The sequence below is a fragment of the Litchfieldella anticariensis FP35 = DSM 16096 genome (assembly GCF_000409775.1).
GTDB classification, from domain to species: Bacteria; Pseudomonadota; Gammaproteobacteria; order Pseudomonadales; family Halomonadaceae; genus Litchfieldella; species Litchfieldella anticariensis.
Genome location: NZ_KE332394.1, coordinates 172,921 through 230,591 on the forward strand (window position 1 = coordinate 172,921; position 57,671 = coordinate 230,591).

The window sequence follows — 57,671 nt, forward strand, 5'->3', positions numbered from 1 at the left end:
GTCATCTCCGAGCAGGCGCACCTCGACGCCCTCCGCCTCGGCCGCCGCTCGCGCCGCCTCCAGGGCATCGCTAGCACGCGCCAGTACCGCCACCTCGTCACGGGCAAAACCGGCATCCGTGGCGCGCGGGGCGTCGCCGCTTCCCGCCAGGTGCTCACGCACTCCGGTCGGAATCTCGATACCGTATCGCTCGAGGATCGCCAGGGCATCGCTCGGCGTGGAGGCATCCGCGCGGGTCGGCCCCGAGGCGATCAACGAAGGCTCGTCGCCGGGCACGTCGGAGATCAGCCAGGTGAGCACCCGGGCCGGGTGGGCTGCCGCAGCCAGACGCCCCCCCTTGATGGCCGAGAGGTGGCGCCGCACAGTGTTAATCTCGCAGATCGGCGCCCCGGAATGCAGCAGCGCGCGGTTAAGCGCCTGCTTCTCGGCGAGACTGATGCCCGGGGCTGGCAGGCTCACCAGCGCCGAGCCGCCGCCGGAGATCAGGGCGATCACCAGGTCGTCCTCGGAGAGGCCCGCCACCGCTACCAACATGCGCCGGGCGGCCTGCTCGCTAAGGCCGTCGGGCATGGGGTGGGCCGCCTCCATCACCTCAATGTGCCGACACTCGGCGCCCTGCCCTTGAGGACCATGACCGTAACGAGTGACTACCAGCCCCTCCAGGGGAGCTTCGGGCTGGTGGAACTGCCAGGCGCGCTCCAGGGTCGCAGCCATGGCTGCGGCGGCCTTGCCGGCGCCCACCACCAGGGTACGACCGGCGGGAGGCGCTGGCAGTACACCAGGCAATAGGCTGTCGGGGTGGACGGCGCGCACGGCGCACTCTGCCAGCCCGCGCAGCCAGCTCGAGGCATCTTTCAGCGGCGCCGGTAGGGCGGGGTCGGGAGACGGCGGGGACGGTATGGCGATCATTGGGCACTCCTCTGCGACAAACGGATGGGACAACAAGAATTCGGGGTCGAAAAGAACTCGGCGGCAGGGCGCCTGTCGAATTTGGCTGATCTTCGCGAGGCACTCACCGTGGGTCAACGTTACTGTACAGTCCGGCAGGCTTCTAGAGACTAATGTCCTAATGAAAAATAACTTTTTGCATAAATGACTCAGAAGCCCTGTTACCATGGGCTACTGAGAAAAAATCAACTCGATGCATGTTTAATCGTAATTAATCATTACCATTCAGGCGCCGGCGCCATTATCAACTCTTTGCTTACGCGTTATTGATGGCCATTGCCAGTTGCCAATTGTAGTCTAATCAATGCCAGCCCAATAGACGCCTAAATTGACGGCCCAGTTCTGATGGAGCCTGGATAATTAGAGCCATCTACGGCATTCGGGCTATCGCTTGCTATTCTCGCCACTCTAAACACATCGACGCCGCTTCTGTCAGCTACATATATCCTCCACCTCAATGGTAACTGGATCAAAGTCGTCCAGCAGCTGCTCGAGCTTGAGATGATCATTGTCTTTACGAACTCCCGCACTCCTGTCAGAGGTGGGAGCGAGCACGACGCTAGCCGAGCTACTCGTTCGAGGTGATGCGAGCCCGGATGCTCTACACCATCAAGCACAACATGAAGGAGCCGCAGTGGCAGAACGCCCGGTGGTGCGGCGGAGTCGGTGTTGCCGATGCATTTCATCTCGCGGCTCCCGCTGATCTGAAGTCTCGCTAGCCTCACCGAAAGCGAACCATGTGGCGTCACCAGGCTTGGCGACCTTAGCGTGACTCAATGGCTATCATCGCCGAGGCAAACCGGACAGTGCAGAGCCGGAATGCCTTCATACGGGATCGGTGATGCTCAGGCGCTCACGCACGAATACACTTCTTTTTAGACAGGTTTGTACAACGTATTCGGGGTCTTGCCCCCACCAATAGCGGGAAAAAATCTCTACCTCGGGTAGACCACCAAAGCCACTCGCTTTGACACGATCCGCAAGCCAGGGTAAATCTATGATCCCGTCCCCCATCATGCCTCGATCTTCCAGCAAATCCTGGGTCGTATAAAGCCAGTCGTTAATATGAAAGCCGTGTAGCTGTTGCGATGTGACTCGCTCAAGAGAGTCCTCTAGATTAGGGTCCCACCAAACGTGGTAGGCATCGACAACCACGCCTAACCAGCCCTCTTTCGAGGGCTCAAGCCGTTCACAGATATCCAACGCCTGGGATAGCAGCGAGATGCAGCTTCGATCTGCTGTATACATCGGATGTAGAGGTTCAATCGATAACTTGACGCCCGCCTGTTTCGCATCAGGCAGAATTTCGGCGATTGCATCAATGACTTGTTGCCGTGCCGAGGGCAGGTCGCTGCTGCCTTCGGGGAGCCCGCCGCAAACCAGGACCAGAGACTTGGCACCAATAGCGTGTGCTTCCTCGATCGCAAGGCGGTTGTCGTCAATATGACGCCTGAACGCCTCCCCATCCTGCGCAGGGAACCCACCTCCGCGACAAAGACCAAGCGCGGGCAACCCAGCGTCTCGCAGGAGGCGTCCCGCCTTAGCCGGGCCATAGGCTTGGATCTCGTGACGCCACGGTGAAATGGCGCCCACTCCGAGACGGCTATAGCCGTCGACAGCCTGTGCCAGATCCCACTGGCGGCGGGTCGTCGCCGTGTTCAGGCAGAGATCAACTCTTGCTTGGTTCATTGCCAAACTCCATGAAGCTCGAGCAGTATCCGCATCCGTTCACGCGCCATTTCCGGATGGCTAAGTAGCCCGCAGTCGTTGGCGAGTGCGAAGACGCGCGAAAGGTGGAGAATGGAGCGCGCACCCTGCTGGCCGCCCACCATGGTAAAATGTTCCTGATGACCATTGAGCCAGGCGAGAAAGACGACACCCGTTTTGTAATACTGAGTCGGGGCGCGAAAGATCTCCCGCGCCAGAGCCACTGTCGGATCGAGAGTGGCGCGAAAGGTTTGTGTGTCCTGATCGCTCAGCGCCCGTAACGCGGCAGAAGCAGCCGGTGCGATGGGGTCAAAGATGCCCAACAGGGCATCGCTGTGGCTTTTGCCATCGCCGGCGATCAGCTCTGGGTAGTTAAAATCGTCCCCGGTGAACATGCTGACACCCACTGGTAAGCGGCGACGCATTTCGACCTCCAGCGCTTTGTCGAGCAGCGATATCTTGATGCCTTCGACCTTATCAGCGTGTTCGTGAATCACATCCAAACAGCGCGACATAGCCCGTTCAAGGTCGTGTTCGCCCCAATAGCCCGCGAGAGCAGGATCGAACATTGGCCCCAACCAGTGGAGAATGACCGGCTGGCGTGCCGCACTTAGAACTTCACGATAGACGAAGGAAAAATCTTCGTAGGACTTGGCTGAGGCGCTGAGCGCGCGGCTCGCCATGAGAATAACTCGCCCACCGCGCGTCTCGACGAACTCCAACTGAGACTGATAAGCCTCGACGATACGGGAAAGCGGCATCTCCTCGGCTGGCAAATGGTCGGTACCCACGCCGCTATAGACTTCCGCGCCCGGCAGCCCATGGGCTCTGTGCAGCGTCTCTGCGATGAGTTCCTGAGCGTCGCCCCAGCCGAGTCCCATTCCGCGTTGAGCTGTGTCCATGGCTTCTGCCACGCCCAACCCCAGGCTCCAGAGATATTCACGATAGCGCTGGGTGGCATCCATATCGATGGCACTCTGTGCAAACGGCACAACATCAATACGCGGATCGCACACCACATGCGCGGCCGAGAGCGCCTTGCGCGGCAGCGCCATCCCCAGTGTTGCCGTTTTGAACTGTGCCGGTGCGTTGAGCACTATGCGTTGCATCGCGCCATTCGCGGACGGGACATGGAGATCATGTTTCATGCGCTACTCCTGCATTCGAGCATCAGTGTCTTGACGCCTGAGTGGACGACGTCGCGCTGGTTCTTGAACACCGTGATCACAAGCTCCACGATGCCGCGATCACCGCGCTTCGTGCGTCGTATCGGTTTAAATCGAGCCTCGGCATGCACGCGGTCATTAATGAGCACCGGCGCCTTGAAAGACCAGTCCCAACCCAGCGCGGCCACGATTCTGGGTTTTACGGCAGAATTCATCATCAACCCATCGACCAGCCCCAGTACCAGAAGACCGTGGGCGATCCTTCCGGGAAAGCCCGCCTGCTGTGCCGTCACGTCGTCCAAATGAATGCTGAAGCGGTCCCCGGAGAGCCCGGCGAATCCGACCACATGGCTCTCAGTGACCACGATCCCTTCGGTAACGAAGTAGTCCCCTTCGATGAGGTCGTCGAAGAAGAGGTCACCGCTTTTCAGCAAGCGATCGTTTCGCTTTTCTTCATGGGTTTGCTGCACTGACATGTCCTCGAATTACTGGTGGCCGTCATCATCACTGCTCCGCGACCGAAAGCGTTCTAGACCTTCGACGTGCTCGCACATCGCGAAGCAGAGTGTGTTCATTTCGTTTTCGTAGCGCAGTCCCGAGGCCAGGTCCGCGGAAAGCGCCGCGCGTACGGAAGCCTTGACCGATTGAAGTGCGATGGACCTGTGAGCGGTCATCCCGATACAAAGGCCTCGGGCGGTGCCCTCGGCCTCCCCCGCGTTCACGACGTACTCGCAGAGACCGATTCGGTAGGCCTCGTAACAGTCAATCGTCTTGCCTGTAAGCAGCAAATTCATCGCCTGGCCGTAGCCGCAGAGCCGAGGCAGCAATTGCGAGGCACCCCCACCGCCGACCCAGCCGCGTGACACTTCGGGAAAGCCGAGTCGCGCAGTCTCGTCGGCGACACGTATGTCCGCCGCGAGCGCCATCTCGGCGCCGCCGCCGAGTACCCAGCCTTTCAGCGCGGCCACGACAGGCTTGTGAATGTCGCGAATAGCCGCGGCGTATTCACAGCGGTTGCGAAACGCCCACGCATTGGCGTAGTCGGCTAGCGATTGTAGGTCGCTACCGGCGCAGAACGCGCGAGGGCCAGCGCCGGTCAGAAGGACAGCAGTGACGTCGTCGTCGTCACTGGCGCACCGCGCCAACCGATAAAGCTCCGAAGCCATGGCCGGCGTCATGGCGTTCAACTTCTCGGGACGGTCGAGCCGAATCTCGGCAACCCCGTCCTGCACGACATAATGGATGAGATCCATACACGAACCTCCCCGACTATTTTGCCTTGAGGGTCATCGTCTGCGTGTTAGGACCCAGCCATCTCGGCGGGGCTGGCATCGAAGAATTCGGCGATCGCTTCGATCTGATTGTCGAGCATGAGATAGCCCGGCATGACACCGAGTCCTTTCGCCTCGCAGGCCGTGAGAAAAGCGGTGATCCGCGGCTTGAGCAGTATGTCGGCGACGTGCGCACCTGCACCGATACGTGCGGGGTCGGTCGGGAAAGCGTGATCGACGTTGCCGCCAGCAGGGCTTGCGTTGATCACGACGTCGAATCCGGCGGGGTCGTTGTCCACCGGCTCGGCATCGAACCCCGGCCAGCCACTGCGAAGATTAGCAACCAGGTGCTCGGCTCGATGTCGATCCCAATCATGGACGCCGATCGACCCAGCGCCGTGCTCGGCGATGGCATCGGCGATGGCGTGACCCGCGCCGCCCGCTCCGATGATCATCACGCGTTTTCCCCGCACCAAGCAGCCACTGGCCGCCAGGCCGCGCGCAAACCCCTCGCCGTCGAAGTTGTCGCCGTATAGCCGGCCCTGAGTAAATCGGATCGCATTGACCGCGCCGATACGCTTCGCCCTTGGCGTACAGTGATCCAGAAGCCTCAGCGCCTGCTGCTTATGGGGTACAGTGATGACGAGGCCCTGGAAATTACGAACTGCGCGCAAGCTCTTCACGACAGCAGTGAGATCCTCGGGCGCGACATGAAGCGGGATAAGTACTGCGTTGACGCCTAGTTTTTGGTAGCGCCGATTGAAGCGCTCCGGGGAACCCGCTTGATCGATAGGGTCTCCCACGATGGCGCATATCCGCGTCGCGCCGTTAAGGAAGTGGGGCTCGCGCCCCACCATGGATACATTGGAGGATTCCATGTCGTTCCTTACGTTCAAACTCAATTATCAATAGTAAGACGGGAACACTGATAGCGACTCATCATTGCAGCGAACGTACGGACTTGATCAAATCGGCGCCGACTTCCGACTCGTACTCATCGATGAGAGGGCTGACGGCTTCCCGGAACTCGCGCATGGCGTCCTCATCCAGTTCTACGACCTCAACACCCGAGGCGACAATCTGTTCGAGGCTATCGGACCACGCGGTCTGGATGTAATCGATCTGGTAGTTCTCAGCTTCGCGACCGGCTTCTAGAATGGCTTTCTGTGTCTGCTCATCGAAGGAATCAAAGCGATTCTTGTTCATGACGATCGCCATGACGGCAATTGAGTGCCGATCCAACGTGTAATGCTTGATGACGTCGTTCCAGCCCCAGGCCATCACGCTAGCGGGATCGTTCTCTCCGGCGTCGACAGTGCCCAACTGAAGCGCGGTGTAAAGCTCTGAAGAGGGCATCGGTGTAGGCCGCATACCGAGACGTTCGAACATATCGACATAGATTGGGCTTTCCATGGAACGGATCGTCAAACTCTGAAGATCTTCAACCGAATGAACGGGACGTTCGTTGTTGAAGATGCTTCTGAAGCCTGCGATGACAAAGGACAGAACCTCGACGCCATCATCACGCGCTTCATCTTTTAACTGATCGCCGATATCCCCTTGGATAACGCGCTTGTAGTGATCAACGTCGTTGAACATGTAGGGAAAATCGAAAATCTTGGACGAAGGCATCCATCCCTGGATATAAGTCGTCGCGGTGTTGGCAATGTCGACGGAGCCGCTTTTGGTCATTTCGGCGAGCTCACGCTCGTTCGAACCGAGGGCGCCAGAGTAATATCCCCTCACCGTCACTTCACCATTCGTCCTTTCTTCTATCGCGTCGCCTAAGACGTTCACATACTCGCCCATGTAGCCGCCGGTCGCTGGCTGACTACTGGCGAAGCGCAATTCTGTCGCACTGTAAACTTGGCTCGACAGGCTCAAGATGCCTACCAGCATGGTTGTTTTTACAATTTTAATATTTCGCATTTTTATCTTCCTCTACTGTGGATGGACTATCTCGTGGCGCCATTCGTTACGATTGCGCGAATTTTGGCAACCACTCTACTAGTGAAGGAACAAAGGCTACCACTACAAGCGCCGCAGCCATCGCGGCGATGAATGGCAGAAGGTCCTTCACAAATTTGTCGACGCTCAACCCGCTAATTGCCGAGCCCACGAAAATGCAGGAACCGACCGGCGGTGTTGCTAGCCCGATTGACAGCCCCATCACCATGACCACGGTGAAGTGGACATCCGAGATGCCAAATGAGGAAGCAATCGGCTGAAAAATGGGAGAAAAGATCAGAATGGCCGGCAGAGGGTCCAAGAAGGTACCGACAATTAAATAGCTGATCAGCATCAACGCCATGACACCATATGGGTTATCCGTGACCGTCATAATTGCGCCGGCAACAATTTCTGGTACGCCAGCAATGGCGAAAAACCAAGCCAATACCATCGAAGCGCCTAAGCAAATCATGATCGCCGAGAGCCTCGTCACTACCGTGATTAGACTTTGATACAACTCTCGAAGCGGTGGGATGCCCTTGATCAGCAAGGCGCCAACAATGATCGCGTAGACGACCGCTAGATTCGCAGCCTCCGTGGGAGTAACTAAGCCACCCAAAATCCCCCCGATGATGACGATAGGTATGCCCAATCCTGGCATACCAAACCAAAAGGCGCGGCCTCTTTCACGCCAGTTCATCTCGGCGGATTTCGGAAAGCCTTTTGTAAAACCGTATATGAGCGACACAATAAGCAGGCTAGAACCAGCCACTATGCCAGGGATGACACCACCTAAAAAAACGCTGGAAACCGACGTCCCGGTTGCCAGAGCAGCGACGATCATGATCCCTGAGGGAGGAATGATGACGCCAATTACGGACGAGATGACCGTTACGGCCGTGGCATAGGATTTGGTATACCCCTGTTTGACCATTGCCGGTATCATCATGCTCCCCACTGCTGAAGTATCGGCGCTAGCTGCGCCAGATATACCCGCAAAAAGCATACTTACCACTATATTGACATGACTTAGGCCGCCACGTATGTGTCCGACCATGGCGTTGGAAAACTTCATTAGCCGATCGAAAAGTGGCGTGAGCCCCATCAACTCACCGGCAAGCATGAAAAAAGGAATACACAGCAAAATATAGTTATCGGCTCCCCCGTAAAACTTCTGAGGAACGATAATGGTGGGTAGCCCGGGCTCGAAAACAAACAGGACAAAAAAAGCGGTACCCAGCATGGCATAAGCAATTGGAACGCCGATGCTTATAAGTACGAAAAAGCAGCTTAGAAGCGCTATCCCCGCCATTATTCGGACCCTCCTGATGATGCAGCTCTCGCCTCTCGAGCGGCCTGCGGGTTTGATGAGTACAAGTCTTTGAAATCTTCACATACGACACGCAGCCGGTTGACCAAAGTCAACGTCACCGATAGCGGCAGTGCGGCGTAAACGATGTAGAGCGGAATCTGAAGCGTCGTGGAATAGGCATTGAGACCGAGCTGTGTAAATCGCAGTCCTTGGAATAGCAAAAGTGCCAGCACTGTCAGAATAACGGCTTCACGAACGAAAAAGCTCAACCTCTGCAGGACGATAGGCATCTTCAGAACCAACATATCGATGCGAAAGTGAGCGCGCTTTCTCTCGACGACGGCTATACCAGAGAGTGATAGCCAGATGAATGCGAACCTAGCGACCTCGACGGTCCAGGGAACCGGAGTCGAGAGTACGTAACGACTTAGGACGCCCAGGGCGACGACCAGGAAACCGACGATCAACATCGTTACCGCTAACACTTCGCTGAAGATATCGATTGCTCTAAAGAAATTACGGCTAGGCTTTTGCAAGGTAATGCCTCCCGTTCCGGGCAATAGAGGGAAATTGTTGTTTGGCTCTTTTCAGCCTATTGTCCAATCAGCATGCTTACCGATCGATCAGTATGCAATCATACTTAAGTCGCACGTCATGATGGCATTGCAGAATCATCGGTTGATCGTGGCGCGCCGGCCAGAGGTCGCCAAGGTGCAGAGGGCCGCACGTAACCAGAAGGTCGAGGCTTTACAAGCCGATGCGCGCCAGTGGCTAGAGAGGCTGAATCACCAGGATGGCGAGCGCCACTATCGCGGCAGAAAGCTCTCCGATGCTGGGGTAATGGGCTAGGATCTACAAGACTGTCACTGACGCTCACCTCGGCCATATCCTCAAGGAAGACCTGACCAACGAGGCGTCCAACATCGTGCTCGATCAGCGGCTCCCGATCGCGCCTGCATGCTGGATGGCAAACTGCTGCTGGTCACCAAAATGCCTGACTACGACCCACAGGAGGTCGGAGAGCGCTACCGATCGCTGTCTGACATAGAGCGCGGTCTCCGGCTGTTGAAGAGCGACATCGAGTTTGTGCCGGTCTACCACCGGCTGCCGGATCGCATCCGTATTCATGCGCTGATCTGCTTCCTCGCCCTGGTGCTTTACCGCGTGCTGCGGATGCGTCTCAAGGCCAGTGGTAACCCACTGTCGCCGAAGCGGACGCTGGAAATTGCCCGCAAGATCCAGTTTCACCAGATCCTGCTTCACCATCGCGAGACGGCGAGCGGCCTGACCAAATTGAAGCCTGAACAACGTGACCTCTTCGGAGGCGGTTGGCCTCGGCACCTGCCGCATCACGCTTGTAGAGCCAATTTTGAAAAAATATTTCAGCAAAATCAGTTGTTTACGCTTCTATCCGTCGAACTCGGGAAACAAAGATCGCGCGTCAAGGATTGAAAATGGTCGCTCACACGTTATGATAAAGCTTACCGATCGATCAGTATTTTATCAAATTTGAGTTTAACCCAGTGACCTCTGTCACGGCTTTTGAGTGGTGATAATGATGCAAGTGATTGATGCAAAACAATCTTCTCAGTTAATAGGTGACGGCCAAACCGTGATCATTGGTGGGTCGGGGTCGGGCCATGCCGTTCCCGATGCCTTGCTGAAAGCCATCCAGGAACGTTACCTCGCAGAAGCTCACCCTCGCGGCATTACATCTATTCACCCGGTCGGTCTGGGGGATAGGGGAGAACTCGGAGCAAACCATTTCGCTCATGAAGGCTTGCTTAAGCGCATCGTCTGCGGCACGTTATCTGACGCCCCCAGCATCGCCGCGCTTGCCTCCCAGGATCTGGTTGAAGCCTACACGCTCCCCCAGGGCGTGCTATCACAGCTCACGCGCGAGATTGCTGGAGGCCGGCCCGGTCTCATTACCCACGTCGGGCTACACACTTTCGTTGACCCCCGCCTCGAGGGCGGACGTCAGAGCTGCTGGGATTCGGAGAGCCTTGTCGAGGTACTCGAACTGGATGGCCGCGAATGGCTTTACTACCGCGCCTTTCATATCGACGTGGCGCTGCTTCGCGGGACAACTGCGGACGAAGACGGCAATATCTCCATGGAAGATGAGGCCATCTGGGGCGAGATGCTCTCCATGGCCCAAGCGACCAAGAAATGCGGCGGTAAAGTCATTGTTCAAGTCAAACAGATGGCCAAGGCCGGCACGCTAGCGGCAAAAACGGTCAAGATACCCGGCATTTTAGTCGACTACGTCGTTGTTGTTCCAGACCAAATGCAGACCTTTCAGACAATGTATAACCCGTCCTACGCGGGTGCGCTCAAGGTTTCCACTTCCGGGTTTCCGCGACTAGCGCTTGATGCCCGCAAGATCGTCGCCCGCCGCTGCGCCATGGAAATAGCACCCGGCCTGATCTGCAATATCGGCTCGGGTATTTGTACCGGAGTGGGACTCGTCGCGGCTGAAGAGGACGTGCTCGATCAATTTACGCTGACCAATGAGCAGGGACTGATTGGTGGCGCACCGGCATTCGGTCTGGATGCTGGCGCCGCATGGAACTACGATGCTATCGTTGATCAACCCTATCAGTTCGACTTCTATGATGGGGGAGGTCTGGACTTGGCCTTTCTTTCATTCGTGGAGATCGATCCCACAGGCAACGTCAACATCAGCCGATTCAAGGATCGCATCATCGGCATTGGTGGCTTCGTCAATATCAGCCAGAATGCCAAATCGATGGTATTTGCAGGTACTTTCACAGCGGGTGGTCTTGAAACCTCGGCCGTCGGCGGTGAGCTTCGAATCGAAAACGAGGGCCGCTTTCGGCGCTTCGTCGAAACCGTCGAGCAGCTTACCTATAATGCCGAGTACGGCCTTTCGCGAGAGCAAGAGGTGACCTATATCACCGAGCGCGCTGTATTCCGTGCGACAGCTGCGGGGCTAGAACTAGTGGAATACGCTCCGGGAATTAATATTGAGCGTGACATCTTGGCACACATGGATTTCCAGCCGCTTATTTCTAAAGAACTTAAAGAGATGGATAGCCGGATATTCGTAGACAAACCCATGGGGCTCAATCAGAGCTTCCGGGATAAATATGCAATGGTAAATCAATAATGACATTCGATATTTTGCAATCCCCAAAGCCTGCTTCCAGAAGCACTCGCGATGCGATTAAATATATCGTAACTGAGATGCTGATTAGAAATGGTTATCGTGGGACGACCATGTCGAAGATTGCTAATGAGGCGGGTACGACAACGACCAACATTTTTTATCACTTCCAGAGTAAGAACGGCGTCATCGATGAGGTCGTTGCGGATTATGTTGAGCATACACTGAAAGTCCACGGCGCAATATGGCGCGATAACTCGATGACTTTGGAAGAAAAAATTTATAAGGTCGTCGAGTTCAATCGATCCCGTTATCTCAGATTCAACCCGTCAGGGGAAAGTGGAAATTCTTGGAGTCTAATCGCGCGTCTAAGGCTCGAGACAGATGTCATTAGCACCGACTCTCAGCACCAGCTCAACTACTTCAGCGAAGCACTATATAGCCTTGTGGTCGAAGCGATTAAATCAGCCTTGGCCAATGGAGAGCTGGCTGAAAAAATCGTGCCGAAGGAAGCCGCGATGGTTATAGCGATGGTCATCAATAGTTCGGCGCAATTCTCGACTGAAAAAGGCTCATTTAAGGAGCTAGAAATTCTTGTCGATGTGGTGTCAAAAATGTTCTTCGATGCCTATGGAAAAAGGTAGTTCAAGTGGGCGTGAGCCAGCAGGAGGTCGCCGAACGCCTGGAGGTCACGCAAGGCGCCGTCAGTCTGTGGGTCGCCCGAGCCCGAGAGGGTGGTGATGAGGCATTGAAGAGCCGCCCCCGTTCGGGGCGACCACCGGGTTTATCGCCTGACCTGGTGCCTCGCGTCCTAGCGGCGCTGGAGGAAGGAACTGGGCCCCGATGGGTTTGGCTATGAGGACCAACACTGGACGACACAGCGTGTCGCCAATGCCATCGCCCGGTAGACCGATGTCCACTACAGCAAGTCGTCGATAAGCGAGTTGCTGAGTAAATGGGATTGTCCTGACAGAAGCCCAAGCGACGGGATAGTCGGCGTGATGAAGCAACTATCGAGCACTGCCGGGAGGAACTCTGGCCAGCGTTAAAAAATGAAGCTGACGCTCAAGGCTAGACACTGATCTTCGTGGATGAATCGAGTTATCACCTCTTTTCTCATCATCAGAAGACCTTTGCGCCCGTCGGCCGGACGCCGGTCGTCAAAGGCAAGCGGGGGCAGACACCCCGGCATATGGTGGTCGGCGCGGTCTCCCCGGATGGCTGATCCTATTTCAGTTGGTCGACGGATAGCGTGAAGGGCGCCACGATCGTCAGGTGCCTGAAGACGGTGCTGCGCTATTGGTACGGCAAGCTACGGCTCATCTGGGACAATGCGCCGGTTCACCGGTGCCGAGAGGTGCGCGACCTGCTGAGTCGGCCCGAGGTGCAGTGCCGACTTCGGCTGGAGCCGCTGTCGCCCTACTCGCCGGAACTGAATCTCGCAGAAGCCTTGTGGAGCTGGATGAAGCGATGGTGCGTGAACCGAGCCTTCAAGACGGCATGGGAGTTGGGGCAGTGGCTTCGTCACACGGCACGAGCGATGAAGCGGCGGCGTGACCATGTCAGGCGATAGCTGGGCGCCTCGCCAATACATTAGAAACTATTTGGATGATAAGTAATAAAAAGAAAAATTTAACAAGTGACCAGTCATTATGTTGGTTAGTAACAGTCAGTAAAACTTTGACGTTTTGCTGAAACTTGGAGAATAACATGAACAACTTCGGCGCAATACTTACTCTCTGCATCACTTCGGGTGCCTTTTGGTCGCCGGTGCCGCCAGTGCAGATGTGCTGGAGAAATTCGTGAGAGTGGGAAGATCTGCATCGCGATGGACCTTGGGATTCCGCAATGGTCCTACAAGTTGGTCGGCGAGGAGGCCTGATGTTACGCATTCTTTTACCCCATCCTGAGTGGGAGCTGCGTCAGCTTTACGGCGACACACCGTTCGAATTGCTCTCAAAGATTGGGGAGCTAAAATTGAACGAGGGCGAGCATCATTGGGAGCGCGAGCGTCTCTATGAGGAAATCGAGGGCTGCGATATCGTCCATAGCTTCGGCGTAACGGTCGCAGATGCGGATTTCTTTGCCCATGCTTCTCATCTGCGGGCCTTCGTCCGGTGGGCGGTGGATTATCGCAATGTCGATGTTGACGCGGCTACGAAAGCCGGTGTGCTAGTCACCAATGGCCCCCCCGTCTTCACCGCCGGAGTGTCAGAGCTGATCATCGGGCTCATGCTAGACCTATCGCGGCGGATCACCGCCGGGGCGGAGCTGTATCATGCAGGCGAGACGCCCGCACCTGGCCTCTATCCGGAGCTTCGCGGCACGACGCTCGGTCTAATTGGCTTCGGCGAGATCGCCCGGTATCTCACCAATTTGGCCACGGCTTTCGGAATGACGATCCTCGCAGCGGATCCCTATGTGACAATCCGTGACGAGCGGGTGGAACAGGTCTCGTTTCCACAACTGCTGGCCCGGTCCGATCATGTGATCTGCCTGGCCAAGGCGACCGAGGAGACCGAGAAGATGATAAATTCCGAGGCTTTCGCGGCGATGAAGCAGGGCGCGTATTTTATAAATCTCGCGCGGGGCAATCTGGTCGATGACGCAGCTTTGCTTGCCGCGCTCGACAGCGGTCATCTTGGCGGGGCCGGGGTCGATGTTGGGCGCGAGTATCGGCAAATGCCTACTGTCGATGTCGCACGCCATCCCAAGGTCGTCGCCACCCCTCATATCGGCGGGCTGACGCCTGGCTCGGTTGAGGTGCAATGTGCCGCATCGGCCAAGCAGATCGCTGCGATTTGTGACGGCAAGCGCCCGGAGCGCTGCGTGAATCCCGAGGCAGCGTCATGGCTACCGCAAAACTCCTGATTTTCGCGGATCGGCCGGAAGGCGCGTGTGATTGTGCCTGATCGAGACGGCCATGGCCAGCATCCGCTCCAAGGTCGAGCACGGAATGGCGGCGAACGCCGCGATCCCGTGCTCGACCGACTTCCACTCGATCCGCACCGAACTCGATCTGCAGGCGATCAAGGATCCCGGCCTGCAGCGAGAAGTGGGGGAATTCCAACTCGCCTGTTTCGGCCATGCCCGCAATGAGTTGTTCCAGCAGGGCGGTCGCATCGAGGCCAGCCTGGCCCGGGATGTCGACTGGGTCGGCTCCCGCTACTTTTTTCTGGAGACCCCGGGCTTCTACGACAGCTTCTACGCCGGCCGCCCAATCCCGGGGTTTCCCTATGATGCCGAGCGCGACTCCACGACCAGATCGATCCTGGCTTCTGGGATGACTTCCGCAGTGTCTTTACTAGCAGTGAGGCGGAGGAGTACGTGATCCGCCGCATGGTGAGCCCGCGTTCCGGCGCCGCCAACGGCAACCTGGACCAGGCGGTGGTGGGGTATCGCAACCTGGATGGCGGCACCGTGGGGCAGGCCGTGACCTCGGCCGCGGGTGCTGTAGGCGGGGCTCTGGCGATGTTCCCCTTCGCCGCGGGGATGGACATGCTCAAGCAGGCCTTGCCGATGGTGCAGTCGATCCTGGTGATGGCGGCCATCGTCTGCCTGCCGTTCGTGATGGTGATCTCCAGCTACTCGTTCAAGGCGGCAGGTGTCGCTACCTTCGGTCTGTTCACCATCTGGTTCCTGACCTTCTGGTGGGAAGTGGCGCGTTGGCTGAATTCCAACCTGGTGGACCTGCTCTACAGCAGCGACGCTGCCAAGATGAGCTTCCTGGCCGCCGTCAACAACACCTACGACAAGATGGTGCCCCAGTTCGTGGAGGGAATGACGTTTCTGATACTCCCAACAATATGGATCGCAATGTTGGGATGGACAGGAATGAAAATCGGAGCCGAGATAGGAAGAAGCATCGGTGAAGGAGGAGGCAAAAAAGCTCAAGGTGCGGGTGAAAAAGGTGGAGACCAAACCCAAAAGATTGGATCAGGTGGAAAGTTATAATGGGACAGAGTATTGAAGGCCAGGAAAATCAGACCTTCAATACTCCGGATCTGCAGAATTTGGTGATCCACCTGGGTCACTAGAAGTTGGTACGTACCTCATAGGAAGGTGCGTGTCATCATCTTCCACTTCATGTGCTGGAGGCTGTAAACCACATTGTGTAACTGCCCACGAATGAGTAGCCTTTTCAAAAGGATACCATCGTGGGTAAACAATTGGACCAAGAAAAACTCAACGCCCTGGCCGCGGAACTGGCCAAAGACATCAAGTCCGAAAAAGACCTCGGAGCCCTTACACAGCAACTGGTCAAGCTCACCGTCGAGACGGCCCTCAATGCCGAACTGGACGAGCACCTTGGCTACGAAAAGCATGCCCCGGAAGGCCGGGGGACGGGCAACAGCCGCAACGGCTATTCTTCCAAGCGCCTGAAAGGGCAGCACGGAGACGTGTCGATCCAGGCGCCTCGGGATCGGGACGGCTCTTTCGAGCCCCAGTTCGTGCGTAAGGGCCAGTCCCGGCTGACTCAGATGGACGATCAGATCCTGGCCCTGTACGCCAAGGGCTTGAGCACTCGGGACATTGTGGATGCTTTCAAGGAGATGTACGACGCCGACATCTCCGCCACGCTCGTGTCCAAGGTTACCGAACGCGTGATCGAGCAGGTCCACGAGTGGCAGAACCGCCCGCTGGATCCGATCTATCCCATTGTCTATCTGGACTGCATTGTCCTGAAAATCCGCGAGAACAAGCAGGTGATCAACAAGTCACTATATCTGGCATTGGGCATTAACATGGAGGGCCAGAAGGAACTGCTGGGGCTGTGGCTTGCCGAGACCGAAGGCGCGAAGTTCTGGCTGTCGGTACTGACCGAACTGAAGAACCGTGGCCTGGAGGATATCCTGATCGCCTGTGTGGATGGTCTCAAAGGCTTCCCAGACGCCATCCAGGCCGAATACCCCCAGACCAAGGTCCAGCTGTGCATCGTGCACATGGTCCGCAACTCGCTGCGGTATGTGTCCTGGAAGGACTACAAGGCGGTCACGAAGGATCTGAAGCAGATCTATCAGTCAGCCACCGAGCACGAGGCCGGACAGGCGCTGGAGGTCTTCGCCGAACGCTGGGATGGCCAGTACCCGCAGATTGCCAAATCCTGGTACAACCACTGGGATAATCTGATTACCTTGTTTGGCTACCCGCCAGCCATTCGAAAGGTGATCTACACCACCAATGCTATTGAGTCGCTCAACAGCGTCATCCGCAAAGCGACCAAGCGCCGGAAGCTGTTTCCTAATGATGAGTCGGCTCTGAAGGTGGCGTTCCTGGCCATCCAGCAGGCCTCGAAGAAATGGACCATGCCGATCCGAGATTGGAAGCCGGCGCTGAACCGCTTTATTATCGAATTCGGTGACCGCCTGGACGGTCACCTGTAATGGGGTGGGCAGTTACACAGATTTATTTACAGGCTCCATGTGCTGTCCTGCCACGGGGTTGCAAGAGAGCTTTGTACGCATTCTTGCCCGCCTCAAGTGACGCAGCACCGAGCGTGCGCACAAGACCCTTTGTTTCCCCATTGCCGAATAGCAGGGCAGACGTGAAGGCTACAGAGCCTTTCAGCAGCTGCTTGGCAGTCTGGTGGTGTTCACCGGCTTTTTTACGGGGTAGCCGTTCTCTGAGACACATGGCGCCCTCCCATGGATGAACGACGTCAAACTATTAGCTTAGTCAGCCAGGGAAGGGTGGGCAAATTCGACTTCAGAGCCCGTCAGGACAACTCCGTCATATGCTCGATCGTTTCAGGTTACTTCTGGACAAGACGGATCATCGTCTTTGCCTGAGCATTGGGATTGGCGCGTCCTTGCTCCCAGTTCTCCAGGGGCCGCTTGTTGGTGCGGAGATATATGGCGAAGACGCCTAGCGACATATGCAGGCGCTCACGAAGCTCGACGAACTCTTCGGAAGCGATATCGGGCACTTCTTCGATCTTCACCTTGTGTGAGTGCATCAGCCTATGACCCAACGGCCACTGGCCCGGAGGATATCGATGAGTATGTACGTACCTATGCCTCTTCCGGCGGCCTAAGTTCGGGATTCGCCTTCAGTCGAGCTATCGATCGTTCCGCTGAACAGGTGAAGGCTGCAGCTCAAGGGAAGATGGCCCCCATGTTATTCCTTGGCAGCGAAACGACGTTGCAAGATGTGTTCGCCGAACCGCTCAAGCAGATTGTCACGAATGTTCAAGCTGTTGTCGTGCCACATTCCGGCCACTGGATGCCCGAGGAGAACCTCGGCGTCTTTACCGAGCAGTTGCTGTCGTTCCTTGAATAGGGGCAACACCGTTATAGATGGCTATCTTCGTCCGCCGACTTCGTCAATGTGGCGCAGCAGATCTGCCGGATCCTCATAGACACGAATGGCCCCCGCCTGGCGTAGCTCATCGGGTCCGTAACCGCCGCTGAGCAGCCCGACGCCCAATGCCCGGCAGCGTGTCGCCGCGAGCATGTCCCAGATGCTGTCTCCAATGACCATGGCAGTCTCGCATGGTTTGCCAAGCCGCTCGGCAGCTGCGACGAACAGGTCAGGATCGGGCTTTGCGAAGTGGACCTGGTCACGGGTGACGACAGGCGTACGATCCGGATCGACCCCGAGCGCCTCCAGATTGACGGCTGCCGTTTCCATGCGGCCACTGGTGGCGATAGCCCACGGAATTCCGTTATCCGTCAGCCATGTCAGTAACTCGCGCGCCCCTGGTAATGGGCGAACGTTGCTCGCATGGCGTTGATAGGCAGCGGCATGGCCGCGTCGCAGTCGCTCTACACGTTCCTCGCTGATATCGAGTCCTGTCTCACGCAGGAGCTGGTTGGTAAACAGACCACCGCTCATGCCGATCTTGCGGTGGATGCGCCAGACGGATAGGTCGATTCCCTCTGCATCGAGTGTTTCCTTCCAGGCAATGACGTGCTGGTAAACGCTATCGACGAGCGTGCCGTCGAGATCGAAGAGGAAGACGGGTTCGATACGCATGGTGTTCTCCTGAGCAAGTCCGCCCGATTCGTGAGTCCTGCCATGCCGCTAGCTTATCAGGAAGCCAACCCTGAAATGGGCCCAACAGCGGCGGCGGAGTCCGTGTTTCTGGCTCTTGAACGATGTGTGTCGGGGTCTGTCTTATACTTTAGTTGAGTGAATCGATTAATCTACGAGGTATTTTATGACGACTTCATCATGCACTCCTACGGTCGTACAAGCCGAATGGCTTTCATGTGCCCTGGCGCGAGTAGCGCTTGAGCGCGCTCTACGAGAGTGGTTCGAGACTGGATCGGTACGGATCGGTAGCTGGAGATAACACTCGGAGGGCGGTTAGAAAGACCAATGCACTGAGTCTGGCGGAGCTATGGGCCCGGTGCGGAATCCTTGATGGAGGACAGGCAGTATCTTGGCGAACGGGATTCGTAAGGTGCTCGCTAGTTCTGTATTGCCCATCTTGATCGGGAGGCAGTCATAGGAAAAGGTCCAATTGGTGGCGCTAGACAGGGGGTGGTGATTTTTTGCGTGCGCCAGGCATGGCTGTAGCGCCTGCAGGGAACTGCTCTCAAGGGGCCTCAGCGTAACCCCCTTTCCAGACACTACTCGTCGCAGCGTAAACGAGCCCATCGTTCCCTGTTCTTTCCAGGTGAACTCGACACGATTTCGGGCGTCGGCATCTTGATGTTGCCGGTCAGTAGGAGAGGCCGGTCATCTGTCTCAACTCCGGCAGTCATCGTATCTTTCCATCGGAACGCCATCTGTCACAAGTCGACAGGACCTCTTGCAGGATGCATGTTTCAGTGCGCCTCTGTTCGGCGAAAGTGACCAGCAAGGGATGTAACTCCGCGGTAGTGTTGATGCGTTGCTATTGTTCCGAGACGCGCCGGGAGCGCTCGGCTTCGGTGCTCAAGCGTTTGAGCGCATTAATGGTCATGCCATGGTGGGTGAGGAGCCGGATGTGATTTGCCTGTGAGTCATAAGGTAGTTGCGCGCCTTGTAATCAGCTGACAAGTCTAGTCGTTGGGCGAATAGCTTGAATTCATTAAAGTGCTGCTCGCACACGGCTCCCAGGGCGGCCATCAGATGACTGATGCCCAACCCGAAGGGCAGGAAACAGAACGCCATATGGCGATTACAGTTCATTTCTCGATGCTCGTGATCGCTGGCGAGCGCGAGGAGCTCTGTCGTTCCCAGGATGGGCTCGTGGCTTTCCGATCCGACTTGTTCCATGGACTTGGTGGATTCTCGCGGCTCCATGCGGCGAGCTGAAATGTAATTAATTGTGTATTATAGTGTCTAAGTGAAATTAAGAATAATCGACTTTTGGCTTATCGTGCCTCCCCTGGCCGATCCGCAGCCTTACGAGGCGGGAAGCACGGTGCCTCGGAGATGCCCATGTCGTTCCGAGCCACTGACCACCGGTGCCATGCGTTCACCCTGGCCCGCTGCCGAACTTGCGCACAGAATTCTCGATGCTTGCCCCTGTCGTTGGGTATCCATGATGTTGCAACCATCAATGACACGATCCGTTTTCACAGCCCGCTGAGAAAAGGGGAGAGCTTGGTTCGTCAGGAGGACCCCTTCACCAGCATCTTCATGGTTCGCTCGGGTAGCCTCAAACAAGTCATCGATGAGGAGGGAGGCACCCAGTTGACCAACTTCTATTTACCCGGTGAATTGGTGGGGCTGGATGGGATCGACGATCCCTGCTATCCGGGCTCGATTATCGCCTTGGAAACCAGCACGGTTTGCGAATTCCCGTTCCACCGGCTCGATGCCTTGTCCGAGAAAGCCTCCGGGTTACGCCGATACCTCTATGGTCGCATCAGCAAGGAGTTGAGATCCGAGCACCGCCTGCTAAGGCTGCTGCTGGGGAAGACCTCCGATGCGCGCCTGGCCTTCTTCCTGTGTCATCTATCAGAGCGGTTTCACCGCCAAGGCTTTTCCGCCTATCGTTTCCGGCTTTCCATGTCCCGGGGGGATATTGCCCACCATCTGGGATTGGCGGTGGAAACCATCAGTCGAACCGTGAGCCGTTTTCAGCGGAAGGGCATGATTTCCGTGAAAGGCCGAGACGTTGATATCCTGGATATGCCCTCCCTTATGTCTTTGGCTGCAGGAGCGGGTGAGGGAGGTGTTAATCCTGATACGGTCCGGGGGAGAGGCAACCCCAAGGGGCGCCAAGAGGAGAAACGACCTCATGAATCGGGCCGCCGACCCCATTGTTGAAAAGCCAGCCATTGATGCCGTGTTAACACACGGCCTCAATGGCCGGAACAACAACGCAATGAGAGGCGATCTATCTCGCGAGCCTTGCAGGGCGGCACGCAGACCTGGGCATCTCATGAGTGATATCGGCGTCACAGGGAAACAGTTGAGCGTTGATCGATTGATACCTGTCATCTTGTCTGCTGGTTGTCAGAAGCTGCAGCCTGTTGGCCGGGCGACGGGCATGCCCTTGGCAGTGGGGGGCCGCCCAACTGTTGCGACCTCACTCGACAGTTCAACACCCAATCGACACAGACCGCCTCACATGTAGTGACTTACGGGTAAGTGCATGCATCACCATAGGCATCGTCGGTCATGCACTGCGTTGTACCCGGCGCCAGGGATGGCTATCGGTCGCCGGGAGTGAGGTTTACATCTAGGACCTGCCGGCCCTCGTTGTGCTGGCGACAGGAAACCGTGAGATACCACCAGCCGGTCACCGTGCAGATGTTTCTCGATGACCTCGTGACCCGCACCTGGATGCCACTCCACACGCTATCGACTCTCTGACCCAAGGGGCGTGCCACCGGCTGAATGTGGAGGCCTGATCTCGCGTGAAAGCCAAGTCTGCACAGGACTGCCTCACTCCCGCACGAACACGATGTACCTGACTGTGACCGGAGTGACATCCAAAAGGCCGCCCCAAACGGCAAAAAGGCAAAAGGCCGCAAGGGAAGGGCGGCTCAAGGGCAAGGGGCTTACCCGGAAACAATGAGAGTGAGGCGAATCTCAAAAGGCTAAAGGGGGAAGCGGTTCTCCCTCCAGTCTTTTGTCAACTTTTTGCTCTTTCTATTGTTTTATTTTACTGAGCTGAATTCCTCAAGTATTGTGCGAGCACGCCTTGGATAATGAACAAGAAGCTCATCAGCATCAATTTCACATTTTATGATTTCAAAGCTTCCTCTTTTCGGACGCATCTCATAGAAATGTACATCTTTCTGGCGCCCGGAAAGCATCTTTATGACAGAGTACATGATTGTTGGCTCACAACGCATTCCGAAGATAACTTCTTCAAGTTCTAGCGGTGAATCCTGCAGACCCTGAGTGCCAATCAGGCGCCATTCGCGTTCGTAATTCCACTCTGGGGACTTTCGTAATAATGCTGCTTTGTCAACGTAGGCGCGGGCTTTATAGTCGTCATCAAGCATAGCAGAAATAGTACTTGCTTCTATCAATCTGCTACCACCGTATTCGACCTTGTGAACCTGATCGGATGTATCTGGCTGGATTGAATAACCTACACATATCCCTTTGTGTTGATCACCATAATGACTCCACATTAACGGGCAATCGCTACGTTCCGCAAGGGATACTATGCCCCTGTTAAATTGGCGAAGTAGCTCGTCTTCCACGGATAACGTTAGCAAATACAGTTCTGGATCATCAATTAGGTAGTCTGGATCGGTGGCAAGATAGCGGATATTGTTTATCAGCCTTTCTGCTTCCAAGCGACTGTGTTTTGTGATGTGCTCAATGGTCTTGGGTCCCCGATACTTTATGGATTTGGCCGCAGCCGTCATCCTTTCCTTTGTTCGATGCTCTACCAATTGACGTAGAATGCCTTCAAGCTTTTGGATTGAAATGTCAGCATTCACACAAGGCTTTGAATCAAATGGGTCGTTGAACGTGCTCGGGTCAGCGAAGTAAAGTTTGTCCGATACCAGCATGTCAATGGTCAGATTGCCAAATGACCGGTATTTGTATAGTCTGTCGGGAAGTGTGTCGCACTGCATAAGGCTACCCCCTCTTCTTACCTTGTTGGAGTTTTCATTTAAAGATAAGTGGTTCGCATGTAAGAATAGGGTTGCCTCGTGATTTAGGCTATATGATTTTTTGTTTAGGCTCATCAGTTGTTTAGGTGGTGAAAACATCCGGAAAGATCAACATTGTTCTCCGCCCACAGTTTTATTGTTGATCGAAGCATCCAGATAGTGACGGTCTGAGTAGATCATGGGTAGGTGTCGGGTCCCGGGTGATTGATTATCCGTTTGTGAAATAACTCTGGCCGCTTGGTTTGCCAGTCTTTCATCGCGGCGATAGGCGGCTGGTGATGCAGTGCCTTCTGCGGGATGTGGTGATTGTACAGCCAACAGTAGCGCTTCAGGGTCTGCTCCAAGTCTTCTCCTGACGCATACCGCCGTGTCGTCAGGACATTGCTGATACGACCATTGAAGCGCTCGACCATGCCGTTGGTCTGTGGCCGTCCCGGTTTGATCAGACGATGCTGGATGCCGTGCTGCTGGCACTCCTGATCGAAGGGATGGTGGCCACTGGGCGTCCGCTCCCCCGCCCGAGTGAAGCGGTCGGTGAAGGACTTGCCGTTGTCGGTCAGCACCTTCTGGACCTTGAACGGCGCCTTCTCGACTACATGCTTCATGAACGATCGGGCGTCCTGAGCCGACTGACTGCTCCGCACCTCGAGATAAACCCAGCGTGTCGCCCGGTCGATGGCCACGTACAGATAGCGTTTCTGCCGCTCATCGGGCATCTGCGGCAGGTACTTGATATCGATGTGCACGAAGCCTGGCTCATAGTCTCGAAACGGCTTGTGCTTGGGTGCCTCGCCGTCCTCAGTATCTCGTCTGGCCAATTCAGCCAGCGTCGGCACCTCGCGTCGCTTGAGCATCCGATGCAAGGCGGAACGCGACAGTTGGGGGGCGAGGAACTCACGGGCCACCACCAACAGATCATCCAGGCCCAGACGCAGGAACTCCCGCGCTGCGATCAGCACGGCTTCCTGCTCAGTGGTCAGCGTCGCCAGTAACTTGTGTCGCGTGTGAGAACGGTCGTGAACATCGTTTCGGTACCGCCAGCGGCGAATGGTCGAGTCGGAGACGCCGTACTGGCGAGCCAGCTCACTATCGCTGATGCTGGCAGGCGCCGCCTGGATTTCGGCGCGGATCTTGGGGGTGGTCATCGCCTGCTTATGCAGTTTGATGTCCATATCCGTGCTCCCGAATGACCTGATGAAGAAGCTCCTTGGCTGCCAGCAAAGGATAGCTTCTATAGTTCAGTCGATCATCCGGAACCCCACATCTTAGGGCTAATATGCTGATAAACAAGGAAAAGGGGTTGTCATATCGGCGACCTCTGTCCTTCCGCCACTTTTTTGTTAAAACCAGCCTTTTATGGCTGGATTTGTCGTTTATCCGCCCAACTAAAATGAGTAGAACAGCCGAGTTGGGGGCCCTACTCCTGGCTTATTCCCGGGGGAGTACCAGCCCCGGCGATTTATGAAGCAGCATCCTCACAAGCAAACTGCATCATCTGCACAATCAAGGAGATGCTGTAATCCCCTGGCGCATATATATAGCCAACCCCCTCATAAAAAGCCGCCTTCAAGCCCGGCGGCAGCTCGTCATTTCGCCCTATACCTTGGAGTACCTGGCGTTCGGTAGCACCTTTCGCCTTCAAATCCTGCATACTCATGACGGCCTCCGTCAGAATTTCCCGACCCGCCACCTCCGTGCATGGCTCAGCGCTCCAAGCCAATGCGGGGACAAGCCCCACCAAAAGCATCAACTTTCTCATCGCTGGTGTCTCCTGCTGCTGGTTATGTCCTGACATTTAGTGCACTTTTCAATGATCACCCCCCCCCCAGCCCCCGGGTGGATATTCTCGCCTTCCTCGGCAAGACGCAGGCTCCGGCTACCTGATCTGGGCTATGGACGCCGGCGCTATAAGTCCAAGATTTCGTCCACACCTCCTTTACGAACATATGGCACCGGCGTCGACACCTTAGCTTGAGCTGTCCATTTGCTGTTCAAGCGCCTGCCGGATCAGTCCAATCACATAGGGCAAATCATTCAGTGAGGTGAGCGGTAGCTCAACGTCACCATTCCCCCAGCGCCCCAGGCTGGCGACATCGCGCCCCAACCCGCGAGGGTCTTCCAGATCGGTGGCCGAGATATTCAGAGACAACAGCAGTCGTTTGGTCTGCGGTATGACATCTACGAAGTTGGTCTCAGCCTTGAAGGCAACATAGAGCTTTTTCACGTCCTGATAGACGCAGGGATCCAGGGCTAGCACCTCGGTGGACAGGGCATCGAACAATTCGCGCACTAAACCGCCAGCCAAATTGGGATGGTCCTCCAGGGCATACTCGCCGTCACAGCTTTGTACGGGGCCGCGGTAAACCTCCAAAATGTCATTGTCGAGACTCGGCGCCTGCCAGACACCAAGGGCGGTCTCCGACAGTCGCTTGGCACGAGTCAGAATTGTCTCTTCGTTCCAGGTCTCGAGATGACGCAGGTCGCTGTTCAGGTGCAGCGGGCTGTGCGCAAACCCGATGGGCCTTCCTGTCTCGTAATCCGTGGCGTCACGTTTGTGGAGGAATGGCTTGTCCGAGTAGGAACTGTTGTAGGCGGTTAGCGTCAGGTTGCCCAGTGTGTGCAGATAGGCCTCTTGAACACTTTGCCACTTCGGCCCCAAGGCTTTACACCATTCGGCGGATAGTTCCGGATTCTGCGGCATGACGTGCTCGACAGTGAACTCGTCGATGTGTACGGGCTCCTTGCGACCATCGTTTTCCAGCCGGCGCAGCCAGTAGCGCAGATTGCGGAAGTGGTACAGGTCGCGCTCACAGAGAGCGGACCGGAACTCGTTATCGGTAGGGAATCGGCGATAGGAGGGTAGCAGCACGAATGCTGCTTTGACACTCTCTAGGTAGCGATCCTTCTTCAAGCTGTGTGTGAAGCGGGCAAAAGTCCGGTTCATGGAGTTGGTGGGGATGCCACACACCGCCCGACGAAAGACGTAACTCTCGATCAATCGCACTATTTGCTCCAGCTCCTCGGCAGACAATAACCCTTTCTCCTGGTAGTCGTGGTAGACCTCCAGCAGCAGGGGGTAAGCCACGTCGACCTTCAGCTCCCGCAAGTCCTTGAAGGCCTGCTTCAGGCGAGGGTGGGTCTCCTTACCCAAGGCCATGGCGCAGTAGTGCTTGGCGTAGGTATGCACCTCGGTGACCAGATCGCGGATAGTGCCGTCGTAGTCTGACGCATAGCGCTTGAAGGCCGCATACACCTTGCTGATGTTGGGGATTTCGTTGGTGACCGCAGTCAGGTAGTGACGCATGAAACTGTCGAAGTGACGGGCATATGCGGCCTGACCGAAACCGTCTTCCATGCTTCGCCAGTAGTAGCTGTACAGAGCTTCCTGCTCGTTGGGCTCCTGGCCCATCAGTACATAGTTTCGGATCAGGTCAGCCTGGCTGAGATCGAGGCCGGTCGAGTTCATGCTCTCGAACACCAGCTGAGGATTATCGCGCTGGCGCTCGAGGGCTACGGCGACGATCTCCAGCTTAGACAACCCCAGATAGACGGCATCCAGCTTCTCTGGGTTGGCCTCGAACCACTCCTTGAAAAGTTCGTAGTTGGCCATGACGCGCTCACTGTGAACGTCCGGCATCGGGGTGCCATCAATCAGCGAGATCAGGGTCGGACGATCGATATCGGACAGCACGACTTTGTAGACCAGTTCCCCGCTCTCGTTGGGATTGATCAGAAAGCGACGCCGGATGGCTTCAGCCTGCTCATTGGCCGGTCCGTTGGCCAGGTGATAGTAGAGTGCAAGTAGCATCAGGGTGACGGTGGTCAGCCGTTGCTGGCCATCGATCACCATCAATGGCTCCTGCTTGACGAGGATCGATTGGGCTCGCTCGACGTAGACGATGGTGCCGAGGAAGTGTGTTGCGACCTGTGTGTTACTACCGGCGGCCAGTACGTCATTGAGGAGTTGCTCGCACTGGACCTCGCCCCAGGCATAATTGCGCTGGTAGATCGGGATGCGGAATTGTCTGGGCTTCTCCAGCACCTCCATCAGGTTGGCTTCAGATGCCTTCATCTTCTCTCCTTGGTCTTCTGAGCATTATTGTCAGTTTCGGTGCTGTCGTTGTGCCGCATGCTGTCGTGGTCGACTTGCTGCAGGAACCACCAGCATGGTCAGGCAGCGAGACTTCAAAGCTGGATTGATTTGTCCCCGTTCGGTCTTCGTGATCTCGATCCCGCTGTTTTGCTTTTTGCCATGAAGGAAGCCTTAGGTTGCAAGTTTTGTTATTTTATGTAACAGGCTAGCACAGAGAAACTTGCATGCCACCGACAAAAAGTGAACGGCCGTCGGATATGCACAATCAGCGGCAGGTTCAATAGGGATCGTTGAACGGTTACTTTGTCGCAACCTCCCGTGCTGGTACACGTATCGAAGTAACCTAGCGCCTATCACTGATGCCGAGTGACGATGGCTTGGGCAGCATTGTATATCTCCTCCCGCCACCCCTCCGGCGCCAACACCTCCACATTCGCTCCCATGCCCATCAGCCACCACAACGTCTGCTGATCGTCGGGCACCCTGGCTTCCAGTCGTTGCCAGTCACTGCCTGGCAAGGGCGTGAGATCCTGTGAAGTCGATAGCGGTGTCTCAGTAAGCAGCCAGGCGACCTGTGGGGCCACGTTGGTGATCAGCGTCACGTCCTCGAGACTCTGCCGGTAGCCAAAGGCACCGCCCTGGATGTACCTGTCCAGATGGAAATCCTCAGCCTCACGCCACTGGCTTGCACTGACTGATGCTTTGGCAAGGCGGTGCAGTGCAAACTGCCGAATATCCGAGTAGTCGTTCACGGTGGCCAGCAGATAGGTCACGCTGTGGCGGCTGACCAGGCCCTGCGGGTGAAGGGTGAATGTCTTTTCTTCCTCGGTGCTGCGTGACAGGTAGTGCACGTCGAGCGCTTTCTGCTCCAGCAGCGCCTGGGCGACCGCTTGCCACACGCTCTCATTTATTGGAGCGGGAATCAGCGCCTTGCCATTGGGGATGGCCCGCACGCGCTTGGCCCATTGGCTCAGGTCGTTGCTCTCCAGGTCATCGAGCAGACGCCTGGCATCGTTGAACTGTGGGGTCAGCTGGCCGATTACCACGGGAGGGAGCAGTCCCTTGAGGTACTCCTCGGCCAATACCAGCGTCAGGGCGCTGGGCACGTCCAACGCCGGCAGGGGGCAGTGGAAGTCACGGTCGAAGTACCAGCGGTAAGGCTTCTGGCTATCGTCGCAGATCAACGGGAAGTGCAGGGCCAACTTATCGCGCAGGTCGCGTTGCAGGGAACGTGCATCGATTTGAAAGCCGCGTTCGTGAAGCTTTTCCAGCAGCACCGGTGTGGCGATCCGACCCGGGCTGCGGGGAATCAGCTGCAGCATCGTCAGGTAGCGGAACAGCGTCTCGCGGATTTCGGACATGACATTCCCTTGCGTAATCGTTGACGGTTTAGGTCATTCATCGGGTATCGGCCACTGACGTGTGATGCTTGAGGCTTGCTCAACAACAGTAGGCGTTGGATCAGCACCGACGCTCGAGGGTGCACATTTTGGTGTCGATCGCCGCCGGTAGAGACGGCGTGCCACGATAGTCTCGTGCCAGGAAACTGGCGTGTGCTTGCCAGTGGTGGATCAGTGCCTTGTCGGGAGTGACGGGTACAAAGGCGTCATCGTGGTTGGCGTCCAGGCCTGATATCAGTTTTGCGGTGTCCGTGGGGTGACGGTCCAGGGGCTGTTCCAGTTGGGGCGCCGGGTGATGGATCAGCCAGTCATAAACCGCTTTTGCCGGTTGCCCAAGTTGGGAAAAGAACAGGACGGCCTGGTACGGCAAGGAGATACCCAGATGAACCAACAAGCCGTTCACCTCGTGATCGCAGGCCAGGTGCCAGCGATGCTGGTCTTTTACCTGGCGAGGCAGGATGTCTCCCAACACACAGTGCCAAACCAGATGAGCTTGTAGGAATCGTCGGGTGACGGCGTTCAATCCGACACTGAAACTGGCATTGAAAAATAGTGAGTGTCCGTCGGTAGTGGCGCTGGGTAGGCGGTTGTCAACCACCGGTACCAATGTCAGTCCATCCGCCAGGTCGGCCATGAAGGGATGAGTGATTCGCCATGTCGCCCGATTGGTCTCCCAAAGCTCCTGCTGGTGACGCTTCAGCTTCCCGGCATCTTGGTAAGATGTTTCGTGTCGTGTCATTGCCATCATGCCCCTGCTCCAACTGCCCGTTGATGGGGCAAGGTTGCATGGGCGCAGCGACATTTCATGTCGCAGAGCGATCAGAGAATATTGCGACATGGCTTGTCGCATCATTGCCGTAGACTGGTAACTGCCCGGTAGCGGCGAATAACAACGAGGGATCAGCAGGGAGGTGTGCCATGAAAGCCGACATGACCCTCAACGAGCGCTTCACTGGCTGTCTACTAGGGGGCGCCGTTGGCGATGCCTTGGGTGCGCCCGTGGAGTTCCTGTCTCGCGAGGAGATACTGGCCCGATTCGGACCGCAGGGGATCCACGAGTATGCGCCCGCCTATGGTGGGTTGGGCCGGATCACTGATGACACCCAGATGACCCTGTTCACTGCCGAGGGCTTGCTGCGAAGTTGGGTGCGGGGCGAGCTCAAGGGCATCACCCATTATCCCAGCATCATTTGCCACGCCTATCTGCGTTGGCTGCTCACCCAGGGAGAACAGTCGGCTGCCGAGATGCAAGGCATCATGGCGGACAGCATCGAGCAGACGCCGGGCTGGCTGTTCCGGCACCCCGAGCTGCATCATCGCCGTGCACCGGGCAATACCTGCCTGAGTGCGCTCCGTACCCAGGCCCGTTTCGGTGACATGGCCGAGAACCACAGCAAGGGCTGTGGCGGGGTGATGCGCGTGGCGCCCATTGGCCTGTTCGGCGCCATGACCGGCCATAAAACAGCGGTGTTTGAGCTTGGCTGTGAGGCAGCGGCTCTCACCCATGGACATCCCACCGGTCAACATGCCGCGGGAGCACTGGCGGTGATGATCCAGGTGCTGGCCGGGGGACGACCGATGCGACAAGCCCTCGAGGTCGCCAAGGCCCTCCTCGAGGTAACCGAAGGAGCGCACGAAACTCGCCATGCCATCGAGCAAGCCGAAAGCCTGGCCGCCAATGATACTCCGCCCCATGAAGCCATCACCGCGTTGGGACAGGGCTGGGTGGCTGAGGAAGCGCTGGCGATCTCGATCTACAGTGCGCTGGTGGCCAAGGACTTCCGTCATGGCGTAATGCTGGCCGTCAATCACGATGGTGACTCGGACTCCACCGGTGCGATTACCGGCAACCTGCTGGGCGTGATGCATGGCGTGAAGACCATTCCCCAAGAATGGCTGGAGCCACTTGAACTGCGCGGGGTGATCACCGAGATCGCCGAGGATCTAGTGAATTTCCATCGCTGGGATATCGACGACGATGGCGAGGATCAGGACTGGGTATGGGAGAAATATCCAGGCTATTGAGCGATGCCCCGAGAGGGTGTATCAGCGTTAACGGCAGTACCCCGGTCAACGACCCCATGCACGAACGTATTGAGAGACAGGCTGATGCGATACACACGAAAAGCAGGTTATCCGTGTGCGATCTGTTGGGTTGTCTGCTCGGCACTACCGCTGATGCTGCCGACTTCGGCACTGGCAACAGGGCTTGTCGCCGATGTCGACGGACCAGTCACTATCTCGGTGGTCAATCGTCCATCCGGGAGGACCGTTCTGATCGACGCCCGGGGGCGGGAGCTAGGGTCCATCGTACGACGACCGTCCGGTCGGCTCGTTGTCACGGACGTGAGAGGCCGCGAGGTCGTTTCCGGCGTTGGCAGGAGGGCGTCAGGGATCGAAAGGTGATCTACGTGGCTGTAGATACCTACCATGGCGCCTGATATCGATGATTCTTGCCAGCCAAACCCCAGGGGGAGAGGAGGTGGCAATGGGTACAGTGATTCCCTTTCGTCGCAACCGCCGCTTGCGAGCGCGTGTGCCACAGGAGTGGCAGTCTGCTTCCACTGAGCCGGATACCAATGCCTGGTCTTGCGCATCCAATGAGCGTTTACGAGATAGCGGGTGTGTCGACCGGCCCCCTTTCACAACAGACATCAGACGTCGGACACGGCGGGCGCGATGCATTCTTCTGCTGTGGGCCGGTTTCTGCCTGGTGATTGGCTGGTGGGTAGTGAGCTTGTGGTTTCTCATCTGTGCCCTATTCGCTCGTCAAATACTCGAGCGTGAGATGTCTCATCACTAAGGCGCGGGGATCCACTTCTCGATTCAGCCTGGTGGGTTGAGCAGAGGTTATGGATGTCGCCTTTTGTGCAGACACTGGCTTGCGTGTGTGATTCAACGCTGGCTCTGTATCTCAAAGGCTACTCTGTAACCAATAAGATAACGAGCAGGGAGGGGAGGTATGAAGATTTCGAAGTTTTTCGAGGAAGTTCTCGGTGCCAACCTGACCAATATGAGGTGGTCATGGGGAGCCGTAAATAATATCAGGGATCAAGTATTTCTACGAGTTTGGAGTGATCAGTTCAAGGATATTGATGGCAAACAGTACATCGCTGTCTTGAAGCTAGGTGATAATAACCACTCTTCCGGCTCCTCCGAACGACGACATCATGTTGATAAGCTACGCAAGGGCACGGAAGGCTACGGGGTGGTGTGCACCCGCAAGTATCCTGACGATGGCAAGCGCTCGAAGATCAAAACTTTCGATAACGAACTCCTGATCAAGCTCGGAGAGGTGATCGAAAGCGATGGCCAAGTCTTTGCACAGGTCATTGATCGTATTCCCGTAGAAACGCTGAAAGACCGTCGCACGGGATATGGCACGTTAGTGAACGATATCAAGGAGATATTCAGAAGGCGTGTCCCCAAAACAACGCGAGAAGCTTTGGCTGATGCTCGCGTAGGGCAGGGAGCGTTCAGGAGCAGCGTGCTCATACATTGGGGCGGGAAATGCTGTGTCACAGGGTCAACGGCAGAGAAAGCCATCCGTGCTTCACATATCAAGCCATGGCGAGATTCAACCGATGAGGAGCGCCTGGATCCTCAGAACGGCTTGCTACCTTGGACGCGTTATTCGATGCCGGCTGGATTACCTTCTCCGAGACTGGAGAGGTGCTCATCTCCCATTGCCTGAGTGCCAAGGAGCAGGAGCTCCTGGGGCTTGACGGGTTGCGCCTGAGCCGTGAGCCAAGTGCCAGAACCGCTGACTATTTCGCGTATCATCGCAGGGCGATATTTGTTGGCCCCGAGATATGACGTCTAACCCCTTGGTGCTAACCGGTGGAGTTGCCTGCTTAACCGGCAGGTAAAGGAACCCATCATCACACGTCCATTGTCAGTGGATTCCGACCTACCCGATTGAGAATTGAACCTGAGAATCATTCACCATTCAGAGGGGCTAGGCATGACCATCTACCAGGAACTCAAGGCACGGCAAAGAGAAGAACGTGATTCTCATCCCGAAGGGCTGGCTCTGCGAGTGCATCGAGCGTTGAGCTGGCTGCACCGCGCAGAACAGTGCGAAGACGAAGACGGTCGCTTTATCTTCCTATGGATCGCCTTCAATGCTGCCTACGCCAATGAACTCGGTGAGATACGTGTCGCTGAGGGGAAGATGTTTGGCCAGTTCCTGGCGCGGTTAGTCAATCTGGACACCACCGGCCGTCTTAACAATCTGGTCTGGAAAAGCTATCCCGGTGCGATCCGTGTGCTTCTCGACAATCCCTTTGTTTTCCAACCCTACTGGGATCACCAGAATGCTCTGGCCGGCAGCGATGACTGGGAAGAGCGCTTCGAGAAGGCAAAACGTGCCGCACACCAGGCACTATCCAGCCAGGACACCGGCACCGTGCTGAGTATCATCTTCAGCCGTCTGTACACCCTACGCAATCAGCTGATCCATGGGGGCGCCACCTGGAACAGCTCGGTAAATCGTGACCAACTCCGCGATGCCAACGGCATTCTTGGTGATATCGTGCCTGTGGTGATCGAGATCATGCTCGATAATGTCCAGGCGCACTGGGGTGATGCTTGTTATCCCGTACGCTGAGGTTTTTCGCTATGAGAGAAAGGATAGACTCGGAAGATCCAAGACCCCTCAACTGCACTGCTTCGGTTTGTATGAATTTAGGATTTACAACGGAGTCAGAGGGTTATGTGAGTGAGGATTCGCTAATTTTTTGAGTTGAATGCCTTGCACGATAACACCGTCATAGAGCGTATAATTTTAACACTGTCAGGGGACTAATAATGATCATAATAGTGCGGATTAGAGTGACTGACGAATATGGCGCTGGTCTACTAGGTGTTCCTGTTGAACTTGCCACTTATGATGGTTCTTACTTGGATGTTGGGAAAGTTACCGACAGTAATGGGGATCTCTCGTTTGAGCTACCCTATGATGAGGAAGAAGTTGTCCGGGCGACTATATATGTTAACGGTGAAAGCCGAGGAACCTTCGAACTAGAGAATGAACTTGCTATCCAATTTCAATAAGCCTTCTTGCCGGTCGCCTAACAAAGAGCTATTAGGTCACCCATTTGAGTCGGCACCACTTGGCCAACGTTGCGCAGGCTGCCCAGATCCTTGCTGCCGATGCGGCGGACCTGTCTTGGTCGGCTTTTGTCGCAGCAAAGCGAGTTACTAGGGACAAACCTATGCTACGCTAAATAAGCTATCCCGACATTCCCTTCCATACGCCAACCGCTGATAGGCCTTGAGCTGCTGACGCTGATGGAGATCCCCCCTCAGAGATGTCTGACACGCTGCTCCTTTCATCAACCTGGGGCAGGGAAGCGCAGGTTTCACCATGAAAGCGACGCGACAGGTCCGGTTCTTTTAGCACAATCTCCCACCACTCGAGGATACGGTGGCGTGACTGATGCATCAGTGAGGGTGGTGGGCGACATATAAAGGTGAGCTCCTCGCATTCTAGCTTGCTATATCCTCAAACAGTCTCTCGACTCTGCATGATGCAATCCCTTGAATGGCCGGTCTCCAGCAAGTGAAGGCCACACGGGGCGGGGGACAGATTGATTTACGGATTTGTTGTGCCGCCACCGACAGCGCCGATCAACAACGCTAGCGAGTGGCGCTCACCTCTTACTTTTTAGGGGGTTACTCTTCAGTCATGAGCCCACCATGATGCGGGATACGATCTACCTGACGGCGCGATATTGGCATCCGCCTGTCCGGATTCTGCCAATGCATTGGCGACAAACCCCGTCTCCCTACATTCTTTTAAAAACGCATCCACAGCACCAGAGGCTTCCTGACGCTGGCGAGGCAGCGCCATCGCTTGCCTTATCTGCGTAAAGGAATCGGGCAAGACACGATAATCCGGTGTGGCTTCGGCAAAGCGCATCAGTGGCTGGCGTACTCCGGCCGCGGCGTCCAGGCCTTGTTCAACGAACCAGTCCACTGCCGCCGCTGAGGTTGGAGCGCGCACCAATTGGGCATGACGAAGAGTACGGGTCAGAAACAAATCATAGGCGGCCCCTTGGCCAACAGCGATCCGCCTCCCGGGTTGATCCATGTCGTCAACGTGGAAGAAGGACGATTCCTGAGGGACCAGATAGGTGCCCTCGATGATGACGTAAGGCGCGGTGAAGCAGATTGTCTCGGCCCGCTTCGGATCCTGGGCCAGGAAGGCGACATCCCAGGCATTGTCGTCCAACGCAGCAACAACTTTACCTGCCGCATCGAAGGGAACCAGCTCCAAGGTAACGTTTAACTGTTCTGCCAGGAAGCGCGCCAGTGCGACTGAGACGCCCCCAAGCTCACCCTTGGTGCTGCGCTGGGCCAATACCGGGTTGCCAAGGTTTATGGCTGCACGCAGCTTGCCGTAGGGGGTAAGTAGTTCTCGTACCGCCTTCAGTTCGGGTGTCATGCCGCACTCACTCCTTTAATGGAAGCCCAAAAGAACCCCGACGAATGTCGGGGCCAAGCAAAAATGTCGTGTGATGCTTCAATCCGTCTGGTTGGCAACGGCGGAATTCATGCGCCGGAGCAACAACGGGCCAACGATGTAGGGCAGGATCAGTCCCAGACCGGCGAAGACCCACAGCCCGATCGCCAGGCCACTGTCCCACAGCACCGTCCAGTCACCGTCGGAGATATCCATGGCATGGCGCAGGTTCTTCTCCATCTCAGGCCCCAGCAACAGTCCCAGGATGACCGGCACCAACGGGATCTCCAGCTTGCGGAAGAGATAGCCGGCGATACCGAACACCACCATGAAGTAGAGATCGAAGGTGGAGTTGCTGATCGAGTAGATGCCAACGAACGCCACCATGGTCACGATCGGAAGCAGGTACATCGGCGGCACCGACAGCAGCTTGACGAAGATCCCCACCAGCGGGATGTTGAGCACCAGCAGCAGGAAGTTGCCGATCAGCAGTGCCGCGATCACACCCCACACGAGGTCGGCGTTCTGGGTGAACATCAGCGGCCCGGGGGTGATGTTCAGCGAGATCAGCAGCGCCAGCAGCACCGCGGTGGTGCCACTGCCCGGCACGCCGAGCGTCAGCATGGGTACCAGGGCCCCGCTGGAGGCGCCGTTGTTGCCAGCCTCGGGACCGGCCACGCCGCGCGGGTCACCCTTGCCGAAGTAGCCCTTGCTGCCTACCACCTTCTTCTCGAGGGTGTAGCCGATAAAGCTGCCCAGCGAGGCCCCCGCCCCCGGCAGGACACCGGCGATGAAGCCCAGGATGCCGCCGCGCATGCTGCTCGGCAAGATGCCGCGGATGTCGGCCCAGGTCAGCTTGAGCTTGTTGACGCTCATCTTCTCCTTGCCGCCTCCGGCCTTCTCCTCAATGAAGAACAGCAGCTCGGAGATCGCGAACAGCCCGACGATGGCGATGATGAAATCGACTCCCTCGAAGAGTTCCAGTACGCCGAAGGTGTAGCGCTGCACGCCGGTGTTATCGATCCCCACGGTGGCGATCATCAAGCCAATGGCTGCGGCTACTATCGTTTTCACCGGGTTCTTGCCGGTAATGCCGCCCAAGGTGGCAAACGCCAGCATGAACAAGGCGAAATACTCGGCCGGCCCGAAGGTTAGGGCGAAATCGGCCAGTATCGGCGCCAACAGGATCAGCCCGATGGTCGCGATCAGGCTGCCCATGAACGAGGCCACGGCGGAGATCGCCAAGGCCTCGGCGGCCTTGCCCTGCTGGGCCATGGGATAACCGTCCAGGCAGGTCATCATCGCCGGCTCGTCGCCGGGAATGTTCAGCAGGATCGACGAGATCCGCCCCCCATACATCGCCCCGGCATACACCGCGGTGAGCATGATCATCGCAGTCTCCGGAGCCAATCCCAGAGTAAAGGCCAAGGGAATCAGGATCGCTACGCCGTTGGCCGGCCCCAGCCCCGGCAAGGCGCCGATCAGCGTCCCCAGAAAGGCGCCCAACAGGCTGAACATCAGGTTATGGGGCGCCAGTGCGACACCGAAGCCGTCGATCAGAAAGCCCAGGGTTTCCATCAGCTCACCTCCAGGAATGAAAGCAGGCCCAACGGCAGCGACAGGTCGAGCGCGAAGTTGAACAGCAGGAATACCACGCCACCAGCCACCCCGCCGGTGACATAGGCCTTGACTGGCCTAGCCCCCATGCGCCAGCACAGGGTACCCACGGCCAGCAAGGTGCTGATGATGAAGCCCAGTGGCTGCAGCAGCATGGCGTACAACACCAGCACCACCAGAGCGATAATCAGTTCCAGCCCGGTACGGCTCCACGGCCAGGCGTTATCCGGGTCGGGGCGAACGATCAGATAGAGACTGGACAGTCCCAGTACTACGGCCAACAGCAGGGGAAAAGTTTCCGGACCGACGGCTTCCGAGCCACCGAACGGTTCCGGGAACTGAGTGGCGCCCCAGCCGTACGCGACGGCCAGGACGAGCATCAGAATTCCGGAGATGCGATCATTAAGAATCATTTACTTAATGACTCCTAACTCTTCCGATAGACTAGAAATATCATTTATTTGCTTTGTGACCAGCTCACGGAATTCAGCGCCGCTGTAGTGGTAGGGCATAAGACCGCTTTGAGTCATAACTTCCTTCCACTGGTCGCTTTCATACAACTTGTCAACGGCTTCTACCCAGTATTTCTTGGCCTCGTCAGAAATATCTGCTGGCATGTAAAATCCACGCCAGTTTGCTCCAATAGCATTTATTCCTTGTTCTTTTGCAGTGGGTATGTTGGAAAATTTACCTGGAAGATGTTCATCCGAAAGAACAGCCAAAACCTTGAGATCACCAGATTCCATAAAGCCTCTGGCCTCAGAGATATCACCTGTAAAAGCATCAACATGGCCACCTACAACTTGGGTGATAGCATCTGTGCCATTGTTATATGATAAATAAGAAATCTTGGGAAGTTGGCTGACACCAGCCTCCTTGGCTGCGATCAGGAGTTTCAAATGATCCCAGCCACCTTTTGAACTTCCGCCTGCAAACTTTACAGCTTTAGGGTCGTGTTTCAGAGCCTCCATCAACTCTGGGAGGGTGTTATAAGGAGATTCTTTTGACACGGCTAAAACACCGTAGTCGGCTCCGATAGTGCCTATCCAATTAACCATATCAGCGTTCATGCCAGGAAATTGTTCTTGAGCCAGACGTGTTATAGTCGAAGTTGAAGCGGCAATCAGAAGATCTTCTTCACCTGAACGCTTGCTGACTGTATGCGCATAAGCCACGCCTCCACCGGCCCCAGCCATATTAATGGTTTGAACACTATTGGGAACCAAGTCTAATTCTTCCAATACCTTGCCGGCATTCCGGCAAGTAAAGTCCCAGCCACCGCCGGGATCGGCAGGAGCTATACATTCAACTTTCCCTTCAGGCTGGTAAGCCAAGGCGCTTACACAAAATCCTGCCGTAAGCAAAAAGATTGTCTTTTTGAGGAGCGTGCGGTTCATTGGCATTATCTTCTCCCAGATAACTTATCTTCGGTATATGGCGAAAAGCTAAATGTGACGTTTAGGATAAGAAGTCACGATCACATTTTAGGGAGAAAAGTTGAATTTTTAAATTGATTATTGGCGAACCTCATTTTCCCTTTTGCGAAAGAAGGACTATCCTTGCCCTTATAAGAAACTTTATGAAAAGTAAGTAAAATTAGTTATTTGCGAGGTGGTCGACCAATGCCTTCACGGCAGGTGGTAGTATCTTATAACTTTTTACTCCGACTTTGAGCTCACGTCTCGCCCACCCCTCATCTAAGGGTACAGAAGTTACCGGCACTACGTTGGAATACATGTCTATCATCTGCTTGGGAAGTATGGCGATGCCTTGGCGGCTAGCCACCAGTTGGCAAATGCAATCATAGCTGCTTACTTTCATACTGATTTTCAATTCAGCCTCAAGTTTACTGGCTTCCTCAATGATCTTTTTATAAAGAAAGCTTTCAGAGTGCTGAGAGATTACTTCATGCTTGACAATATCCGAAAAGCGTAATGAAGTTGCCTCGGACAATGGGTCCTTCACGGAAATTGCTACGGCTAGGTCGTAGGAGCGATATTTAAATGTATCAATTCCCTCAACGTCTTCTTGCAAGGCGAAGATGCCTAAATCTGCTGTTTCATTTACAATTGCGTTAACGATGGCTGTTCCTACTCGACCTTCTATCTCCAGCTTGATTCCTGGATATTTTGCGGAGAATTTTTCGATATCGTCGGGGAGAAACTGTGCCAAAGCAGAAGTTGTGGCATGAATTTTAACTTGTCCACGAATCCCTTCTGAATAACCAAGAAGCTCTTTATCCATTGCTTGGACTTTTTCAAATATACACCTCGTGTGGACTAGCAAAGCATGCCCTGTGGATGTTAGTTCGAAACCACGCCTTGAGCGAATAAATAGCTTTGAACCTAAACGACTTTCAAGCTCAGCTATTCTTTTGCTTATTGCTGATACAGCTAGATGGGCTCTGGCTGAAGCGCGAGTTAAACTTTTCTCTTCAGCTACGCACAAGAAAATATGAAGGGAGGTGAGGTCATAATCATACCGCATTTTCTTGTCTCCTGACAGTAGGCATACTTGATCTTAGCATGCCCACTGGACTCAGGTGAAGAATAAATTCAACAGTTTTCCGCTAAACGAAAAACCGAACTGTATAATTCTTCATCATAGATGAGCCCGTTGCTCTTCTGATGGCGATAATTTTTTAGTTCCCGCTCTCCAGGCAAGATTACTGGTTGTCTCGGATCGGCAGCAGGCGTGTTATGTAGTATCTCCGCAAAATCAGTCATCCTGCGCGACAACCATTCTGTGGAACCAAGCACTTTGGCATCAAGAATAAAAAAGAAATGTCCAAGATTTTGTGGAAGATCAGGTTGCTTATCCCACGCTTTGACATGTGTCAGATAGGATGCATTTGAAAGCAATCCGCACAATAAGTCTACAATCAACGCAAGACCATACCCCTTATGGCCACCCACCGCTTGCAGCATACCGTCCAAAGCGGCGGTGGGATCAGTGGTGGGTAGTCCATTCGCGTCAGTTGCCCACGTGTCAGGTATCTTTTGTCCTATATCCCTGGCTTCGCGTATCTTGGCTCTTGCCACCATGCTTAAGGCCATATCCAGGAGAACATGGTTTCCATCGGGGCTAGGGATGCCGAAGCCCAAAGGATTATTACCATGCCGTGCGGCTTTACCACCTGTAGGGGCTATAGTGGTTGTGGCGTTACTACAGATGAAGCTAACAAAGCCCTGCTCTGCTGCGCTAAAAGCATAGGGCATTATAGGGCCAAAGTGGTTGCTGCCGTTTACGAATGAAATTCCAGTTCCATATTCTTTCGCAATATCAATGGAGGCATTTAGCGCCTTTGTCCCCAGTAAGGGGCCCATCGCGTTGTCACCATTAATTCTTGAGATAGTTGGTGTCAGATGCTCGACGGTAATGTTTGGTGTGGTGTTGATTCCACCTACGGAAACTCTTTCGCCATAGGAGGTGACTCTCTTTATTCCATGCGTTCTTATGCCCATTAAGTCAGCAGTGACAAGGATTTCTGATACTTCTGTGGCATCAGACATGGAAAGACCTAAATTGCACAACGCTTTGATAGCCGTTTCATTCGCCTCAGAAGCACTTACAGTCACAGTGTCATTAATTTTTTTCATGGTTTCTCCATATAAAACCGTATCTCCACATTTAAGCTATCACTGTCTTGAATTGAAATACATTGATATTTGGGAAACCATTGTTTCCAAAAAGGAAAATGAGTTTGTATGATTGAAACTAAAGTGAAGTAAAGTTTTATATAGGATGCTGGTGAAAATTTCTAGACAGATAATACTTAGTTGTGGAGGTTCCGGATGATCAGTTGAGTCATAGAAGCTATCCCGACATTCCCATCCATTCCGTCAACCGCTGATAGGCCTTGTGCTGCTGACGCCATGCAAAACAATACCTGCCTCATCCACCATTCAATCTGCATATTCGAATCAATGTTGTGCTTTTTCCGCGCCCCCTACACTTTTTATTGCATCGCATCGTTCAGGGAAGAAAAGGAGTCAAGGATGAACCATCGCATTGCCGTGTCAGGTGCGTTTATCGCTCCGCTGCTGCTCTCCGCCTGCGCGGGGTTCCCGCCCGCCGTCGAGGAGCCGGATCCACTCGCTGCTGAAGTTTGCCACATTACCCGCCAGCGGCTTGCCGAAGCGCAGCCGGGAACGCCGGAGACCGAAGCGCTGGCCACCCGGATCGAATCGAATTGCGAAGCGCTGGGTCAGGACTATGCCACGGCGCTACGAACGTCAGCGCTAAGAGGGGCAACGGCGTCGGTCGCGGACTTGCGCAGTCCACATGATCCGGGCTCGGTGGTGCGGCAGGGAGACAAGGTCAGGGTGACGCTCTGGACCAATCAGGATACCGTCGAGCGATTCTACAGCGGTCAGACGGGCACCACGCCCCCGGACAAACCGGTCGTCTGGGTGACCCTGGCGCCGGAGATGCAGCAATGGTGTTCCGGCCTTGACTGGGCCGGGGCGTCTCCCGAGGAACGCGCTGCCGATTATCAACGCATCTCGCAGCGACTCGGGTTGCCGCCTTATTCACTCAACGATCGCTTCGTCTCCCTGTGGGTAGACCCCGAGCGGCTGATGCGCCCTTGTGCGGATCCCGGTACCGAGGACAACACCTGTAGTGCCACCATGCCTGATACGATCGAGGTGCCGGACCTGACACGTGAGGCCTATACGGCCTGGTTTTCCAATAACGTGGGGTATGCCTATAGTGCTGGCGGCGCACCCTGGACGCGCTACGGCTGGACCTATGACTGGGCCACTGATGCGGGGGATCCTCCCTATGGGGTCAGCGAATTCATGCTGGCGCCCAGTACCGACTACAAGATCGACGCGAGGCACAAGGCCGAGGACTACTGCACGATGTGATGGCTGTCGGCAGGCCTTCTGGAGCACGCCGCTCATGCACTGTGGTGTCGCACACTCATGGCATGCTGACCTACTGGTCCCGCCGCTTGCCGGCTATTCCCGACCGGTTTCACTACCCGGGCCACGTCTTTTCTTTCCCTTCAGGAGCATAAGGTAGGGCGCGACAGATGGATTGGCTCGCTGTCCTTGCAGAACACGCATCCGGGGGATGAGTGAAGTCTGGAAAGTACGCACTGTCTTTGCCAGACGCTTTGTGAGCTATCGCTCCAAAGAACCAGTCAGGGTCGACTCGCCACACAGCCAAGGCGGTCTCAATGACGGCACTACGTGCGACAGCTGGTCCTTGATATCGGGGACAGATAGATATTTCAAAGGTCGACGCGATGCCTCAGCCAATCTCATCGGGCCTCGGCGCCGAGCTCACGTAGCTTGCGGAACCACTTGTCGAGCTCCCGCTCTCCCATCGATTCAACACTGCCGATCAGCGTCTCGCGAACCGGTGAAAAGCCGACGAAGCCGAGGATGTTGCGCTCCAGCGACTTGATGCTATGGGCGCGATAGAGATGGCGGTAGACCACTGCCGGCATGCCCATGGTAACCACCACTCTAGCCGAACGCGCTGTGAGGCCCTTCTCGCCCAGCGGGTTGCCTTCCACGTAGCGAAAAGCGAAGCCGGGGCGCAGCACGTGTTCAAGGAAGGCCTTGACCAGGGCCGGCATGTCACCCAGCCACAGGGGAAAGACCAGCACCATATGCTGGCACCAGCCGACGGCCGCCTGAGCCTCCTGCAGTGAGTCGGGTAGCGGGCACTCCTTCCAAGTCTTCTGGCTGCGCAGCAGCGGGAACGTCAGTGTCGCGATATCGACCACCCGTACCTCATGGCCCTGGGTCCGGGCACCCGCGGCGTAGTGGTCGGCCAGCGCATGGCAGAGGTGCGCTTCGCTGGTGTCGGGGTGGCCCTGGAGGATCAGGATGCGCTGAGTCATGGCGGTGGGGTCTCCCAAGATAAAGAATACTCTCAACCTAGGTGGTAAGAGCCGGCGGCGCGCGCTCCCGCCCCGGCCGCGACGACGATCTGCTTGTCGGGCTCGTCGGTCACGTCGTCGGCGGTGACCTCAATTGCCGGATCCTTCTTACTGAGCGCGTGGGCGAGACGCAGCGCGTTGTAACAGCGCTCAGTGCCATAGAACGGGTCGTTAAGGATGAATTAGGCATCATCTTTCGTTAGGGGCGGACGGGTTCAGTCGCCGAGCACGCGACGGCGCTCCTCGAACTCCTCTTTGTCGATATCACCGCGAGCGAAGCGCTCCTTGAGGATGTCGAGCGGTGCGCGGCCAGGGGGCGTTTGATGAGGTGTCGCTGCATGCCACGGACCGCCGAGCCAGCGGACGAGAAGGACTGCGACCGCGATCACCAAGGCCAGTATGAGGATCATGAACAGCGGACCGAATATCATCCCGTACCACCCTCCACCCCATCCCATCATGTGGGGGCCGTAGGCATACCTCTCGGGGTCAGACAGCCCCTGCGCCCACACCCAGCTTGGCACAAGGGCAACGGCTGCTCCTGCTGCGGCGACCATCGAATTCGAGACCCTTTTCATTTTCTTGCTCCTTTATTTGGTGACAGAAAATGCTATCGCGCCTAGCACGTCGACCTGGCACATCAAAATCGGGTCAAAATACCAGGATCCGGTCGCAGTCGATCACCCACTGCGCCAGCTGGTCCATCGTGCTGATCTCGATACCTTCGATAAGCGGCAAGGCGCGCAGGCCGCGCGCGTCGCAGCAGGTGCTGCAAACCTTCACCTGCGCACCTTTGGCAATCACGGCCTTGAACATGCGCTCGATGTTGTAATAGCCCTGCGGCGTAGTTTGATTCGAAACCGCGCCGGCCACCGCATCGGCCATCAGGAACACATGCAGCGCCGTGTCCGCATGATCCTTCTGCAGAGCCATGACCAAGCGCAGTGCGTTGTAGGCTTTCTCCGAACCATAGGGCGCATCGTTGATCAGTAGCAGGATCTTCATGGCATACCCTCCTGGAAGGGCTGGCTATTGCCCATCAACTTCGGTCAGGGTGACGTGTCGATGGATTTCGCGGCCGTGGTGTGGCATCGCCGAGTACGGTGGTGCTGCCCTGTCAGTGATGGCTTTCGCTAATTGGACCGTCCGCCGCTACCGGCATCGCAGTGGCAATCGTCACGTTGAAGGTTGCAGTGGCCACTGTGCCAAAAAGGCAACGATTGCTTCGATGTACACCGTACCGTACCAATGACGCACGTTCGCCGTTTTGATTTGAATCAAGACTATGTGTACTGGACGAGAGGGATAACCGTCCCTTCTCAACCGGCAGCGCTATCTCCCATGCTGAGATAACGGAGATCAGGATTTCACCGTCTTCTATTTGAAGTTCATGTTCTATGGCTTCGAGTGCATGTTGGGATAGCTGGGAATCCCCGTTCACCCACCAAAGCAGGGCGTGCGTATCCAGGAGGACCAAGCCAGCGTCTCCCAGTCGTCCTCACCAACGGGCTCAGACTGATCAGTCAGCTCAACCACGCTGCCACGCAGCCGATCCTTCGACGTCCTGCTTTTTGTCGTGTCCGGCCTCGGCGTGATCGTGGCGGCAAGCTCATAGGTGGGCATCATCCGCCCCATCGCTTCAGATTCAGGAACTCCCGTTTCGTTTTCGGGCCATAGGTGCGGAAATGGGGGTTGGGCTGTTCGCGGTAGGCCAGTTGCTCGCGGGCCACGCGGTCATCGCGGGTCCGAAGGCGTACGTCTTCTTCGCGGAGGCCGTAGGGCTTCATGGCATTGCGACCGAACACCCCGGCGCGGATGGCCGGCGTGATTTCCGGATAGCCGTGTCGCTCGCGCAGTGGCTCGGCGATCTGGAAGGTCCGGAAGGCTTGGATCTGGTCCTGGGGGGAACCGTACCAGATGGAGTCGGTGCCCCAGAGGACGTTCTTCTCACCCACGTATTTCAGGAGCTTGCCCAGGCCGTGGGCGGCGGAATCCAGATCGCGTAGCAGGTAGCGCCAGGTGGACCCCAGTTCGGCGTAGACGTTGGCGTTGGCCACCTCGTTTTCGACGACCGTCCGGATCAGCGAATCGATGCCTTCGTTCCTGTCCGGGCTATAGGGACCTTCCGGCTGCCCCGGCACGAAGCCGGAGTGGTAGACCAGGAAGTTGACGTCCGGAAACCGCCGGGCGACGCGCCCTATGTCGTCGCATCGAGAGTACTGGTAGGGGTAGCCGTCGAACGGCAGACCCTTGTGGATGGCGATGTTCTTCACGCCCAGTTTCCGCGCCTTCTCGATGAAGGCCAGGCCAACCTCGTCATCCAGAAAGTAGCCATCTCGGTTCGGGCCCCACTGGGTGTAGGTCTTCCAGGCCGAGATGGGGTAGCGTTCGGCGAGCTCGTCCATGCCTTCCAGATCGCCCGCCTGGTTAGGGTTGATGCGACCATGGAGCAGCATGCGGTGGGTGCCCTCCATCCGTGCCACGATCTCGGCGGTGGCGGCCGCCTCCTCGATGGTGAGCGGCTCGGCATCGCGCCGCGAGGGAATGAAAGAGAGCACGATCATGTCCGTGTCCGAGTCCTTGAACACGTCCTTGATAAACTCGTCCGGGCCCAGGCAGTGGAGATAGCTGTGCGTGCCTGGTTCGTCGGCCAGGGCGCACCCAGCTTTGGGGGCCCAGCTCAGTGGGGTGTGTCCCGCCGGCACTCGTTTCAGCCAGTCGCCGTTGGGATTGACGAAGTGGCCCTGGACGTCAAAGATGAACTCCCCGCCTTCCAAGGAAACTTTCGCCGCGTCGGGATCGAGATCGGCCTCAGGTGCCAGGGCGAAGTAGCCGCCGAGCTTGCCCACCGCGGCGTAGGCGTCATTCATCGCCATGAGCGTGGATGCTGCCCCACAGGCCGAGACCAGAAACCTCCGCCGACTGAGCCCGCACCGCCGGGCGTTGTCACTGGCGCGTTCCTCAGCCAACCGCTTGGCGTAGTGGTGCTCGGGTCCTAGGGGAATGGGGGAGAACTCGCCGTTGGTGGTGGTGTCGAGCTTGACCGGCAGCCGCTGTCCTTCGGGATCGTGCTGCTGGTTCATGGCGTCGTCCTCCGCCTACATCACCTGAATTCTTCCAGCGTAGTCCGTTTATCGACCCATGCCAGCCATCGCGAAGCGCTCGGTCAGTGCAACTCCGACCTCGAATTCAACCGGCGTGACGCCGAATCGGCAGGTGCGTCTATTCGTCTATGGGTACGATTCGACATGCAACACTCCTGACATGGCAAAGTACCAGCCATTTCACCCCCGCCGATGATGGCAACCTTGCTCGTCGTGGTGCTATTTGGGAGAGTAGGGCTTCCCACATGAGGGTCGCGATGTATGTGCGGCCGCTTCGCGCTCTACTCACCCCCGATCCGACTTTCCGAGTCGCTTCACCTGCCGTTCGATTATCCGGTGTCGGAGCTGGCCCCTCGTTACAACGTTCATCCCGGCACTTGGATTGCCGCTATCCTGCGTGCGTCACCTGATCAATTGCCGGTACTGGATGAGATGTGGTGGGGCTACCAGCCGAAGTGGGCCAAGGGAAATGCGCCACAGTCGAAATTGGCAACCGCCGAGAAAGTGGCAACCCTGGGCTATTTCAAGGGGGCGTTTAGTCATCATCGTTGCCTCCTGCCCGCTGATGGGTGGTTCGAGTGGCTCAAGACCACGACGCCAAGAACGCCGCATTTCCTGTGCCGCCTGGATCGCGAGCCAATGGCTTTCGCTGGCATTTACGCAGAACGAGAGGATGGGGCATTGGGCTGTGCCATCATCACAGAGCCCGCCCGTGGCTGTGCTCAGCAGATTCACGATCGCATGCCCCTGATTCTGGACAATGACAGCCTCGAGCCATGGTTGGACCCCGACCTCACCGACCGGGAGACGATCCGTCACCTAATCCGTCATCTCACGAGAATAGGACAGAATGCAGGAGGGGGTTGCCTACCAGTGATGTGCTTGTTATGTTTTGTGATTAGTGGATTCGCCGCATCCCTCAAGACCAGAAGGTCAGCGTGTGTACTCGCCAAGTCGACTGTCATGCAGTCGGTTCAATGGCTAATGGACACTCAAACATGACCTTGAAGGATGCCATCATGAATTCACCACACCCATCTCTTCGTCGTACGGTTTCCTCGGAGATAGCTACGCAAGCTTTTGGTCGGCTCAAAAGTCTCTGTAAGAACGCGACGCCGCCCCAACTACGGTTTTTGCCCACCTTCGTTCAGGCACTCAGAAATCAATGCACCGGCAAAGGTCGGCGGAGCGAGAAGTACGAACTGCGTACCATGACGGCTACCGTCATCGGCAGCAAAAGTTTCAACGACATACCCGCGCTAGGCTTGGTCGTTGACGAGGATCTCAACCTGGACGAGATGATGGATCGAAGAGAGGTTCAAGTCGCACGGCTGGTGACATATCTCAGTGAGTCAGCTCCTGCGCTGGGATTAGAGGTTCCTGACAACATCAAGGATGTGTGCTTTGCGCTCGTTGGTCTGTGGCAGCCGACGATGTTTGCACCGGATCGATTCCCCGAACAATTGGCTGAAGTCGCTAGAGTTGATAGCGAAGGTGGCTTACGGGAACTGCTCGCAGGAACTAACGACCGTTTCTCTCGGCACCTTGATACACGTCAGGTTCCTCAGAGCCGTGAGCTCATGCTAGGACTGGCCTTGATATCCTACCTGAGCGACGACGACAGGCTCTTTCTGCCCGATGCTATCAAGATCGAGGATCTGAAACGCTCGATAGGGATATTCGCAGTGAGGCTCGCGAACACCAAAGAACACACGAAATGTGATCGAGCGGCCTTGATTCTTGAATTCTTGTGGCGAGACGGCTTCATGCAGGCAGGAGTCGACCTGGCTCGTATGTACTCTGAGTTTCTGCGGCCGGTACGACAAGACACCTCCTATGCGTTACACACGATAGATGCGGTGCTTCACCGCTATATGAGTGATCCTGAGAGCGCATTTACCGAGTATGAGAGCGCGACAGATATGTTTGCGCTACATGCGTTACTTTATTCCCGTGCAATCCTGGAGAATTCAGGCGATGAGCAGGGTATGCAGATCTACGCTGAGAAACTGCTGCAAGGTCTGTTGTGTGCCGTATCCCATCATATCGAAGGGGCCAGGGAAGCCGCCAAAAGCTTTCTCCAACCCTCGACGATAGACCCTTCCGATGAAGGGAGCGTCCTGTACGCGAGCGCACGCGAAGTTGTGAGCCATTATCCCAAAGCAGAGGCCTACTGCCAGACAGTCCATGAGTGGGCGCTCAATCCGCAACGGATACCCCGCTTCTGATATTTTGTCCTGTTTTCATGACCGTGAGGTGAAGAGAAGTGGAATGTTTCCAGTTTGAACAGGGTTAGAGGAAATGGAGTTATGACTGAACGTGTATGTCCGAAGTGCCACGGTCGTGGTGAAGATGTTGAGGTGGAGTGTGCGAACTGCGGCGGCGCAGGGCTAGACCCCGAGGAAGATAAACCGTTCGCGCAGTGTCTCGAATGCTATGGGGACGGTATGGTCACGGTGGATGTTTGTCCTCGATGCGGTGGTGCGGGGACCATTGACGACGAAGACGACGAAGACGACGAAGACGACGAAGACGACGAAGACGACGAAGATCGCGTTAATGCTTGATCTGATGCTTTGAGGTGAAAAAGCGCTCCAACTGGAGCGCTCAGACTGCTGACGAACCCCGCATTTTTTGCGGGGTTTGTGTTTCTACGCTCGCGTTCTTTGCTCGCGACGGAAGGGAGCGCTACAACACGATTTATCTCTCGAGAGGCAGAAAATGGCGCTCTCAAGCGAGTATGGGGCTTCCTGAAGGTGTCGCTGGAAGGAAAATTCGACGACCGGGCCCCTCTCAGGCCGCCAAGGCCATTTTCTTGAGGTTCTGCGCTGCCGCACAGAGCAAGGCCTGCTCTCGCATTCCAGCGATTCCCCGCATGCGAGCATAGCGGTACCCATGGAGTTGCTTGGCATCTGCGAAGCTGCGCTCCACCGTCTCCTTGCGGCGCTCGTAAATTCGTTTGCCTACCGGCTCCAGCCGGCGGCTCCCCACCCGCTCCTTGGCGTCTTCCCAGACGTGGCGAGTCACCGTCTTGCGGTAGTGTTGATTGCGTGTGCAAGTCGCTAGGCGTGGGCACTCCCGGCACCAGACCGGGTCCGAGTGGTAATGACGATAGCCTTCCCGGTTGGTAGTCGCATAACGCAGCGTCTGGCCTTCTGGACAGCGGTAACCGTCCTGATCGGCGTCATACACGAAGAGGCGTTTCGGCATCATGCCTTTCGGCTTGCTGGGCCGACAATAACCGATCACACCGTAAAGTTGGCGCTTCTCCAACCCTTGGCAAATCGCGGCGGTAAAGTAACCGGCGTCCACCCCAACGGCGGCCAAATCGAATCCAAAGCGTCGGCGTTGGCGATCCAGCCGCTCCAGGTAGGGCACGCTGTCGTGCACGCTCGCGGGCGTGATGTGCACATCGGTGATGATGGCGTGCCTGCCATCCACCGTTCGGTGATCCAGGTAGAAAAACCCCTTGGGCTTGCCCTCCCGCACCATGTAGCCGCTGTCGGGATCGGTATCACTGATCTTCTTGGCGGTGGGCTCGGGTTCCGCCTCTCGACGAGGCGGCAGCGGCTTTTTTCCGTGAGCCTCCCGATCGGCGACCACCGCCTCTTCCAGCTCTGCCAGATAGGCCTGCGGTGTCGTCTCCACCTCCTGCATCGTGAAACGACGGCGATTGGCATTGGCCTTGATGTGGGTGCTGTCGGTGTACAGGACACGACCGCCCACCAGGCCCTGTTGCATCGCCTGCTCCACCACATGATCGAACAGTCGCTGCGCGATATCGCTGTCACGGAACCGCCGGCGCCGGTTCTGGCTGAAGGTCGAGGCGTCCGGCACCTTGTCGGTCAGACGCAAGCCCAGGAACCAGCGATAGGCCACGTTCACCTGAAGCTCGCGGACGAGCTGGCGCTCGCTGCGAATGCCGAACAGGTAGCCGATGAACAGCGCCTTGAACAGGAGAACGGGATCCAGCGCGGGGCGACCGTTGTCCTCGCAGTACAAGTGACGGGTCTCGTCGCGGATAAAGGAGAAGTCGATGATGGCATCGATGCGCCGGAGCAGATGATCGGAAGGCACCAGCTCTTCCAGCGTGACCATCTCCAGCTCGTGTTGGGTAGGACCGGGATCTTTTAGCATTCCCTAATAACAACAAAGTCCTGGCCGAAGGGCCAGGACTTTGTCAGCAATCTGAGCGCTCCAACTGGAGCGCTTCTTTGTGCTGGTTACCTGCTCTGCGTGTCATAGGCCCGGTCGGCGAGGTTGGAGCAGCAGGCGATCCTCTCGATCTGGGCGGCACCGAAAGGAACCTCACTCCGGTGTTCCGGGCTGGCCATCAGCCTGGCCGAGTTGCCCAGGCTGTCGATGGCGGCATGCAACTGGGGGCCTTGGCCGCCCTTGGAGCGGCTCAGGCTCTTGGCAACATGCCCTGAGTAACCGAGATCGACATGGCTACGATGATTCCGACCACCCACTGCGGCCTAAGGCGTACCGTTCGATGTAATCGCGATCGACGCCTCATTTAGCCCAGGCGCCCCTCACCCCACCATCGCCAAGAAGGGCTGGCCCTTCAGGGCCTGGACGAAGGTGTAGAGGACGAAGGCGGTGAAGAGGAGGCCGAAGATGCGGACCGGCAGGCGGTTTTCGGCGCCGAAGAAGGTGGTCGAGACAAGGCCGAAAGCCGGGATGAAATGCACCGCATGGGTGGCGAAGAAGTGGGAGACACGCAGGTCGCCGCCATCTCGCGCCCAGCCCATGAGCGCCATGCCGCCAGCGTCGCTCGGCTGGCCGCCGATCCAGTGGCCGTCCATGCTGCTCATCGTTCCCGCGGACAGAAGCGTCAGTGGCAGGACGAGAGCGAGGCCGAGAACCAGCGCCTCCTTGAGCGCGCTGCCGATCCCCGGCTTCGTGTTGCGAGCGATCTGGACGGCGTAGACGGTCGAGGCGCTGGTCAGGAGCACGGCGCCGGCACCCATGACCGCATAGATCACCACGCCGATAACGCTTTCGTTGAAATGGGACGCCGTGCCCAAGGCGGCGGCACCGCCGATCCAGATCATTTCGAGGACGGCCGCCGCGACGACCGCGCCGATATAGGTGCGGTACCAGCGCTTCGCGCGGACCTCGGCCGGCACGAAGCGGGCGAAGAAGGCGAGCGTCAGAACATAGGTGGCGATCGCCAACTCGAACTTGAGCGGCTTCACCCAGATGTCGACACCCAGGAATTCGCGCGGGTCCACGGCGGCGGCAAAGCCAGTCGGTAGCATCAGCGCCAGCAACAGGAGGCCGAGGGCGGTGAAGCGCAGCATGACGAGCCGGCAGCACGCCGAAAGAGGCGACCCGAGGCAGGACCTGGTGGCGGCTGGCGTGGGCTATGTCGCGTTCGCGCGGGACAATCCGATGCTGTTCAAGCTGATGTTCGGCTCCGAGCGGCCCTCGAGCGATGACAGCGATCTCGTGCAGCACGCGTCGGGGGCGTTCGCCACCCTCGTCAACGGTGTGCGTGACATTCGTGGAGGCGACCCGATGGCGGATGCTGACGGGCTGAAGGATATCGCCGCCGCGTGGTCGATCGTGCACGGCATCGCCAATCTCCTGATCGCTGGGCGGATGGGATTTCTCCAGCCACTGCTGGAACACGACCCCGAGACGGTGCTTGCCGACATCATCGTACGGTCGCTGCCGCAGCAGTAAAAAGGCTTAGTCTGCTCCGTGCGCCATGGTACGGCTGCGACCAGCTTCTTCTGGAAGGCAGCGAGCATCAGTACGATGCCAGGACGGATGACATCCGATATCCCTCCGCCCTTGATCATCGCCACCGAGGTTCCGGGTTATATTCCCCCGGTGGGCCAACGATAACCGGGGGAATAGGCAGTTCTACCAAGCCAAGGACTTCCGCTATGCCCCAGTGCGAGGTGCACTCTGCTGTCCCGCCGGTCGGTGGTTATGTTTGATGCAACACGACTACGCCCGCCAGCGGCGGATTAATGCCAGCCTCGCCGTCTGCGGTCACCGGGTCTCGACGATTCCCCCCGTGCCAGGTTGGGGGCATCCTGATCTGCTGGGAGCCTCGTCGGTCCCGACGCTCTCCTGCGCCTGCTGTAGTGAGAGAGTCCATCGAGAACGAGGAAAGCAACGGTGGCGAGGAGGCACGATCTCGCAGATGGCAGGCTAAGGCCGGTCTTGCGAATATCCCTCGCGTTCCTGTCCCGACGCCATCGGATGGCAAGCAGCTGGGCTGGGTTGCCCTATCCAACGGCAAGGCAACGTGGTGCGGGATACGTCTCGCCTGAGGCCACCCTCCAAGAGGACGACGGGACAGGCAAAATGAGGGCTAGTGTCACACCAGGCCGTAGCTGAATGCTGATCAGGCATCGATATGACAGGCATATATCCCGTTGACATATACCCAATGGGGTCTACACTGGGATGTACGAATGGCATATCCCTGGAGGATTTAGCTGTGGAGCAAGGTTCTGTCTTCAAGAGCAATCGTAGCCAGGCTATCCGGCTGCCCAAGGCGGTGGCGCTGCCTGAAGATGTGAAGCGAGTGGATGTTGTGGCTATCGGCCGCATTCGTATCATCACACCTGCAGGGGAGTCCTGGGACAGCTGGTTCGATGGCGAGAGCGTGAGTGCCGACTTCATGGCTGAGCGGGAGCAGCCCGCTGACCAGGAGCGAGAGGCTATTTAATGCTCAAGTACATGCTCGACACCAATATTTGTATTTACACCATCAAGAACAAGCCTGAAGAGGTACGGGAAGCCTTTACTCGACACCACGGTCAGCTGAGCATCAGCACTGTGACCCTGATGGAGTTGATCTATGGAGCAGAAAAGTCAGCATCACCGGAGAAGAATCTGGCGGTTATCGAAGGCTTTGCTGCACGATTGGAGGTTCTGAGCTACGACAACGAGGCGGCTGCTCATAGCGGTCAACTTAGGGCGGAGCTAGCCAGGGGCGGCAAACCGATTGGTCCTTATGATCAGATGATTGCGGGTCATGCTCGTTCGCTGGGTCTTATCCTGGTCACCAATAATCTGCGTGAGTTTGATCGTGTAGCGGGTTTGCGGGTTGAGGACTGGATACAACCCGCCAGCCAGTGATGGAGACCAGGTTGAATGAATCTACCTATCGGTAGAGCTGTTGAACAAGACGCAACGTGATGACACTGAACGCTTGATCGCAGCCCTCCCAAGGAGAAACGCCGGACAGGCAACTTTGTCAGCGATCTCTTACATAAGGTGTCATTAATATCTTACGTGCCAACGCACCCCAGCGTGTTACGGTAAGCACGTGCCCCTCGGATCAACGGTTCCCACCGTTCCCTCACCGAGTGGCCAGCCCTTGCAGCCCCCGCCCGGGGGCTTTCTTATTTTCACGCCGGGTGTCAGGGCATGACACTTGTAGCACTGCTGTACCGGTGTGCGACCAGCACCATTCCAGATCATTAGTCGGGTAATGCGACAGGGCCATTGGCCCCTCGGCGGTCTACAAGATTTGGTGGAGTGTGAGGGAGTTTGGCCACGGTGGTACCTGACCACAATATCCCTTCTCCTGTTACTAAGCCAATCTCATGATGATTCTTTACCGCCCCTGCCTACATCTATAGGAAACTTTCAATAGTGTGCTCTGCTACTTACCTATACTGAAAGTGAGGTTACACCTCGTTCAGTATTGCTTCCATTCTGGACTCTGTGGGCTGCACAGCCCGGTCTCGATGAACTGATTCTCTGGTGGCAGCTCTCTCTCGCAGAGGATGAGTTCTTGGGATCGGGATTTCTTTTTCTGATGGTTCTCATACACCGGAAAACGTCTTTGAGTGCGTTCTGGAGCGAATCTTGAAACGCGGGTTCGTCTTGGCGTGCCCGTGACGTTCTCCGAGGGGCGTTGAGCGGCTTAGGTTCGAGTAAAAGCCCGCGTGACGTAGCGGCCCATCGAATTGCCTTGAGTCTTAGGCCATGTCTCCAGCTTGCTCATACCGGGAAGACAACCGTCACAGTCGACAAGGATCAGGACGGTTCCCCGTCGGGCTAGGGAACGTGGTTCGTCAGGCACAGTGCAAGGCAGCGACACTCTTTCACGGCTGCCTGAATGGCCTGATTGTCGTATTCAGTTGGCAGCGAGTCGGCAAAGGCATAGCAAGGCGGCCGCTCGATACCTGGCCAGTAGTGACTCCAGCATTGGATCGTGGATCCGTTCCGAGATGATGAGGCCAACACCCTGGCGGGTGCCAGCCGGTGAGGGTGGCGGATTCTCTTGGTTTCACCCGCCGACCTCGACTCCAAGTCGGTCGAATGCCTCGAGCTCCCGCTCTGCTTACACCACCAGGTATTCGCTGGGTTTCATGCATGCTCTCCCTTGAAGTTGAGCATGCCTGAATGAGATGTAATCGTCCTCAAGTATGTCGTAATTTTGGCCATCTGTTTGGCCTTGTCGACGACTAGAAGGCGCCTGGCGAACATCTTGCATCTAGTCGGCTGCAGCCGACGGTTCCCTGAGGCTGAGATGACAACGTATCGATAACCTGGGATATAGCCTGCCGACAGCTTCGTGTCGATTAATCGGCTGGCATTCCTGACCGGGCTTCACGATTTCCTTGCCATCGGCAGCACCTGGTTTAGCCTCACCCTTGAGCGTTGACTTCGGTGACATGTGGTATGGCTAAAGAAACCGTCAACGAGGCCGATATCTTCGCCATTGGGGTCGATTCAAGCCGCAGGCTCGATGGAGAAGTGCCAGCGCCGTTATCGGTTGTCCGAGGTCGGGGCGTCAACAGAAGAAGGAGCAGCATGCCGCCATTGAGAAAGCTGCCATGGGGCCGATGGGCGCAGCGGCCCCCCGCCAACGTCTCTGGGCCGGATCACCGGCGATCCGGGTTGTCCAATTTCTTCTTGATGATTATCGCGCTGATATCCTTGTCGTATGCGATGATCAACATCTTCTATTTCAAAGCGATTCCTCTGGCAGTCGTCGAACTGACGGTGTTTGTCATCGTCGTGCTGGCACTGGTCGACATGCGGGTCAACCAAAATGTTGAGCGTGCCGCCTGGCTCTCCGTGATTTCCTGCGGTGGTCTGGCGGTCTTCTTCTACTGGTACGTGCGCGCTGATGTATCTTCGGCTGTCTGGATGGTGTTCTTTGCCATCATCAACTTCTTCCTGCTCGGCACCCGAAAGGGCCTACCTGTCTACCTGATCTACTGCGGCGTCGTGTTCTCCATCGTTCTCGTTCATCGGGATGTATGGCCGGCACTTCAGACGGGGGTCGCGATGACCAATATTCTAGGAGCACTGATCGGGTTTGGAGCCGTGGCCTACTATCAGGAACGGTCGAGAGAGAAGGCCCATGAACAGATCGAGGCATTGGCGAACAAGGATAGCCTGACGGGCATTTCGAATCGTCGCCATTTCCTCCACCGATTCAGGGTGGCCCGTCAGACGCTGATCAATGAAGGAAAGCGATACGCCCTCGTTGTCATCGATATCGATCACTTCAAGCCAATCAATGACACTCACGGCCACGCGGTAGGGGACCAGGTGATCGTTGCGGTAATCCAGCGAATCACCGCGGCAGTGCGCCAGGATGACATCGTAGCGCGACTGGGTGGTGAGGAGTTTTGTGTCCTGTTGATTGATTGCGATGGGCTTGACGCGCAGCGGCGTACCGAGAGCCTGAGGAGGGCGGTCGCGGAGCAGCCCGTGAAAGTCGGTACGATCCGTGTGGATGTGACGATTAGCATTGGGGTGACGGATGGCGACCCCAAGGCGGTAGGCTTCAACGAGATGTTCGCCGAGGCCGACAAGTTCCTCTACATGGCGAAAGCCCGGGGCAGGAACTGCGTTGTGCCGACATCGACAATCTCTCTGTAACAAAGGCGCCGTAAGTCCGTTGGTCATCAAAGAGATAGTTGGGGTGACCAGCGGCTGCTGGGCGGGCACGTTCGAAGCCGAGGCCTCGAGGTAGTGGGCATCGACGTGCAGGTCGATGACATGGACCAGTGGTCGTCGGGGATCAGTTCATTGTGAGAGGAAGGCAACAGGTCGAGCAGCTCGCGGAAATCGCTGGTGATGTAGCGTGGCATGACGAAAGCTGTGAATCAGAAGTACCTGATGGGCAGTGTGCCGGCCAAGGCCGTGTTTAGGCCATGGCCTGTTGGCTCGGTCTTCATTCATCGAGTGCAGCGGCAACCTTGAGCAGCTTGTAGCCTCAGCGTTTCCATCAGAATAGCGGCTTCACTTTCTCGCCGCGTTCCCAGTTTGGGTATGAGGTATGCCAGGTTCAACTGAACGCCCTGTCATGCCGTATCGAGAGCCTCAATCTCTGGTAGAGCGACTACCCGGTTGTGCAGACCATGTTGCTGACGGATTGATGAGTGCTTGCTTACTTAACCCCTTACCCATTGTTGCCAGCTGGCGTAACATGGCTTGCTAATACCGAGACGCAGAGCTGGCCAGGGAGGATGTATGACTGTCCGCCTTTCCCAAATTGCCAGTGCTCGACTGGGCAACCTGGTGCTGCTGCCCTGCTAAGAAAACTCTGATGCCTCGAACTTCGATTTTGAGCTCAAGAAACAGAAGTACGTCCGGACGCGCCACGGGCGGCGCTCCGAGCCTGCTCGACGCAGGTACTGAACTACCCTAAGTGGATAGTGGATGAGGTTAAGAGGCGGCAAGAGGATCTGGTGGATGGCTTCGCCAACAACTGGTAGCTTGCGTGAACCGGGGGAGTGTTATCTACAGGTGCTCGGTAAATCAGTGCCTTAAGATTAGATGCCAGGTGGGATGAACGTGATGGATAGAGCCCAGACCATGCAGCTTCTGCACGACCATCTTCCGACACTCGTCAGTGAGTACGGTGTCAAGGAGCTGGCACTGTTCGGTTCCATGGCCCGCGACCAGGCGAGTGAGGATAGCGACATCGATATCCTGGTGAGTTTTGATGGTCCCGCAACCTCCGCACGCTATTTCGGTGTGCAGTTCTATCTTGAAGACTTGTTAGGCCACCCTGTGGACCTGGTGACCGACAAGGCTTTGCGCCCCGAGCTCAGGCCCTACATCGAGCGTGAGGCGCTTCATGTCTGACGCCAGGCTTCCGCGCGAATGGCGTTTCTACATCGACGACATGATCGGCTTTGCCGAGAAGGTGGTCTCCTACACGGGCGGCCTCGATCAGGACGACTTCATTACCCATGATCTCACCTACGATGCCACCCTGCGTAATCTGGAACTGATTGGTGAGGCAGCAACACGGATCCCGGATGAGGTGCGCGCCCAGCACCCGCAGATCCCCTGGCGGATGATCATCGCGACGCGCAACAGACTGATCCATGCTTATCTGGGGATCGATGATGACACCGTGTGGAGCATCATCCAGGAGAATATTCCCGAGTTGCTGGAACAGTTGAGAGAGATCAAGCGTCAGGTTGTGACTGACTAGGCGACATACGAGCTTTGTATACCTGTGGGGCTTCACCAACTGCAGTGGGTGGTGACTGTTCGCTCGGGCTTCAATATCTTTCACCATTACCGCCATCAAGACGGGATTCCGATGGAATAGCCATGCTCCAGAACTGCCTCTACCAGCGCATCCTCAGCCTTGCATCACCTTGGTATGTCAGCGATGTCGAACTGGCTAACCGCCCTGTTTGAAGCCCTGTGATCCAGTGACTGAAGGGGTGCTTCGATCTCGATTGCCAGCCAACAATTGCGACTGAGCTGACAACAATCGATAGCATCATGGAACGTGCGTGAGGGTACCCCGAGCTGCATGACCCGACCTCATCCACCTACAACCACGGCCAGGTGTTCGCGTCGCGCTCAGAGCGGAGGGGGTGGAGGACCCTCTACATGGCGAAAGCCCGGGGCTGGAACTGCGTTGTGGCGAGGTCGGGAACCTCCTTGTCGGCAGAGGCACGATGAGTCCAGTGAGCGCCTGAATGGGATTCAGACAGGCGCTGTTAATGGCATGACCCGGGCGGTGGCTGATGGCCAGCGGGTCGATTCGGATTCCAGATCCGGCCATGTTCGTGAGTGGCATCGTGATCACTGGAAACGGGACCGCGACTAGATGTGCAAACGCAGGAACCGCCGTGTAGCGCCTTGATAATCTGATTGTTCGCATTAGTATGAAAGAGGCAAACCGTTGGCTGCTGACGATAACGGCAGCGCCCTTTGCCTTGAGAGCAATGCCCAACGCCATATCGCATCCTGAAAGATGGCGCCCTTCGGGGTTGGATGCTCCTTGTAACCACCCGCATGGGGAGATGGCTCTCCAGCGGGGAGGTTGTCTCCTCTTCAGGTGATTCCACTCAACCTAGGGAGGAGGAGACCGATGCTCGACACCTATGAGTATGCTCAGCGACTGCAGAAGGACGGAGCCTTCACTGAGCAGCAGGCAAGACTGCTGGCCCAGGAGCGCCTCGCACTGGAGGAGCACATCATGACCCGGTCGGATCTGGCCAACCTTGTCACCAAGCAGGATCTGTCTCAGGCCTTGTCGCAGCTTGAACTCAAGCTGACGCTGCGGATGGGGGCCATGCAGATCGCCGCTATTGGCATCCTTGTTGCGGCCATGAAACTCTTGATCGCCTGATCAA

The 57,671-nt window shown here is 56.5% G+C and carries 56 protein-coding genes and 2 pseudogenes; 26 read left to right on the plus strand and 32 right to left on the minus strand.

Translation table 11 applies throughout. From position 1 onward, the window contains the following. The 9 genes from L861_RS20715 to L861_RS20755 form a co-directional block, all read right to left on the minus strand. A partial coding sequence (locus L861_RS20715) for a glycerate kinase type-2 family protein (protein ID WP_016418618.1) occupies window positions 1-909 on the minus strand: 909 nt, incomplete at its 3' end. An 864-nt stretch (window positions 910-1,773) separates the two neighbouring features. After that, entirely contained in the window at window positions 1,774-2,637 is an 864-nt protein-coding gene (locus L861_RS20720; protein WP_016418619.1) for a sugar phosphate isomerase/epimerase family protein, read from the minus strand. Beyond that, entirely contained in the window at window positions 2,634-3,803 is a 1,170-nt protein-coding gene (locus L861_RS20725) for a dihydrodipicolinate synthase family protein (protein WP_016418620.1), read from the minus strand. The genes L861_RS20720 and L861_RS20725 overlap by 4 nt, the downstream gene beginning before the upstream one ends. Then, entirely contained in the window at window positions 3,800-4,291 is a 492-nt protein-coding gene (locus L861_RS20730) for a MaoC family dehydratase (RefSeq protein ID WP_016418621.1), read from the minus strand. Before L861_RS20730 ends, L861_RS20725 begins: the two co-directional genes overlap by 4 nt. Before the next feature lie 15 nt (window positions 4,292-4,306). Further along, window positions 4,307-5,074, minus strand: a complete 768-nt coding sequence (locus L861_RS20735; RefSeq protein WP_016418622.1) for an enoyl-CoA hydratase/isomerase family protein — start codon at window positions 5,072-5,074, stop codon at window positions 4,307-4,309. Between the two features lie 47 nt (window positions 5,075-5,121). Then, window positions 5,122-5,970, minus strand: coding sequence for a shikimate dehydrogenase family protein (locus L861_RS20740; protein ID WP_016418623.1), 849 nt, complete (start codon window positions 5,968-5,970; stop codon window positions 5,122-5,124). Window positions 5,971-6,031: 61 nt separating this feature from the next. Next, on the minus strand, window positions 6,032-7,021 hold the full coding sequence (locus tag L861_RS20745; RefSeq protein WP_081645915.1) for a TRAP transporter substrate-binding protein: 990 nt from the start codon (window positions 7,019-7,021) through the stop codon (window positions 6,032-6,034). A 46-nt stretch (window positions 7,022-7,067) separates the two neighbouring features. Beyond that, window positions 7,068-8,354 (minus strand): TRAP transporter large permease, encoded by a 1,287-nt coding sequence (locus tag L861_RS20750; RefSeq protein WP_016418625.1) that lies wholly within the window; start codon window positions 8,352-8,354, stop codon window positions 7,068-7,070. Beyond that, on the minus strand, window positions 8,354-8,890 hold the full coding sequence (locus L861_RS20755; protein ID WP_016418626.1) for a TRAP transporter small permease: 537 nt from the start codon (window positions 8,888-8,890) through the stop codon (window positions 8,354-8,356). Before L861_RS20755 ends, L861_RS20750 begins: the two co-directional genes overlap by 1 nt. 121 nt (window positions 8,891-9,011) lie before the next feature. On the opposite strand from L861_RS20755, the pseudogene L861_RS25360 reads away from it, so the two are divergent. From L861_RS25360 to L861_RS20790, 9 genes and pseudogenes are all read left to right on the plus strand, one after another. Next, window positions 9,012-9,715, plus strand: a pseudogene (locus L861_RS25360) (IS1634 family transposase); the annotation flags it as partial. A gap of 194 nt (window positions 9,716-9,909) precedes the next feature. Further along, window positions 9,910-11,487, plus strand: a complete 1,578-nt coding sequence (locus L861_RS20765; protein WP_016418627.1) for an acyl CoA:acetate/3-ketoacid CoA transferase — start codon at window positions 9,910-9,912, stop codon at window positions 11,485-11,487. Beyond that, window positions 11,487-12,128 carry a TetR/AcrR family transcriptional regulator gene (locus L861_RS20770; RefSeq protein ID WP_016418628.1) on the plus strand — a complete coding sequence of 214 codons (642 nt, stop codon included), beginning with the start codon at window positions 11,487-11,489 and terminating at the stop codon, window positions 12,126-12,128. The genes L861_RS20765 and L861_RS20770 overlap by 1 nt, the downstream gene beginning before the upstream one ends. 11 nt (window positions 12,129-12,139) lie before the next feature. Next, complete coding sequence (locus L861_RS25335) at window positions 12,140-12,343, plus strand: helix-turn-helix domain-containing protein (RefSeq protein ID WP_161629074.1); 204 nt, start codon at window positions 12,140-12,142, stop codon at window positions 12,341-12,343. A 387-nt stretch (window positions 12,344-12,730) separates the two neighbouring features. Beyond that, a pseudogene (locus tag L861_RS24345) lies at window positions 12,731-13,057 on the plus strand (transposase); the annotation flags it as partial. A gap of 308 nt (window positions 13,058-13,365) precedes the next feature. Further along, on the plus strand, window positions 13,366-14,355 hold the full coding sequence (locus L861_RS20775) for an NAD(P)-dependent oxidoreductase (RefSeq protein WP_016418629.1): 990 nt from the start codon (window positions 13,366-13,368) through the stop codon (window positions 14,353-14,355). Window positions 14,356-14,407: 52 nt separating this feature from the next. Then, entirely contained in the window at window positions 14,408-14,815 is a 408-nt protein-coding gene (locus L861_RS20780; protein WP_035569038.1) for a hypothetical protein, read from the plus strand. Then, entirely contained in the window at window positions 14,812-15,438 is a 627-nt protein-coding gene (locus tag L861_RS20785; RefSeq protein WP_236617185.1) for a conjugal transfer protein TraG N-terminal domain-containing protein, read from the plus strand. The genes L861_RS20780 and L861_RS20785 overlap by 4 nt, the downstream gene beginning before the upstream one ends. Before the next feature lie 215 nt (window positions 15,439-15,653). Next, window positions 15,654-16,868 carry an IS256 family transposase gene (locus L861_RS20790; RefSeq protein WP_035569142.1) on the plus strand — a complete coding sequence of 405 codons (1,215 nt, stop codon included), beginning with the start codon at window positions 15,654-15,656 and terminating at the stop codon, window positions 16,866-16,868. A gap of 368 nt (window positions 16,869-17,236) precedes the next feature. Here L861_RS20790 and L861_RS20795 read toward each other — a convergent pair whose 3' ends face one another. Next, window positions 17,237-17,440 (minus strand): helix-turn-helix domain-containing protein, encoded by a 204-nt coding sequence (locus L861_RS20795; protein WP_016418633.1) that lies wholly within the window; start codon window positions 17,438-17,440, stop codon window positions 17,237-17,239. On the opposite strand from L861_RS20795, the gene L861_RS24630 reads away from it, so the two are divergent. Beyond that, window positions 17,431-17,763 (plus strand): alpha/beta fold hydrolase, encoded by a 333-nt coding sequence (locus L861_RS24630; protein ID WP_144063089.1) that lies wholly within the window; start codon window positions 17,431-17,433, stop codon window positions 17,761-17,763. The two genes, L861_RS20795 and L861_RS24630, sit on opposite strands and share 10 nt — an antisense overlap. A 21-nt stretch (window positions 17,764-17,784) precedes the next feature. Here the strand turns inward: L861_RS24630 and L861_RS20800 are convergent, their stop codons facing one another. Next, a complete protein-coding gene (locus L861_RS20800; protein ID WP_016418635.1) occupies window positions 17,785-18,459 on the minus strand; it encodes an HAD family hydrolase in 675 nt (224 codons plus the stop codon). Between the two features lie 930 nt (window positions 18,460-19,389). Beyond that, a complete protein-coding gene (locus tag L861_RS20805; RefSeq protein ID WP_016418636.1) occupies window positions 19,390-19,689 on the minus strand; it encodes a hypothetical protein in 300 nt (99 codons plus the stop codon). Between the two features lie 165 nt (window positions 19,690-19,854). On the opposite strand from L861_RS20805, the gene L861_RS20810 reads away from it, so the two are divergent. Continuing rightward, entirely contained in the window at window positions 19,855-20,688 is an 834-nt protein-coding gene (locus L861_RS20810) for a helix-turn-helix domain-containing protein (protein ID WP_021029254.1), read from the plus strand. An 836-nt stretch (window positions 20,689-21,524) separates the two neighbouring features. On the opposite strand, the gene L861_RS20815 is transcribed toward L861_RS20810, so the two are convergent. The 6 genes from L861_RS20815 to L861_RS20840 form a co-directional block, all read right to left on the minus strand. Continuing rightward, a complete protein-coding gene (locus L861_RS20815) occupies window positions 21,525-22,460 on the minus strand; it encodes a DUF2971 domain-containing protein (protein ID WP_016418638.1) in 936 nt (311 codons plus the stop codon). A gap of 215 nt (window positions 22,461-22,675) precedes the next feature. Further along, window positions 22,676-23,671: an IS481 family transposase gene (locus L861_RS20820; RefSeq protein WP_016418639.1), complete on the minus strand. Its 996-nt coding sequence runs from the start codon at window positions 23,669-23,671 to the stop codon at window positions 22,676-22,678. Window positions 23,672-23,958: 287 nt separating this feature from the next. Then, window positions 23,959-24,258 (minus strand): hypothetical protein, encoded by a 300-nt coding sequence (locus L861_RS20825; protein ID WP_016418640.1) that lies wholly within the window; start codon window positions 24,256-24,258, stop codon window positions 23,959-23,961. Between the two features lie 207 nt (window positions 24,259-24,465). Then, the gene (locus tag L861_RS20830) at window positions 24,466-26,571 is read right to left on the minus strand and encodes a DUF262 and DUF1524 domain-containing protein (protein WP_016418641.1); all 2,106 of its coding nucleotides are present in this window, start codon (window positions 26,569-26,571) and stop codon (window positions 24,466-24,468) included. A gap of 374 nt (window positions 26,572-26,945) precedes the next feature. After that, on the minus strand, window positions 26,946-27,953 hold the full coding sequence (locus L861_RS20835) for a helix-turn-helix transcriptional regulator (RefSeq protein ID WP_016418642.1): 1,008 nt from the start codon (window positions 27,951-27,953) through the stop codon (window positions 26,946-26,948). 100 nt (window positions 27,954-28,053) lie between these two features. Then, window positions 28,054-28,740 (minus strand): DUF2201 family putative metallopeptidase, encoded by a 687-nt coding sequence (locus L861_RS20840; protein WP_016418643.1) that lies wholly within the window; start codon window positions 28,738-28,740, stop codon window positions 28,054-28,056. 170 nt (window positions 28,741-28,910) lie between these two features. Between L861_RS20840 and L861_RS20845 the strand changes: the two genes are divergently transcribed. The 4 genes from L861_RS20845 (at window position 28,911) to L861_RS20860 (ending at window position 33,047) form a co-directional block, all read left to right on the plus strand. Further along, on the plus strand, window positions 28,911-30,017 hold the full coding sequence (locus tag L861_RS20845) for an ADP-ribosylglycohydrolase family protein (protein WP_016418644.1): 1,107 nt from the start codon (window positions 28,911-28,913) through the stop codon (window positions 30,015-30,017). Between the two features lie 937 nt (window positions 30,018-30,954). Next, entirely contained in the window at window positions 30,955-31,686 is a 732-nt protein-coding gene (locus L861_RS23840; RefSeq protein ID WP_027948005.1) for an HNH endonuclease signature motif containing protein, read from the plus strand. 270 nt (window positions 31,687-31,956) lie between these two features. After that, window positions 31,957-32,601, plus strand: coding sequence for a HEPN domain-containing protein (locus L861_RS20855; RefSeq protein ID WP_016418645.1), 645 nt, complete (start codon window positions 31,957-31,959; stop codon window positions 32,599-32,601). A gap of 200 nt (window positions 32,602-32,801) precedes the next feature. Continuing rightward, window positions 32,802-33,047: an Ig-like domain-containing protein gene (locus L861_RS20860; RefSeq protein WP_016418646.1), complete on the plus strand. Its 246-nt coding sequence runs from the start codon at window positions 32,802-32,804 to the stop codon at window positions 33,045-33,047. Window positions 33,048-33,675: 628 nt separating this feature from the next. Here the strand turns inward: L861_RS20860 and L861_RS20865 are convergent. The 6 genes from L861_RS20865 to L861_RS20890 all read right to left on the minus strand — a co-directional run bounded on the left by L861_RS20865 (window position 33,676) and on the right by L861_RS20890 (window position 39,674). Further along, complete coding sequence (locus L861_RS20865) at window positions 33,676-34,440, minus strand: ABC transporter substrate-binding protein (RefSeq protein ID WP_016418647.1); 765 nt, start codon at window positions 34,438-34,440, stop codon at window positions 33,676-33,678. A gap of 78 nt (window positions 34,441-34,518) precedes the next feature. Further along, entirely contained in the window at window positions 34,519-36,036 is a 1,518-nt protein-coding gene (locus L861_RS20870; RefSeq protein WP_016418648.1) for a tripartite tricarboxylate transporter permease, read from the minus strand. Then, the gene (locus L861_RS20875) at window positions 36,036-36,488 is read right to left on the minus strand and encodes a tripartite tricarboxylate transporter TctB family protein (protein WP_016418649.1); all 453 of its coding nucleotides are present in this window, start codon (window positions 36,486-36,488) and stop codon (window positions 36,036-36,038) included. Before L861_RS20875 ends, L861_RS20870 begins: the two co-directional genes overlap by 1 nt. Further along, entirely contained in the window at window positions 36,489-37,472 is a 984-nt protein-coding gene (locus L861_RS20880) for a Bug family tripartite tricarboxylate transporter substrate binding protein (RefSeq protein WP_035569150.1), read from the minus strand. It lies immediately after the preceding gene. 199 nt (window positions 37,473-37,671) lie between these two features. Continuing rightward, complete coding sequence (locus L861_RS20885) at window positions 37,672-38,562, minus strand: LysR family transcriptional regulator (RefSeq protein WP_021029255.1); 891 nt, start codon at window positions 38,560-38,562, stop codon at window positions 37,672-37,674. Between the two features lie 68 nt (window positions 38,563-38,630). Next, entirely contained in the window at window positions 38,631-39,674 is a 1,044-nt protein-coding gene (locus L861_RS20890) for an Ldh family oxidoreductase (RefSeq protein WP_016418652.1), read from the minus strand. 399 nt (window positions 39,675-40,073) lie between these two features. On the opposite strand from L861_RS20890, the gene L861_RS23845 reads away from it, so the two are divergent. After that, a complete protein-coding gene (locus L861_RS23845) occupies window positions 40,074-40,946 on the plus strand; it encodes a hypothetical protein (RefSeq protein ID WP_016418654.1) in 873 nt (290 codons plus the stop codon). A gap of 398 nt (window positions 40,947-41,344) precedes the next feature. On the opposite strand, the gene L861_RS20900 is transcribed toward L861_RS23845, so the two are convergent. The 5 genes from L861_RS20900 to L861_RS20925 all read right to left on the minus strand — a co-directional run bounded on the left by L861_RS20900 (window position 41,345) and on the right by L861_RS20925 (window position 45,054). Next, window positions 41,345-41,932, minus strand: a complete 588-nt coding sequence (locus tag L861_RS20900; protein WP_016418655.1) for an NAD(P)H-dependent oxidoreductase — start codon at window positions 41,930-41,932, stop codon at window positions 41,345-41,347. A 254-nt stretch (window positions 41,933-42,186) separates the two neighbouring features. Further along, a complete protein-coding gene (locus tag L861_RS20910; RefSeq protein ID WP_016418657.1) occupies window positions 42,187-42,549 on the minus strand; it encodes an SHOCT domain-containing protein in 363 nt (120 codons plus the stop codon). A 73-nt stretch (window positions 42,550-42,622) separates the two neighbouring features. Then, entirely contained in the window at window positions 42,623-42,976 is a 354-nt protein-coding gene (locus L861_RS20915; RefSeq protein WP_016418658.1) for a DsrE/DsrF/TusD sulfur relay family protein, read from the minus strand. Window positions 42,977-43,088: 112 nt separating this feature from the next. Beyond that, window positions 43,089-43,448 (minus strand): type II toxin-antitoxin system VapC family toxin, encoded by a 360-nt coding sequence (locus L861_RS25250; protein WP_330217789.1) that lies wholly within the window; start codon window positions 43,446-43,448, stop codon window positions 43,089-43,091. A 145-nt stretch (window positions 43,449-43,593) separates the two neighbouring features. Next, window positions 43,594-45,054 carry an amidohydrolase family protein gene (locus L861_RS20925; protein WP_016418660.1) on the minus strand — a complete coding sequence of 487 codons (1,461 nt, stop codon included), beginning with the start codon at window positions 45,052-45,054 and terminating at the stop codon, window positions 43,594-43,596. 282 nt (window positions 45,055-45,336) lie between these two features. On the opposite strand from L861_RS20925, the gene L861_RS20930 reads away from it, so the two are divergent. From L861_RS20930 to L861_RS20940, 3 genes are all read left to right on the plus strand, one after another. Then, on the plus strand, window positions 45,337-46,077 hold the full coding sequence (locus L861_RS20930) for an SOS response-associated peptidase (protein WP_016418661.1): 741 nt from the start codon (window positions 45,337-45,339) through the stop codon (window positions 46,075-46,077). Then, window positions 46,074-47,303, plus strand: a complete 1,230-nt coding sequence (locus tag L861_RS20935) for a hypothetical protein (RefSeq protein ID WP_016418662.1) — start codon at window positions 46,074-46,076, stop codon at window positions 47,301-47,303. The genes L861_RS20930 and L861_RS20935 overlap by 4 nt, the downstream gene beginning before the upstream one ends. Before the next feature lie 81 nt (window positions 47,304-47,384). Next, complete coding sequence (locus L861_RS20940) at window positions 47,385-47,642, plus strand: hypothetical protein (protein ID WP_016418663.1); 258 nt, start codon at window positions 47,385-47,387, stop codon at window positions 47,640-47,642. 226 nt (window positions 47,643-47,868) lie between these two features. Here the strand turns inward: L861_RS20940 and L861_RS20945 are convergent, their stop codons facing one another. From L861_RS20945 to L861_RS20955, 3 genes are all read right to left on the minus strand, one after another. Further along, complete coding sequence (locus L861_RS20945) at window positions 47,869-49,212, minus strand: IS1182 family transposase (protein WP_035568093.1); 1,344 nt, start codon at window positions 49,210-49,212, stop codon at window positions 47,869-47,871. Between the two features lie 86 nt (window positions 49,213-49,298). Next, window positions 49,299-49,547 carry a hypothetical protein gene (locus tag L861_RS20950; protein ID WP_016418664.1) on the minus strand — a complete coding sequence of 83 codons (249 nt, stop codon included), beginning with the start codon at window positions 49,545-49,547 and terminating at the stop codon, window positions 49,299-49,301. 63 nt (window positions 49,548-49,610) lie between these two features. After that, window positions 49,611-50,381: a hypothetical protein gene (locus L861_RS20955; protein WP_016418665.1), complete on the minus strand. Its 771-nt coding sequence runs from the start codon at window positions 50,379-50,381 to the stop codon at window positions 49,611-49,613. Here L861_RS20955 and L861_RS23850 point away from each other — a divergent pair. From L861_RS23850 to L861_RS20990, 7 genes are all read left to right on the plus strand, one after another. Then, window positions 50,368-50,766 (plus strand): TetR-like C-terminal domain-containing protein, encoded by a 399-nt coding sequence (locus L861_RS23850; protein ID WP_161629051.1) that lies wholly within the window; start codon window positions 50,368-50,370, stop codon window positions 50,764-50,766. The genes L861_RS20955 and L861_RS23850 overlap by 14 nt on opposite strands. Before the next feature lie 769 nt (window positions 50,767-51,535). Further along, window positions 51,536-51,766, plus strand: a complete 231-nt coding sequence (gene vapB / locus L861_RS20965; RefSeq protein ID WP_016418667.1) for a type II toxin-antitoxin system VapB family antitoxin — start codon at window positions 51,536-51,538, stop codon at window positions 51,764-51,766. Further along, a complete protein-coding gene (gene vapC / locus L861_RS20970; RefSeq protein WP_016418668.1) occupies window positions 51,766-52,179 on the plus strand; it encodes a type II toxin-antitoxin system tRNA(fMet)-specific endonuclease VapC in 414 nt (137 codons plus the stop codon). Before vapB ends, vapC begins: the two co-directional genes overlap by 1 nt. 1,554 nt (window positions 52,180-53,733) lie before the next feature. Further along, window positions 53,734-54,945 carry a GGDEF domain-containing protein gene (locus tag L861_RS20975; protein WP_081645923.1) on the plus strand — a complete coding sequence of 404 codons (1,212 nt, stop codon included), beginning with the start codon at window positions 53,734-53,736 and terminating at the stop codon, window positions 54,943-54,945. Window positions 54,946-55,866: 921 nt separating this feature from the next. Further along, window positions 55,867-56,157: a nucleotidyltransferase family protein gene (locus L861_RS20980; RefSeq protein ID WP_016418671.1), complete on the plus strand. Its 291-nt coding sequence runs from the start codon at window positions 55,867-55,869 to the stop codon at window positions 56,155-56,157. After that, window positions 56,150-56,512 carry a HepT-like ribonuclease domain-containing protein gene (locus L861_RS20985; protein WP_016418672.1) on the plus strand — a complete coding sequence of 121 codons (363 nt, stop codon included), beginning with the start codon at window positions 56,150-56,152 and terminating at the stop codon, window positions 56,510-56,512. The genes L861_RS20980 and L861_RS20985 overlap by 8 nt, the downstream gene beginning before the upstream one ends. Before the next feature lie 894 nt (window positions 56,513-57,406). Next, window positions 57,407-57,667, plus strand: coding sequence for a hypothetical protein (locus L861_RS20990; protein ID WP_016418673.1), 261 nt, complete (start codon window positions 57,407-57,409; stop codon window positions 57,665-57,667). Window positions 57,668-57,671: the final 4 nt, after the last annotated feature.

Coding starts and splice junctions, on each gene's coding strand:
- L861_RS20720 (WP_016418619.1), bottom strand. CDS start 2,637: ATGAACCAAGCAAGAGTTGATCTCTGCCTGAACACGGCGACGACCCGC.
- L861_RS20725 (WP_016418620.1), bottom strand. CDS start 3,803: ATGAAACATGATCTCCATGTCCCGTCCGCGAATGGCGCGATGCAACGC.
- L861_RS20735 (WP_016418622.1), bottom strand. CDS start 5,074: ATGGATCTCATCCATTATGTCGTGCAGGACGGGGTTGCCGAGATTCGG.
- L861_RS20740 (WP_016418623.1), bottom strand. CDS start 5,970: ATGGAATCCTCCAATGTATCCATGGTGGGGCGCGAGCCCCACTTCCTT.
- L861_RS20745 (WP_081645915.1), bottom strand. CDS start 7,021: ATGCGAAATATTAAAATTGTAAAAACAACCATGCTGGTAGGCATCTTG.
- L861_RS20750 (WP_016418625.1), bottom strand. CDS start 8,354: ATGGCGGGGATAGCGCTTCTAAGCTGCTTTTTCGTACTTATAAGCATC.
- L861_RS20765 (WP_016418627.1), top strand. CDS start 9,910: ATGATGCAAGTGATTGATGCAAAACAATCTTCTCAGTTAATAGGTGAC.
- L861_RS20770 (WP_016418628.1), top strand. CDS start 11,487: ATGACATTCGATATTTTGCAATCCCCAAAGCCTGCTTCCAGAAGCACT.
- L861_RS20775 (WP_016418629.1), top strand. CDS start 13,366: ATGTTACGCATTCTTTTACCCCATCCTGAGTGGGAGCTGCGTCAGCTT.
- L861_RS20780 (WP_035569038.1), top strand. CDS start 14,408: ATGGCCAGCATCCGCTCCAAGGTCGAGCACGGAATGGCGGCGAACGCC.
- L861_RS20795 (WP_016418633.1), bottom strand. CDS start 17,440: ATGCACTCACACAAGGTGAAGATCGAAGAAGTGCCCGATATCGCTTCC.
- L861_RS20800 (WP_016418635.1), bottom strand. CDS start 18,459: ATGCGTATCGAACCCGTCTTCCTCTTCGATCTCGACGGCACGCTCGTC.
- L861_RS20805 (WP_016418636.1), bottom strand. CDS start 19,689: ATGGAACAAGTCGGATCGGAAAGCCACGAGCCCATCCTGGGAACGACA.
- L861_RS20810 (WP_021029254.1), top strand. CDS start 19,855: ATGTCGTTCCGAGCCACTGACCACCGGTGCCATGCGTTCACCCTGGCC.
- L861_RS20815 (WP_016418638.1), bottom strand. CDS start 22,460: ATGCAGTGCGACACACTTCCCGACAGACTATACAAATACCGGTCATTT.
- L861_RS20820 (WP_016418639.1), bottom strand. CDS start 23,671: ATGGACATCAAACTGCATAAGCAGGCGATGACCACCCCCAAGATCCGC.
- L861_RS20825 (WP_016418640.1), bottom strand. CDS start 24,258: ATGAGAAAGTTGATGCTTTTGGTGGGGCTTGTCCCCGCATTGGCTTGG.
- L861_RS20830 (WP_016418641.1), bottom strand. CDS start 26,571: ATGAAGGCATCTGAAGCCAACCTGATGGAGGTGCTGGAGAAGCCCAGA.
- L861_RS20835 (WP_016418642.1), bottom strand. CDS start 27,953: ATGTCCGAAATCCGCGAGACGCTGTTCCGCTACCTGACGATGCTGCAG.
- L861_RS20840 (WP_016418643.1), bottom strand. CDS start 28,740: ATGATGGCAATGACACGACACGAAACATCTTACCAAGATGCCGGGAAG.
- L861_RS20845 (WP_016418644.1), top strand. CDS start 28,911: ATGAAAGCCGACATGACCCTCAACGAGCGCTTCACTGGCTGTCTACTA.
- L861_RS23840 (WP_027948005.1), top strand. CDS start 30,955: ATGAAGATTTCGAAGTTTTTCGAGGAAGTTCTCGGTGCCAACCTGACC.
- L861_RS20855 (WP_016418645.1), top strand. CDS start 31,957: ATGACCATCTACCAGGAACTCAAGGCACGGCAAAGAGAAGAACGTGAT.
- L861_RS20860 (WP_016418646.1), top strand. CDS start 32,802: ATGATCATAATAGTGCGGATTAGAGTGACTGACGAATATGGCGCTGGT.
- L861_RS20865 (WP_016418647.1), bottom strand. CDS start 34,440: ATGACACCCGAACTGAAGGCGGTACGAGAACTACTTACCCCCTACGGC.
- L861_RS20870 (WP_016418648.1), bottom strand. CDS start 36,036: ATGGAAACCCTGGGCTTTCTGATCGACGGCTTCGGTGTCGCACTGGCG.
- L861_RS20875 (WP_016418649.1), bottom strand. CDS start 36,488: ATGATTCTTAATGATCGCATCTCCGGAATTCTGATGCTCGTCCTGGCC.
- L861_RS20880 (WP_035569150.1), bottom strand. CDS start 37,472: ATGAACCGCACGCTCCTCAAAAAGACAATCTTTTTGCTTACGGCAGGA.
- L861_RS20885 (WP_021029255.1), bottom strand. CDS start 38,562: ATGCGGTATGATTATGACCTCACCTCCCTTCATATTTTCTTGTGCGTA.
- L861_RS20890 (WP_016418652.1), bottom strand. CDS start 39,674: ATGAAAAAAATTAATGACACTGTGACTGTAAGTGCTTCTGAGGCGAAT.
- L861_RS23845 (WP_016418654.1), top strand. CDS start 40,074: ATGAACCATCGCATTGCCGTGTCAGGTGCGTTTATCGCTCCGCTGCTG.
- L861_RS20900 (WP_016418655.1), bottom strand. CDS start 41,932: ATGACTCAGCGCATCCTGATCCTCCAGGGCCACCCCGACACCAGCGAA.
- L861_RS20910 (WP_016418657.1), bottom strand. CDS start 42,549: ATGAAAAGGGTCTCGAATTCGATGGTCGCCGCAGCAGGAGCAGCCGTT.
- L861_RS20915 (WP_016418658.1), bottom strand. CDS start 42,976: ATGAAGATCCTGCTACTGATCAACGATGCGCCCTATGGTTCGGAGAAA.
- L861_RS20925 (WP_016418660.1), bottom strand. CDS start 45,054: ATGAACCAGCAGCACGATCCCGAAGGACAGCGGCTGCCGGTCAAGCTC.
- L861_RS20930 (WP_016418661.1), top strand. CDS start 45,337: ATGTGCGGCCGCTTCGCGCTCTACTCACCCCCGATCCGACTTTCCGAG.
- L861_RS20935 (WP_016418662.1), top strand. CDS start 46,074: ATGACCTTGAAGGATGCCATCATGAATTCACCACACCCATCTCTTCGT.
- L861_RS20940 (WP_016418663.1), top strand. CDS start 47,385: ATGACTGAACGTGTATGTCCGAAGTGCCACGGTCGTGGTGAAGATGTT.
- L861_RS20945 (WP_035568093.1), bottom strand. CDS start 49,212: ATGCTAAAAGATCCCGGTCCTACCCAACACGAGCTGGAGATGGTCACG.
- L861_RS20955 (WP_016418665.1), bottom strand. CDS start 50,381: ATGCTGCGCTTCACCGCCCTCGGCCTCCTGTTGCTGGCGCTGATGCTA.
- vapC (WP_016418668.1), top strand. CDS start 51,766: ATGCTCAAGTACATGCTCGACACCAATATTTGTATTTACACCATCAAG.
- L861_RS20975 (WP_081645923.1), top strand. CDS start 53,734: ATGGCTAAAGAAACCGTCAACGAGGCCGATATCTTCGCCATTGGGGTC.
- L861_RS20980 (WP_016418671.1), top strand. CDS start 55,867: ATGGATAGAGCCCAGACCATGCAGCTTCTGCACGACCATCTTCCGACA.
- L861_RS20985 (WP_016418672.1), top strand. CDS start 56,150: ATGTCTGACGCCAGGCTTCCGCGCGAATGGCGTTTCTACATCGACGAC.
- L861_RS20990 (WP_016418673.1), top strand. CDS start 57,407: ATGCTCGACACCTATGAGTATGCTCAGCGACTGCAGAAGGACGGAGCC.